41 protein-coding genes are annotated in these 45,630 nt (G+C 35.2%); 20 read left to right on the forward strand and 21 right to left on the reverse strand.

The window, feature by feature from the left end:
* Positions 1 to 20: 20 nt before the first annotated feature.
* The gene (locus B3P23_RS00785; RefSeq protein WP_045753307.1) at positions 21 to 467 is read right to left on the reverse strand and encodes a MarR family winged helix-turn-helix transcriptional regulator; all 447 of its coding nucleotides are present in this window, start codon (positions 465 to 467) and stop codon (positions 21 to 23) included.
* A 173-nt stretch (positions 468 to 640) separates the two neighbouring features.
* Between B3P23_RS00785 and B3P23_RS00790 the strand changes: the two genes are divergently transcribed.
* Positions 641 to 1,024 (forward strand): hypothetical protein, encoded by a 384-nt coding sequence (locus B3P23_RS00790; RefSeq protein ID WP_293923664.1) that lies wholly within the window; start codon positions 641 to 643, stop codon positions 1,022 to 1,024.
* Between the two features lie 6 nt (positions 1,025 to 1,030).
* Here the strand turns inward: B3P23_RS00790 and B3P23_RS00795 are convergent, their stop codons facing one another.
* Both B3P23_RS00795 and B3P23_RS00800 read right to left on the reverse strand, forming a co-directional pair.
* Positions 1,031 to 1,807 (reverse strand): amidohydrolase, encoded by a 777-nt coding sequence (locus tag B3P23_RS00795; RefSeq protein WP_293923667.1) that lies wholly within the window; start codon positions 1,805 to 1,807, stop codon positions 1,031 to 1,033.
* Between the two features lie 92 nt (positions 1,808 to 1,899).
* On the reverse strand, positions 1,900 to 2,868 hold the full coding sequence (locus B3P23_RS00800; RefSeq protein WP_045753304.1) for a polyprenyl synthetase family protein: 969 nt from the start codon (positions 2,866 to 2,868) through the stop codon (positions 1,900 to 1,902).
* Between the two features lie 117 nt (positions 2,869 to 2,985).
* Between B3P23_RS00800 and B3P23_RS00805 the strand changes: the two genes are divergently transcribed.
* Together B3P23_RS00805 and B3P23_RS00810 are read left to right on the forward strand one after the other, a co-directional pair.
* Positions 2,986 to 4,161 (forward strand): glycosyltransferase, encoded by a 1,176-nt coding sequence (locus tag B3P23_RS00805; protein ID WP_293923672.1) that lies wholly within the window; start codon positions 2,986 to 2,988, stop codon positions 4,159 to 4,161.
* Complete coding sequence (locus B3P23_RS00810; protein ID WP_045753302.1) at positions 4,158 to 4,487, forward strand: metal-sulfur cluster assembly factor; 330 nt, start codon at positions 4,158 to 4,160, stop codon at positions 4,485 to 4,487. Before B3P23_RS00805 ends, B3P23_RS00810 begins: the two co-directional genes overlap by 4 nt.
* A 30-nt stretch (positions 4,488 to 4,517) precedes the next feature.
* Here the strand turns inward: B3P23_RS00810 and B3P23_RS00815 are convergent, their stop codons facing one another.
* From B3P23_RS00815 to B3P23_RS00825, 3 genes are all read right to left on the reverse strand, one after another.
* Positions 4,518 to 5,759 (reverse strand): cation:proton antiporter, encoded by a 1,242-nt coding sequence (locus B3P23_RS00815; RefSeq protein ID WP_045753301.1) that lies wholly within the window; start codon positions 5,757 to 5,759, stop codon positions 4,518 to 4,520.
* Positions 5,760 to 5,784: 25 nt separating this feature from the next.
* The gene (locus B3P23_RS00820; RefSeq protein WP_045753300.1) at positions 5,785 to 6,264 is read right to left on the reverse strand and encodes a cation:proton antiporter regulatory subunit; all 480 of its coding nucleotides are present in this window, start codon (positions 6,262 to 6,264) and stop codon (positions 5,785 to 5,787) included.
* Positions 6,265 to 6,470: 206 nt separating this feature from the next.
* Positions 6,471 to 7,250 (reverse strand): MBL fold metallo-hydrolase, encoded by a 780-nt coding sequence (locus tag B3P23_RS00825; protein WP_293923676.1) that lies wholly within the window; start codon positions 7,248 to 7,250, stop codon positions 6,471 to 6,473.
* 113 nt (positions 7,251 to 7,363) lie between these two features.
* Here B3P23_RS00825 and recJ point away from each other — a divergent pair, with 113 nt between their 5' ends.
* Genes recJ through B3P23_RS00840 form a run of 3 tightly spaced genes read left to right on the forward strand, consistent with a single transcriptional unit; the run spans position 7,364 to position 11,387 of the window.
* Positions 7,364 to 9,064, forward strand: a complete 1,701-nt coding sequence (gene recJ / locus B3P23_RS00830) for a single-stranded-DNA-specific exonuclease RecJ (RefSeq protein WP_045753298.1) — start codon at positions 7,364 to 7,366, stop codon at positions 9,062 to 9,064.
* Positions 9,065 to 9,115: 51 nt separating this feature from the next.
* Positions 9,116 to 9,856, forward strand: a complete 741-nt coding sequence (gene lptB / locus B3P23_RS00835) for an LPS export ABC transporter ATP-binding protein (RefSeq protein WP_045753297.1) — start codon at positions 9,116 to 9,118, stop codon at positions 9,854 to 9,856.
* Positions 9,857 to 9,872: 16 nt separating this feature from the next.
* Positions 9,873 to 11,387, forward strand: a complete 1,515-nt coding sequence (locus tag B3P23_RS00840; RefSeq protein ID WP_293923679.1) for a GH3 auxin-responsive promoter family protein — start codon at positions 9,873 to 9,875, stop codon at positions 11,385 to 11,387.
* Positions 11,388 to 11,453: 66 nt separating this feature from the next.
* Here B3P23_RS00840 and B3P23_RS00845 read toward each other — a convergent pair whose 3' ends face one another.
* Positions 11,454 to 11,600 carry a hypothetical protein gene (locus B3P23_RS00845; RefSeq protein ID WP_248755639.1) on the reverse strand — a complete coding sequence of 49 codons (147 nt, stop codon included), beginning with the start codon at positions 11,598 to 11,600 and terminating at the stop codon, positions 11,454 to 11,456.
* Positions 11,601 to 11,988: 388 nt separating this feature from the next.
* Here B3P23_RS00845 and B3P23_RS00850 point away from each other — a divergent pair, with 388 nt between their 5' ends.
* On the forward strand, positions 11,989 to 13,059 hold the full coding sequence (locus B3P23_RS00850) for a branched-chain amino acid aminotransferase (RefSeq protein ID WP_293923683.1): 1,071 nt from the start codon (positions 11,989 to 11,991) through the stop codon (positions 13,057 to 13,059).
* Between the two features lie 128 nt (positions 13,060 to 13,187).
* Here B3P23_RS00850 and miaA read toward each other — a convergent pair whose 3' ends face one another.
* The 5 genes from miaA to B3P23_RS00875 all read right to left on the reverse strand — a co-directional run bounded on the left by miaA (position 13,188) and on the right by B3P23_RS00875 (position 17,928).
* Entirely contained in the window at positions 13,188 to 14,102 is a 915-nt protein-coding gene (miaA, locus tag B3P23_RS00855; RefSeq protein WP_248755637.1) for a tRNA (adenosine(37)-N6)-dimethylallyltransferase MiaA, read from the reverse strand.
* Entirely contained in the window at positions 14,102 to 14,689 is a 588-nt protein-coding gene (locus B3P23_RS00860) for an IS1096 element passenger TnpR family protein (RefSeq protein WP_045752488.1), read from the reverse strand. Before B3P23_RS00860 ends, miaA begins: the two co-directional genes overlap by 1 nt.
* A 70-nt stretch (positions 14,690 to 14,759) precedes the next feature.
* Entirely contained in the window at positions 14,760 to 16,193 is a 1,434-nt protein-coding gene (locus B3P23_RS00865; protein ID WP_293923688.1) for a CCA tRNA nucleotidyltransferase, read from the reverse strand.
* 117 nt (positions 16,194 to 16,310) lie between these two features.
* Positions 16,311 to 17,366 carry a 4-hydroxythreonine-4-phosphate dehydrogenase PdxA gene (pdxA, locus tag B3P23_RS00870; protein WP_293923690.1) on the reverse strand — a complete coding sequence of 352 codons (1,056 nt, stop codon included), beginning with the start codon at positions 17,364 to 17,366 and terminating at the stop codon, positions 16,311 to 16,313.
* A 70-nt stretch (positions 17,367 to 17,436) separates the two neighbouring features.
* A complete protein-coding gene (locus B3P23_RS00875; RefSeq protein ID WP_293923692.1) occupies positions 17,437 to 17,928 on the reverse strand; it encodes a GNAT family N-acetyltransferase in 492 nt (163 codons plus the stop codon).
* 193 nt (positions 17,929 to 18,121) lie between these two features.
* Here B3P23_RS00875 and rsmA point away from each other — a divergent pair, with 193 nt between their 5' ends.
* From rsmA to B3P23_RS00895, 4 genes are read left to right on the forward strand one after another with little or no spacing between them, the layout of a single operon-like run.
* Complete coding sequence (rsmA, locus tag B3P23_RS00880) at positions 18,122 to 18,901, forward strand: 16S rRNA (adenine(1518)-N(6)/adenine(1519)-N(6))-dimethyltransferase RsmA (RefSeq protein WP_248755633.1); 780 nt, start codon at positions 18,122 to 18,124, stop codon at positions 18,899 to 18,901.
* A gap of 35 nt (positions 18,902 to 18,936) precedes the next feature.
* Entirely contained in the window at positions 18,937 to 19,812 is an 876-nt protein-coding gene (locus tag B3P23_RS00885) for a hypothetical protein (RefSeq protein ID WP_293923694.1), read from the forward strand.
* Between the two features lie 15 nt (positions 19,813 to 19,827).
* Complete coding sequence (locus B3P23_RS00890) at positions 19,828 to 20,973, forward strand: FAD-dependent monooxygenase (RefSeq protein WP_293923697.1); 1,146 nt, start codon at positions 19,828 to 19,830, stop codon at positions 20,971 to 20,973.
* A gap of 8 nt (positions 20,974 to 20,981) precedes the next feature.
* Positions 20,982 to 21,914, forward strand: a complete 933-nt coding sequence (locus tag B3P23_RS00895; RefSeq protein WP_293923700.1) for an NAD(P)-dependent oxidoreductase — start codon at positions 20,982 to 20,984, stop codon at positions 21,912 to 21,914.
* 15 nt (positions 21,915 to 21,929) lie between these two features.
* On the opposite strand, the gene B3P23_RS00900 is transcribed toward B3P23_RS00895, so the two are convergent.
* Positions 21,930 to 22,799, reverse strand: coding sequence for a hypothetical protein (locus B3P23_RS00900; protein WP_293923703.1), 870 nt, complete (start codon positions 22,797 to 22,799; stop codon positions 21,930 to 21,932).
* A gap of 181 nt (positions 22,800 to 22,980) precedes the next feature.
* On the opposite strand from B3P23_RS00900, the gene acs reads away from it, so the two are divergent.
* Complete coding sequence (gene acs / locus B3P23_RS00905; RefSeq protein ID WP_248755628.1) at positions 22,981 to 24,897, forward strand: acetate--CoA ligase; 1,917 nt, start codon at positions 22,981 to 22,983, stop codon at positions 24,895 to 24,897.
* A gap of 1,685 nt (positions 24,898 to 26,582) precedes the next feature.
* Here the strand turns inward: acs and B3P23_RS00910 are convergent.
* The 7 genes from B3P23_RS00910 to B3P23_RS00940 all read right to left on the reverse strand — a co-directional run bounded on the left by B3P23_RS00910 (position 26,583) and on the right by B3P23_RS00940 (position 36,550).
* Positions 26,583 to 27,206, reverse strand: a complete 624-nt coding sequence (locus B3P23_RS00910; RefSeq protein WP_293923707.1) for a hypothetical protein — start codon at positions 27,204 to 27,206, stop codon at positions 26,583 to 26,585.
* Positions 27,207 to 27,434: 228 nt separating this feature from the next.
* Positions 27,435 to 28,298 (reverse strand): DUF4302 domain-containing protein, encoded by an 864-nt coding sequence (locus tag B3P23_RS00915; RefSeq protein ID WP_293923710.1) that lies wholly within the window; start codon positions 28,296 to 28,298, stop codon positions 27,435 to 27,437.
* A 5-nt stretch (positions 28,299 to 28,303) separates the two neighbouring features.
* Positions 28,304 to 29,218 carry a zinc-binding metallopeptidase gene (locus tag B3P23_RS00920; RefSeq protein ID WP_293923713.1) on the reverse strand — a complete coding sequence of 305 codons (915 nt, stop codon included), beginning with the start codon at positions 29,216 to 29,218 and terminating at the stop codon, positions 28,304 to 28,306.
* Positions 29,219 to 29,220: 2 nt separating this feature from the next.
* A complete protein-coding gene (locus B3P23_RS00925) occupies positions 29,221 to 30,822 on the reverse strand; it encodes a RagB/SusD family nutrient uptake outer membrane protein (protein WP_293923716.1) in 1,602 nt (533 codons plus the stop codon).
* 4 nt (positions 30,823 to 30,826) lie between these two features.
* Positions 30,827 to 34,489, reverse strand: a complete 3,663-nt coding sequence (locus tag B3P23_RS00930; RefSeq protein ID WP_293923718.1) for a SusC/RagA family TonB-linked outer membrane protein — start codon at positions 34,487 to 34,489, stop codon at positions 30,827 to 30,829.
* 134 nt (positions 34,490 to 34,623) lie between these two features.
* Positions 34,624 to 35,784, reverse strand: coding sequence for a FecR family protein (locus B3P23_RS00935; RefSeq protein WP_293923720.1), 1,161 nt, complete (start codon positions 35,782 to 35,784; stop codon positions 34,624 to 34,626).
* Positions 35,785 to 36,013: 229 nt separating this feature from the next.
* The gene (locus B3P23_RS00940) at positions 36,014 to 36,550 is read right to left on the reverse strand and encodes an RNA polymerase sigma factor (protein ID WP_045752598.1); all 537 of its coding nucleotides are present in this window, start codon (positions 36,548 to 36,550) and stop codon (positions 36,014 to 36,016) included.
* 519 nt (positions 36,551 to 37,069) lie between these two features.
* Between B3P23_RS00940 and mbhE the strand changes: the two genes are divergently transcribed.
* Genes mbhE through mnhG form a run of 7 tightly spaced genes read left to right on the forward strand, consistent with a single transcriptional unit; the run spans position 37,070 to position 42,806 of the window.
* Positions 37,070 to 39,379 carry a hydrogen gas-evolving membrane-bound hydrogenase subunit E gene (gene mbhE / locus B3P23_RS00945; RefSeq protein ID WP_293923728.1) on the forward strand — a complete coding sequence of 770 codons (2,310 nt, stop codon included), beginning with the start codon at positions 37,070 to 37,072 and terminating at the stop codon, positions 39,377 to 39,379.
* Between the two features lies 1 nt (position 39,380).
* On the forward strand, positions 39,381 to 39,794 hold the full coding sequence (locus B3P23_RS00950) for a Na+/H+ antiporter subunit B (protein ID WP_045752600.1): 414 nt from the start codon (positions 39,381 to 39,383) through the stop codon (positions 39,792 to 39,794).
* A gap of 7 nt (positions 39,795 to 39,801) precedes the next feature.
* Complete coding sequence (locus B3P23_RS00955; protein ID WP_045752601.1) at positions 39,802 to 40,158, forward strand: Na+/H+ antiporter subunit C; 357 nt, start codon at positions 39,802 to 39,804, stop codon at positions 40,156 to 40,158.
* Complete coding sequence (locus B3P23_RS00960; RefSeq protein WP_293923735.1) at positions 40,155 to 41,657, forward strand: proton-conducting transporter membrane subunit; 1,503 nt, start codon at positions 40,155 to 40,157, stop codon at positions 41,655 to 41,657. Before B3P23_RS00955 ends, B3P23_RS00960 begins: the two co-directional genes overlap by 4 nt.
* A gap of 27 nt (positions 41,658 to 41,684) precedes the next feature.
* Entirely contained in the window at positions 41,685 to 42,143 is a 459-nt protein-coding gene (locus B3P23_RS00965; protein WP_228115796.1) for a Na+/H+ antiporter subunit E, read from the forward strand.
* Entirely contained in the window at positions 42,140 to 42,415 is a 276-nt protein-coding gene (locus B3P23_RS00970) for a monovalent cation/H+ antiporter complex subunit F (protein WP_045752604.1), read from the forward strand. The genes B3P23_RS00965 and B3P23_RS00970 overlap by 4 nt, the downstream gene beginning before the upstream one ends.
* A gap of 13 nt (positions 42,416 to 42,428) precedes the next feature.
* A complete protein-coding gene (mnhG, locus tag B3P23_RS00975) occupies positions 42,429 to 42,806 on the forward strand; it encodes a monovalent cation/H(+) antiporter subunit G (protein ID WP_293923741.1) in 378 nt (125 codons plus the stop codon).
* Here the strand turns inward: mnhG and B3P23_RS00980 are convergent.
* Complete coding sequence (locus B3P23_RS00980) at positions 42,796 to 43,890, reverse strand: lactonase family protein (protein WP_293923744.1); 1,095 nt, start codon at positions 43,888 to 43,890, stop codon at positions 42,796 to 42,798. The genes mnhG and B3P23_RS00980 overlap by 11 nt on opposite strands.
* 357 nt (positions 43,891 to 44,247) lie before the next feature.
* On the opposite strand from B3P23_RS00980, the gene B3P23_RS00985 reads away from it, so the two are divergent.
* A complete protein-coding gene (locus tag B3P23_RS00985) occupies positions 44,248 to 45,597 on the forward strand; it encodes a peptidylprolyl isomerase (RefSeq protein ID WP_293923747.1) in 1,350 nt (449 codons plus the stop codon).
* Positions 45,598 to 45,630 lie beyond the last annotated feature (33 nt).

Consider the following 45,630-nt stretch of genomic DNA (forward strand, 5'->3'; position numbering starts at 1 on the left):
ATCATAAGACCCCTGCTGTTTTATTTCCTCAAATTACAAATAACTTGCTGTAAGGTAACTTGTGCAATGCTAATAGTCTCAGCGCATACACCTTCAAGCGCCTCAGCAATGGTCTTATTGGCTTGTTGCATGCCAACATCTTTTAGTTTGCGTGCTGACTTTGTCAAATAAATCAAATTGGATCTGCGATCCTCTTTGTCGTTAACACGGATGACTAGATTTAATTTTTCCAAATTATTAATCAGCCTAGTGATGCTCGGTTTATCTCGGAAAGTTCGTGTGGCTAACTCTTGCTGCGTAAGTCCCTCCTCTTGCCATAAATTGTACAAAATACTCCATTGCTCAGCCGTAATATTGATTCCCACATCTTTTAAATTACGCTGCATTCTACGTGATATGGCAGTAGTCGCTTTTCCCGTTAGAAAATCATAGAATTCTATCTTTCCAATTAAATCTTCATTAAGCATAATAATTAAAGTCTTTTTAGGTTATACTATATCGTACTTTTTAACCAACTGTTACTTATTCCAAAAAAAATTAATGAACTAGAACGCGTTAGTCAAATAGGTTTATATTTATAAATATAAAGTTTTACACGGTATAACAAAAATTAAATTGTTTTTTTTATTATCTTCATGCTATGGAAAAGTTGGTACCCCTATTAATTGCATTAGCAATCTTTGGTTTTAAGTCATATCAAAACTATATGAAAGAACAAGAGGCTGCCTTAAAAAGAAGAAAAGGTATTGCCCCTGATCCTGCGAAAACGAAACAGCAGCCTGCTACGTATAAATCTATTCCGCAAAAAACACCAGCAGTTTCTCCAGCACCATTTTATTCTGAAAAAATTAAAGAAACAAATGAAATCCAACGATTTAAGAAAGAAAGAGAAGAGCATCGTTTGGCAGTAAGCAAAAAAGCTAAAGCGTCAGGCTCTGAACAAAAAGAAAAAACTATCGCGGAAGATTTTGATCTTAGAAAAGCAGTTATTATGTCTGTAATATTGGATAGACCATACAAATAACAACTATTAATCTATATTGAAGCTATCTGCATCTTGCAGAAATGGGAATGATTTTCTGGCTTCTTGAAGATCTCGAGGTTGAATCGTAAATGTATATAAATCCTCATCTTCAGGTTTATAATATACCACATCCCCCAATGGAGAAATACACATTGAGCCTCCAGAGTAATAGATGTCATTGCCATCATGTCCCACTCGATTCACACCAATAACAAATGCTTGGTTTTCAATAGCACGCGCCGGGATCAATGTACGCCAATGAGCCGAACGTTTATCTGGCCAATTGGCAGTATACACCAATAAATCATAAGCTCCACCTACATTTCGAGACCAAACTGGGAAACGGATATCATAACAAATCATAGGACATATATTCCATCCCTTGATATTAACGACAATACGTTCACGCCCTGCTGTAAAGTATTGGTCCTCTCTTGCCATTGCAAACAAATGACGTTTATCGTACTTTACATACGTACCGTCGGGAGACATCCATACAAAACGATTGAAATATTTTCCATTCTCCACAATGATCAATGAACCTGCAACAACACAGTTTAAAGTCTGAGACATATGGAACATCCATTGCATCGTCTTACCATCAGATGTCTCAGCACACTTCTCAACATTGTTGGTAAACCCCGTGTTAAACATCTCCGGTAGGATAATGAGATCCGTTTTTTCTCTCAAATTTGAAAGTTTAAGCGCAAGATTACTCAAGTTTTTTTCTATATTTTCCCAAAAAATATAAGCTTGAAAGATTGTTACTTTTAACGGTTCCATTTTTAGTTGTTTCGTATATTATGATGAACTAAGTCTACAAATTAAGAATTTTTTTACCAAATAAAGATAAAATAGACAAATAATAGCGCTTTCTACTGTTCTCTGATGAGGAGTTGATTTGATAATGTTATTAACGCATTCTTTCTATCATTTGGTATATCGATAGCAGATAATCTTTCAAATGCAAGTTGTGTATAAGATTCTTTCAATTGATCTGCAAGTGATTTTATGCTATATTTTTGATATAATGTCAACATGTCCTTCAATTTCTCTGGATTATCTGCCCAGGTAGAGTTTAATAAGTTTTGTAAGGAGTTTCGATCTTCTTCCTTTATGATTTCCAATAATTTGACCAATAGATAGGTCTTTTTATTGATCAAAATATCGCCACCTACTTGCTTACCAAAAGTTTCTGGATCTCCATAAGCATCTAAAACATCATCTTGAAGTTGAAAAGCAATACCGATATATTCACCAAATTCATAGATCAATTTTTGATCATGAAGACTTGCATCAGCTAAAATTGCACCCATTTGCAATGCTCCTCCTAATAATACAGAGGTTTTCAATCTGATCATTTCAATGTACTCTTCCATGCTGATTGCATCAGCATGTTCATAATCCATATCCATTTGTTGTCCTTCGCAGACCTGCATCGCAACACGATTGAAGGTTTTTAATAGATCTGCAATATAAATTGGGTCGCAATTTGCCAATTCATCATACGCTTTCACTAACAGCCCATCTCCTGAAAGAATGGCTACACTTAAATTCCATTTTTCGTGCACGGTCTGTTTCCCCCTACGTAGCGGTGCCTGATCCATGACATCATCATGTATAAGTGAAAAATTATGGAAGTACTCGATCGATTTTGCAGCAGGTAAGGCATCTGTAATTTCTCGTATACCAAACATTTCAGCAGCCAATAAGGTTAAAGTGGGCCTAATACGTTTACCTCCTAAACTCAAAAAATAACGAATTGGATCGTAAAGATTAGCGGGCTGATTGGGAAATTGACTGTTTTGAATCGAGTCAACGATTAATTTTTGTAAATGCTGCATATTATCTAATCATCATCTCCTTAAGATATGCGAAGATAAGAATTAAAAAAAGAAAGTTTTGAGTTCACTACGATGAAAAGAGTTTAATTATCTAAGTTTGTAAAAAAGCAAGTATTCATGCGCATTTTAATCATCCATACTTTTTATCAAAGCCCTGGTGGTGAAGATACCGTTTTTCAACAGGAGCAAGAATTGCTAGCTGTGGATCATGAGGTATTATCGCTCACTTTTCAAAATAAAAAGGGATGGAAAGGTGCTTTACAAACAATTTTTTCTTTTTGGAATATAGCTGCTTTATATCGTGTAAAAAGAACTTTAGCCGAATTCAATCCTGACTTAGTTCACATCCACAACACCCACTATGCCAGCGGGCCGCTTATTATCAGAACAATTTATAAATTGGGGTTTCCATTGGTGATGACCCTACACAATTTTCGTCTACTTTGTCCCTCTGCTATTCTTTATCACAACAATCAACTCTTCCTTTCGAGTTTGAGTCAAAATTTTCCATGGACGGCTATCAAAAATAAAGTCATGGACAACTCAGCCATCAAAACATTTATTTTGGCTGCAAACTATTGGTTTCATAGAAAAATAGGAACATGGAATAGGGTCGATCGCTATATCACTTTATCGGGTTTTGCAAAAAATATATTCGTTAATTCAACTTTGCCGGTGGAGGCACAGAAATTTGTTGTTAAACCCAATTTCACTTTTCCTATTGAAAGTTCCATATCGCCCACAGAAGATTATTTTATATATATTGGTAGACTGACTGAAGAAAAAGGAATTTTAAACTTATTGGAGGTTTTCTCAAAAACTGATATCAAAATACTGATCATAGGAGATGGTATCTTGAAACAAGAGGTCATCGAAGCTGCTCAAAAAAATACCAATATCCATTATTTAGGCTTTAAATCTCGTGCTGAAATAATACCATTGGTTGAAAAAGCGGAAGCATTAATCGTTCCATCTTTGTGGTTTGAAGGTATGCCTATGACCATACTCGAAGCATTCTCAGTCGGAACTCCAGTTATAGGTAGTGATATCGGAGCATTGAGTGAGTTGATAATCCCCAATAAGACGGGTTTATTATTTAATCCACAAGATGTGGATAATATGTTGGTAACTTTGCAGCAATGGAAAGATTATAGTCAACAAGAAAAATTTAACATTACACAAACAACAAAAGCATTCTATTTTAGTAATTTTACTCCTGAGGAGAATAAAAATAAATTGCTATCTATTTACAAGGAGGCAATTCAAGCTAACACTAAACGATCGTCAACATGAGTATTATAATTTTAGATAAGTTAAATATTGCACCTGCTATTCAAGAAGCGTTAGAAACGGTATATGATCCCGAGCTGAAGCCAGCAAATATTGTTGATCTAGGTTTGGTATATGAAATCATAACGAAAGAAAATGGTATTGCAAAGATAGTGATGACTTTAACCGCACCTGGTTGTCCAGTTGCTGGTCAAATAATGGACGAAGTGCAGCAAAAAGTTGCTGCGGTACCAGGAGTAACTGAAGCTCTTGTAGAATTGACATTCGATCCACCTTGGACGAAAGATATGATGAGCGAAGAAGCAAAATTAGAACTGGGCTTCTTGTAAAAAAAAGCGAATCCAATGGATTCGCTTTTTTTATGGTGTTTGACCAGATTCCAAATCACTTAATCTTTTAATTGCCTTAGGCTTAATTTCATCTTTGCCAAATAATTTTGTCCAGATATTCCGAGATTCTTTTGTCAATAATGGTGATACGATGGAAAGTATCAATACGTATACAACAACAAATGACTGTATAACGGGCAATAAACTTCCCGCCTTTCCAATATTAGCCATAATGATCGAAAACTCTCCCCGTGCGGATAATGTAAATCCAATATCAAACGAAGTTTTATTTTTCATCCCTGAAAATTTGGCTGCAAAATAACCTGATGCCAGGTTGCCACAGATCGTAACAGCTGCTGCTATAGAAGCCCATAATACGGCACCTCCAAGCGAAAGCATATCTATTGATAAACCAAAGCTAAAGAAAAACATCGCTCCAAAGAAATCTTTATAAGGCAAAACCATAGCTTCAATCTTCTTGATATACTGGGAATCCGCTAAAACCAATCCAGCCATCAAGGCACCGATTGCTTCTGCAACATGTATAGTTTCGGAAAAACCAGCCGTAATAAATAGCAATGCAAAAATAACAAGGACAAATAATTCGGACGACTTAACCTGTAATAATTTGTCGATCGCAGGAACCAGCTTCCTTCCTAAAATTAAAAATGTCAAGATAAATCCTAATGCCAATAATGAAGTACCAGCTACAGTCCAAAACGAGCTGCTTCCTGTTAAAATCAATCCCGAAAGGAATGAGATATGCATAGCGATAAACAAATCATCAAACATAATCATCCCCATAATTACCTCTGTTTCAGGATTAGCGGTTCGCTTCAAATCGGTTAATACCTTGGCAACAATAGCTGTTGAAGAACTTGTCATAATTCCACACAGTACCATCATCTCTTTGAAGGGAAGATCCATCATCCACCCGATCAGTAAACCCGATATAAAATTGAGCAGTACATAAACAGTACCTCCTGTGACAATTGATTTTCCAGATTTAATTAAACGACCTACAGAAAACTCAAGACCCAAATAAAAGAGAAGAAATAAAACGCCAAGGCGCCCCATAAAATCTATAAAGGGTTTACTCTCGGTAAATGTAAGATCAATAGTACCAATCTGGGGAGCATGTTGGCCCAACACCATACCTATCAATATAAAAAATGGAATAACAGAAAACTTTAGCTTGTTGGCTATCAAGCCTACAAAAGCAACAAGACCAACGGCAATTCCGATTTCTAAAATAAGTGTGTGTGATGGCATATAAATATATTTTGTTTTGAGTATGTTACACTAATATTTCCTTTAATAACTTAATATTATTCTTCTTCCCTGCGATAACTAAGGTTGTACCTGGACTAATCATATAGTCAGGACCTGGATTAATAACGGTATTTTCACCTAGTATCCCCGCAATAATGGATGCCCCTGTTCGCTGACGTACTTCTAGCTCACCAATTGTTTTGTTAGCACCCTCAAATTTGCCTTCCACTTTATACCATTCAATTCTCAAGTCGTCTAATGCAACTTCAATGGTCTCTAAAGCTTTTGGTTTATAAGATAATCCACCGATAATACCTGCGACCTGTCTAGATTCTTCGTCGCTTAAAGTCATCACACAACGAGATTCACTTTCTTCCTCGTCATAACGATATAATTCTCTTCGACCATCGTCATGTATAACCACGACCATATTGTCTCCAGCTTCAGTTTCAATTTGATATTTTTTCCCAATACCAATAAGATCCGACTCTCTTACAACAGACATATTTTTTTGCTTTATTATAAAACTAATTTTTATTTTATTCGCTGAAAGAAAAAGTTATGATCAAACAGCTTCATACAAACTTAGCTAAAAATTCAATCATATCAGCATTTTACCACCTGTTTAACTGCTAATCATCGGCAAAATGAAACTATAAAACAGCCAGATAAACAAAAAAACTGTTTTATGTTTATAGTAAAATTTTTGTGTTACTTTAGATCTACAATGGTATAACGATCATCTTTTTGTCGTTCAGGTATACCAATTGCCACGGTCTTGGAATGATAAAATAAATAAATCCAACCCTGTGGAGCACCTTCTTTCCAATATTCTTTACGCAACTCCTTTGACAGCCGTCCATCAAAATCGTACTTGGCATTATAATTTTGAAAAATCTCTTGTGGTTCTGGCAAAACGTCACCACCGAAAAAATAGTGCTTACTACCTGTTTCAATATGAAAAGTTTGATGGTATTGTGTATGACCACCACTTAAATTATAGCGTATTTCGTCGTTAACAATCCCATCTCCTTCCACTAACTGCAAATTACCGCTGCGTTGCACTACATCAAAAATTTCTGTTCGATAAGAATTATTAATTCCCGAATAGGCATCTTCCCATTCACCACGCTGTACTATATATTCTGCTTCTGGAAATGCAATACGGCCTACTCCTTCCTCAAAACTGACCATTCCGCCAGCATGATCTTTGTGCAGATGTGACATCAGCACATATTTCACATCCTTTGTTTCATATCCAAGTTTTTTAATGTTTTGATGAAGGAATAGTTCACCGTCAGGATTTGTTTGTCCTAATCCGGTATCACATAAAACAAGTCCGTCATTGGTTTCAATGAGAAAAGGGTGAACATGGATAAACATGGAGGAAGGACGATCTATGGCAAGATGAATAGTCGGATCAAAAGGAATAAATTTTTTCGAAGCATCGACCGAAAATGAGCCTTCGAATAAGGAATGTGCTAGTGCCATCTTTAATTTATTGGAAACTTGCGTGTTATATACCACACCATGATTAGCCTATTGTATTATTAGGTTAGTCAATAGACAAAACGTATATTTACACATAATTACGATGCAAAGATATGCAAAAAAGGTGGGTACTAAAATCTAAAAGTGAAGTCAAAAAAGTTAATCAATTAAGCAATGAACTTGGTATTAATCCAGTATTAGCAGAATTATTAGTCAGTAGAAATATTGAGACTTTTGATGCTTCTAAACATTTTTTTCGACCGTCTTTAGACCAGCTCCACAACCCATTCTTGATGCAAGATATGGAAAAAGCCATTGCACGAATTACTACTGCAATAGGCCAAAATGAAAAGATCTTAATTTATGGCGATTATGATGTGGATGGTACTACAGCTGTAGCTGTGGTGTACAGTTTTTTCAGGGAATTTCACTCGCGTATCGAATTCTATATTCCAGATCGCTATGCTGAGGGTTATGGTATTTCTACACAAGGCATTGATTACGCTGCCGAAAATGGCTTTTCTTTAATTATTGCATTGGATTGTGGTATAAAAGCAAACGATAAGGTTGAATATGCAAATTCAAAAAATATCGATTTTATTATAGGAGATCATCATCTACCTGGTGATGAACTTCCTCCTGCATTTGCGGTATTGGATCCGAAAAGAAAAGATTGCAATTATCCCTACAAAGAATTATCAGGCTGTGGAATAGGCTTTAAACTGATTCAAGCTTTCATCATGAAAAATGATATGTCCTTGGATATCTGTTATCAATATCTGGATTTAGTAGCCGTGAGCATCGCTTCTGATATTGTACCGATCACAGGTGAAAATCGTATTCTGACACATTTTGGATTGATCAAATTAAATACGAATCCGTGCTGTGGATTACAGGCTTTGGTTGATCTTTCCACCAATAAAACAAAGACATTTACTGTCAATGATATAGTCTTCCAGATTGGGCCCCGAATCAATGCTTCTGGAAGAATAGATCATGCAAAAGACGCTGTAAAATTATTGATCTCAAAATCATTGCAAGAAGCGAAGGATTTTAGTATCAATATTGACGATCAAAATAATGTACGTAAGGATTTCGATCTCAGAATAACGGAAGAAGCATTGGCCATTATCGATGACAATGATTCGCTTAAAACTCGAAAATCAACGGTATTATATAAATCAGACTGGCATAAAGGTGTCATTGGGATCGTTGCTTCCAGACTTACAGAAAGATATTACAGACCGACCATTATTCTGACAGAAACCAATGGGCACATTGCTGGGTCATGTCGATCGGTGATCGGCTTTGACTTATATGAGGCTTTAAGTGAATGTAGTGATTTATTGGATCAATTTGGAGGCCATAAATATGCCGCAGGGCTGACCATGCAAATTGAAAACATTAAATTATTTCAAGATCGTTTTGAACAAGTGGTGACTCGACTTATCAAACCTGAAATGTTAACACAAGAAATATTGATCGATACAAAACTCCATCTTCAGGATATCGATGCCAAATTTCACCGTATATTAAGTCAGTTCGAACCCTTCGGACCACAAAATGAAAGTCCCATTTTTTTAAGTCAAAAAGTAAGTCTTATTGGATCGGCCTATCTGGTAGGATCCAATCATTTAAAAATGACTGTTAAACAAGAGCATTCACCTTCGTTTGATTGTATCGGGTTTGGACTTTCTGAACATATTGAAACCATTAATAGTGGCAAACCATTTGATATGTGCTACAGCATAGAAGAAAATGTATGGCGGGGTAAAAAGAATTTACAATTAAATTTAAAAGGAATTCGATATTAAAATATATTTTTAATAATCAGATTGTTATCTTGAGTTAAAATACGACATAAAATGATACTAAGAGCTGAACATCTCATCAAAAAATACAAACAACGTACTGTTGTGAACGATGTTTCTTTCCAAGTAGAGCAAGGCGAAATTGTAGGTCTTTTAGGACCTAATGGAGCAGGAAAGACCACCTCGTTTTATATGATTGTTGGATTGATAAAGCCCAATGAAGGTCATGTATATTTAGATGATCAGGAAATCACGCAGGATGCCATGTACCAACGTGCTCAAAAAGGAATTGGTTATCTTGCCCAAGAAGCTTCTATCTTTAGAAAGCTGTCTGTAGAACACAACATCCTCTCTGTATTGGAAATACACTACCCCAATAAAAAAGAGCGTTTGGAAAAACTGGAAGAACTACTAGCCGAATTTAGTCTTAATCGGGTTCGTAAAAATAGAGGTGATTTATTATCTGGAGGCGAAAGACGTCGTACAGAAATAGCCCGAGCTCTAGCAGCCAATCCTTCTTTCATCCTGTTGGATGAGCCATTTGCGGGTGTGGATCCAATTGCGGTAGAAGAGATTCAAACGATTGTAGCGAAACTCAAAACACGCAATATCGGAATCCTCATCACTGACCATAATGTTCAAGAAACATTGTCCATTACTGACAGAGCTTATTTACTAACAGAAGGAAAAATTATGTTGACAGGTACTCCCGAGGAAATTGCTAGCAATGAAATGGCGCGTAAATTTTATCTGGGACAACATTTTGAACTCCGTCGCAAAAAGTTAAATACTTAAACTTACTCCACTTGATATGGCAATATTAGATTCACTATTAACTTGGTTCATGAAGAAGCGGATTCATCAGATTGAATTATTCATGAAATATCCGCATGATGTACAAGAAGAATGGTTTCAAAGTTTAATATCATCAGCAGAAGCAACAGAGTGGGGCAAAAAATATGATTATAATAGTATTTTAACTCCAGAAGAATTTAAAAACAGAGTTCCTATACAAGATTACAATTCGTTAAAACCTTATATTGATCGTATGATCAAAGGGGAGCAAAATATATTGTGGCCTTCAGATATCAAGTGGTTTGCTAAATCTTCGGGAACAACATCCGACCGGAGTAAATTTATCCCGGTAAGTGAAGAGTGCCTAACTGAATGTCACTTCCAAGGTGGCAAAGATATGTTGACAATTTACTTCAACAATAAGCCAGAGAGCCAAATTTTCAGCGGTAAATCTGTTGTACTCGGAGGTAGTTCACAAATTAATAGTTTTAGTTCAGATTCATATTATGGCGATCTATCTTCCATATTATTAAGAAATCTCCCTTTTTGGGCTGAGTTCAAAAGAACGCCCAATTTAGAAGTAACTTTGCTTCCTGACTTTGAAGAAAAAATAGAAAAGGTTGCGAATATTACCATTCATGAAAATGTCACTAATCTAGCAGGAGTTCCGACTTGGAATATTGTACTGGCAAAGAAAATATTGGAAATTACAGGAAAGAATAATTTACTGGAGGTATGGCCTAACTTAGAATTTTATACGCATGGAGGTGTAAGTTTTAAACCCTACCGTGAACAATTTAAAAAATTGATTCCTTCCGATAAAATGTATTATTTAGAGAATTACAATGCTTCTGAGGGATACTTTGCCTTACAGGACATGTCCGATTCTGAAGAATTACTATTAATGCTTGACTATGGTATCTATTACGAATTTTTACCTATTGAAAATCTATACGACGAAAATCCGCAAACATTAGGCTTGCATGAAGTAGAATTAAATAAAAACTATGCTTTGATTATTTCGACCAACGCTGGTTTATGGCGATATATGATCGGAGATACCATTAAATTTGTCACCCTATCTCCATATCGTATTCAGATAACAGGACGTACAAAGCAATTTATCAATACCTTTGGAGAGGAACTTATCGTAGACAATGCTGAGGATGCTATAAAGAAGGCGAGTGAAATAACCCATGCTATTGTGAAAGATTATACCGCTGGTCCGATTTACTTCAAGGAAGGTGAAGCTGGAGCTCATGAATGGATTATAGAATTTGAACAACAACCTGATAATTTTGAAACCTTCTGCAACATATTGGATGAAACGCTCCGAGAGATTAATTCTGATTATGATGCGAAACGTTATAAAAACATGGCACTACAATTTCCCGTGATTCATAATGCCCCTAATTATACATTCTTTGAATGGATGAAATCAAAAGGAAAACTTGGTGGTCAAAATAAAGTTCCGAGGTTATCCAATAACCGTGATTACTTAGAGCCCCTATTAGCGATAATAAAAAAATAGGAGAAATTTTAGATTTCTCCTATTCATTTGTTGAGTACTTGTCTCTACTGAAAAATTAGGAAGTACTTACGGTTTGATAGCTGTTTTATAAAGGAAAACAAAAAAACCTAAAATAAAATTTAGTGAAAATCCATTTTTTTCCACAGCTGTCTTTTGATCAAACTCTAATTCATCCTCTTCCAATGCATTTCTTTTACTGTTTAATTCTTGCATGGCTTTAATCATTTAGTTTGTTGTTATTAATTAATATCTGTTTAAAAAGTGTGAGCTAACTTAAAGTCTACTGTCTTGGACAGTTAACCATTGTGATTGCGTTAAACCAAATAACATGCCACATTATGATTTCTATGTGAATTCATATAAATTTAATATGGAAGAAATTTTAAATTAAGAAATTGCTATAAAACGATGACAAAAAAGTGATTTGTCTTTCATCCCTAATAAGTTAGTGTCCATAAAAAAAAACGCGAATCCTAAAAAAGAGACAATTTTATCTTATTATAATAAAATATATTGTAATAGAACAAAATAGCTTAAACTGTGTATTTATCCTTCAAATTCATAGTTTTTTTCCTACTTTAGCATACGTAATTTAAATACAATGAGCGCGACAGAAAATTATTCAATTCGCGTAGAGCCCACAAAAGAATCGAGACTCTCGCAAGTAGATTTTAACAATCTAAAATTTGGAAAAATATTATCCGACCACATGTTGGTCGCAAACTATCAAGATGGAGCATGGACAGATGTTAGTATTGTGCCTTATGGCGATATTAATATAAGTCCTTCGATGTCAGCATTACATTATGGTCAAGCTATTTTTGAAGGTATCAAAGCGTACAAATTTCAAGATGGTACCATCAGTATTTTCCGCCCTGACAAAAATTGGGAAAGATTTAACAAGTCTGCAGCACGTTTAGAAATGCCTGAAGTACCCGAAGAAATCTTTTTAGGTGGATTAAAGAAACTACTATCGACTGATAGTAATTGGGTACCTCATGCACCTGGCACCTCTTTATATATTCGTCCTTTTATGTTCGCAACAGAGGCGGCATTGGGCGTACACCCCTCTAATTCATACAAATTTATCATCATTACTAGTCCAGTAGGTGCTTATTATAGTAATCCTTTAAAATTAAAGGTAGAAACACACTATACCCGTGCAGCTGAAGGTGGTGTAGGATTTTCAAAAAATGCAGGTAACTATGCATTATCTCTATATCCAACTCGCTTAGCGAATGATGAAGGTTTTGACCAATTGATGTGGACAGATGCTTCGGAACATCAGTACATCGAGGAAGCTGGTACCGCCAACCTCATCTTCCGTATCGGCGATAGTATCATTACACCGCATGGTGATACGATATTGCATGGAGTGACACGCCGTACTATTATGGAACTCGCAGATAAGTGGGGCTATAAAACAGAACAACGCAGAGTGTCCGTAAAAGAGCTTATCGATGGTATTAAAGCAGGTATTGTGACAGATGCATTTGCAGCTGGAACTGCCGCGACATTAACACCAATTGCTACGATCGGATATGAAGGTGAATTATTTCAATTGCCGCCAGTTGAAGGTCGCGATTTTTCTAAAAAAGTATTAACTTATTTAGATGATCTTCGTTATGGCAGAATTACAGATGAATTTGGTTGGAATATGATTGTAGAATAGAAAATTATTAGATCCAAAAAAAAAAGCGCTATGTTCATACTCTTAACATAGCGCTTTTTTTTATCTATATTTCTTTATCAACAGAGTTATTAACATAATGTGGATAACTCTGTTGATAAATGCAAAAATTAGGATTGAATATAGTCTATAATCTGATTTTTATCTTGCGGATCAAACCAAGTGGTATCTTTATTCTTCTTGAACCAAGTAATTTGTCTCTTCGCATATCTTCTCGAGTTCTGTTTTATTTTGTCAACAGCTTCCTCCCAAGAAATAGTTCCATCTAAAAAAGCAAATATTTCAGCATATCCGACAGTCATTAACGCTGGCTTATGCTGATAAGGAATCAATGATTTCACCTCTTCCAATAATCCTTCTTGTAACATTAAATCGACCCGTTTATTGATACGTTCATATAAATCAGCTCGATCCATATTTAGTCCAATAGTCACAATATGAAATGGACGCTCCGATTTTGTATGATTTAAAAAATTAGAAAACGGTAATCCTGTAGTCTCAAACACTTCCAGAGCACGAATCACACGTTGGACATTTGAAAGATCAACTTGATTATAATAGATCGGATCTACTTCTTTCAAATACTCTTGCAAGGGTACTATACCAGCAGTTTCAAATCTTTTATTTAATTGTTCACGAACTTCCGGCAAAGCTTTCGGTAAATTGTCAAGACCTTCGCATACTGCTTGCACAAATAAACCCGATCCACCGACCATAATGACGATGTCCTTTTTTTCAAACAAGGAAGTAATTTTATCAAGGGCATCTCTTTCAAAATCACCCGCAGAATAATCTGCTTCAATCGTATGAGAGTTAATAAAATGATGGGGAGCTTGACTTAATTCAAATGGCGTTGGTTTAGCTGTCCCAATATTCATCTCCTGATAGAACTGTCTTGAATCTGCCGATATAATTTCAGTATCAAAATGCTGGGCAAGCTGAATCGCCATAGCAGTCTTACCTACTGCTGTAGGACCTACTATTGAGATTAACGTTTTTTTATGCTTTTGCTTACTATTCAACATTAATATTCGTCAAACGAGCCGCCACTCTCTTTTTCAGATTTATCTTCTTCCTCTTCATCATCTCCGTCAAACAAATCAAATTCTTCGTCGTCATCCACACCATATTGTGTTTCATCAACCAAAACTTCTTCCTCCTCATCATCATCTAGCGGATCTGCGACTGGAAAATTGGCTGCTCCTAAAGATTTAGGGGCTGCTCCTACAGTTTTAAATACTACTGGATAAGTTTTACCTTCCTCTTCTTTCAAAATCTTAATCAATTCCACATGAAATTCATAAGGGTGATCAAAATTATAGATGTAATAAAACTTTTGATGAGGATCATCGATAAACTTACTTAAACGAATATTCTCCATTAATAAAACACCCTCTGATACTTTACGGGCAGTTGGTAAAAAAGCAATTTCAGTTCCTTTTTTCCATTGGTCATTACTGACATAAAAGGAAGATGTACGTTCAGCTTCATAAGCAGTTGTCTTATGGATAGCCTCATGTAATTCTAAAAAAGTTTGTTTTGAAAGCATATCGATTTCTCTATACACATCCTCATAATCTTCAAAAGTGATTCTGAATCTATAAATAGCCATTTTTAATATTCGTTTTGTTTGTTAACAAGATGAGTTTCAATATAAATTGAAACAATTAAAATTACTTTTTTTATTTAACAGTTGTATTCAAATCCCATGCCTTTCTAATAGTCAAGCCTAATTCTTCAGCTCTATTGACCATAAAATGATAAGCATCCATTTTGGCATTAGGTATTTCCCCTTCCAAAATTGCTTCTCTAATGGCATTTTTTATTTTTCCAACTTCACGGCCAGGACCTATTCCAAAGACTTCCATAATATCTTCTCCAGAAATCGGGGGCTGCCAATTTCTAATTTGATCGCGCTCTTCCACATCTTTAAGCTTCTGCTTGACCAATTCAAAATTCTGACGATATTTCTTCTTTTTATATTCGTTTTTTGTTGTTACATCTGCATGGCATAATTGCATCAACGCATCGATATCATCACCTGCCTCGAACAACAAACGACGTACTGCCGAATCAGTAACAATATCTTGAGCCAGTACGATCGGTCGTAGGTGTAACAATACGAGCTTTTGTACAAACTTCATTTTTTCATTCAATGGCAGTTTCAGCTCAGCAAATAACTTAGGAACCATTCTTGCTCCTTTGTCCTCATGCCCATGGAATGTCCATCCTAATTTCTTGTCAAATCTCTTTGTAGCAGGCTTTGCTATATCGTGCATGATAGCTGCCCATCTTAACCAAAGATCATCTGTTGTTTCGCACACATTATCCAAAACTTCTAACGTATGGTAAAAATTATCTTTATGTCCCTTACCATCAATAATCTCTACACCATATAAATTTTGCATAGCAGGAAAAACCAATGGTAACAAACCTGTATCAAATAAATATTTAAAACCTATAGAAGGTTTTTTCGATAAAATAATTTTATTGATTTCATCAATAATCCGCTCTTTAGAAATAATACGTATCCGTTCTTTCGTATCAGTAATTGCCCGAACGGCATCCATATCTATTTTAAAATTCAATTGTGTAGCAAAACGAATTGCACGCAACATGCGTAAAGGATCGTCTGAAAAAGTGATAATAGGATCAAGTGGTGTACGAATAGTCCGCAATTCAATATCTCCTACTCCATTGAATGGATCTAACAATTGTCCATAATTTTCTTTATTCAATGAATAAGCCATGGCATTAATTGTAAAGTCACGACGATTTTGATCATCTTCCAAAGTGCCATCTTCAACAATAGGTTTTCTCGAATTGCTGCGATAAGATTCTTTACGGGCACCGACAAATTCGACATTCAATCCTTCAAAAACCAGCATTGCTGTTCCAAAACTTTTATAAACAGCGACTTTCGTTTTTAAAAGATTCCCGAGAGCAGTAGCAAATTCAATTCCACTTCCGATAACAACAATATCCACATCATTATTAAACTGCCGTTGCATGATTCGATCACGCACATAACCGCCAATAACGTAGCATTCCGTGCTCGTTTTTTCGGCTAACTCTTTAATGATTGGGAAAATAGGATGTTGTAAATTATCACTCATAGCATGAATCTAGGTCCTTAAAAAACCACTAGGATGCAAAAGTAAGGAATTTATTATAAAATAGGCATTAGTCTTATGATATAAGCACACAAGACTAATGATATTATTAGCGATTTGCTAGTCACGATCTCGAGAGAGCTTGCGAAAAGCTAATGGGTTTTGGGTAAGCTCAGCTTGCTCACGACGACGGCCAACAATATGGACGGCCTGAAATATCGCTTCCATAAATGATTCATGTGCAGCAATATTTTTTCCTGCAATATCATAACCTGTTCCATGATCGGGAGAAGTCCGCACAATGGGCAAACCAGCAGTGAAATTAACGCCATTACGTTTTGCTATATGCTTAAAGGGAATCAATCCCTGATCATGATACATCGCTAATACAGCATCAAATTTTTCATATGCATGATTAGCAAAAAAACCATCTGCAGGATAAGGTCCAAAACAAAGCATTCCTTTCTCTCGCGCCTTTTCCAAAGTTGGTCTAATGATCGTATCATCTTCCGTACCGATCACACCATTATCTCCTGCATGAGGATTGAGCCCCAATACAGCAATTTTTGGTTTTTGAATCCAAAAGTCCTTTTTTAGACTATCATTCATTAACACCAATTTATTCATGATTGCTTCCTCTGTAATATGCTCGGCAACATCTTTCATCGGAATATGACCTGTCACAACACCAACGCGAAGCTCATCGCAAATCATAAACATCAACACATCATTAGCATTTGTCTTCTCTTGCAAATATTCTGTATGTCCAGGAAAATGAAAGCCTTCCTGTTGAATATTGTGTTTGTTTATAGGAGCTGTCACAACCGCATCTATCTTTCCAGCATTCAGGTCTTCAATAGCTTTTTCTAACGAAATAAAGGCATATTTGCCCCCAATTTCATTTTCTTCCCCTAAGGTAATCTTAACATCCTCTTGCCAGCAGTTAATCATGTTAGCACGTTTAGGATTTGCCTGTTCAGGATCATTGATGACATTAAAACTAAAATCATTGACGCCTAATGCCTTTCTATGAAAAGACGCAACTTTTGTATTACCATAAACAATTGGAGTGAAAAATTCTAATACACGATTGTCCAACAATGATTTAATAATCACTTCCAATCCGATACCATTAATATCGCCTACTGTAATACCTATTTTTAATTTGTCAGCCATAGTAAAAAATGAAATTATTGACTCAAAAGTAATTAAAATTATACGAAATAGTCAAGGTTTGATCGAAATATCAAATTCGTTTAAAAAGCATATGCTGTAAACCATAACGACCATTTTTAAATCGACCACTGTCCTGATAATCTATTTGGCGATATAATTGATACGCATGATGATTTTCAATATTCACAGTCAGCACAATCTCATCAATATCCTCAATTAGACTCTTAACAAAGGAATCTAATAATAACAATGCTTGTCTTGCGATTCCTTTCCCTTGAAAACTAGGATTTAAAGATAATCCTCTCAATAATATTGAATTTGGATTACCCGTAAAGAGCAGGTGATCCACAGTACGATCTAATAAGAAAAAACCAACAGGATTTTCTTGATATAATATGGTAATGGGATATTTATTCTTGATTTTTTGAACTTCGTCAATTACAATATATTGATATACAGTTTTTGTGAAGTGACGTTGCTGTTCATCTAACGCATAGGACAATTGTTCATAATGCGCGTCTTCATAGTTAACTAAAGAAACGGATAATAAATTTTCTATCATTGGGTTTATCATATTACATTCCTACTAGACAAGTTACTGCTTTTTCCTTAATAAAATAATGATTGTTGTAAGAGCAGAACGAACTTTCGAGCTCAAAGCAATTAAATCGTTAACTTTATTTTTTATTATATGACTTAATTAAAATTGTGAATAAAACAAATTTATCTAAGTTTGTAGCAAATACGAGCATAATATGAGTACAGTAAGAGCCAAGAAACATTTAGGGCAACACTTTTTGAATGATAAAAATGCAGCACAAAAAATAGTTGATGCTTTAAATCCTACGTTAGGATTTACACAAGTACTAGAGGTTGGTCCTGGAATGGGTGTTCTTTCCGATTTCCTACTGCAAAATACGGCATATGAAACATGGATGATTGATGTGGATGATGAGTCTATCGAATTTTTAGCAGACAAATATCCTCAGTTAGAACACCGATTGATTCATGGTGATTTTCTGACGCTGGATTTTGCAAAGCATTTTGATGAAAAAATAGCTATTATCGGTAATTTCCCCTATAATATATCATCTCAGATCTTATTTAAAATATTGGACGAACGCAATCGTGTGGTTCAGATGACGGGTATGTTTCAAAAAGAGGTTGCTGAAAGGTGTACGGCAAAAGCTGGTAGCAAGGAATATGGAATTTTGAGTGTTTTCTTACAAGCATACTATCATGTTGAATATCTTTTTACAGTTAAAGCAGGTGCATTTAATCCCCCACCAAAAGTGCTTTCTGGGGTGATTAGAATGACTAGAAATGAGCGTCAGGAATTAGATTGTGATGAAAAGTTATTCTGGAGAGTGGTAAAATCAGCTTTTAATCAAAGAAGAAAAACATTACGAAATTCATTGTCGGCGGTAGTTACAAAAGATAAAATGTCTGACAATCCATTGTACGAGCTACGTGCAGAAAGACTGACTGTCAATGACTTTATAGTCCTGACTAATGAAATTGCCAGCGAACTGTAAGTTAATATCTTGTTTTTTAACCTGATTTGATTTTAATGAATCTGAAGACCACTTTTATATATATCGCTTTAGGTGAAAAATTTGCTTATCACCTTCAGACCATATTCAGTTTGCTCAGTCTTGTGAAATTTAGAAGCGAAGCAATTAAATATGTCATTTACACAGACCATCCTGAATATTATAAGTGGTTATCAGCGTTAATTGAGATTCGCCATATAGATCTTCAGACATTTGAGAATTGGATAGGCCCTACTCAATATTTCTATAGGACTAAAATTAAAGCCATGCAAGATGCTGCTTTAAAAGATGATGGTCACCTCATCTTTTTAGATTCAGATACGATGGCAATTGCACCTTTAGATCAACTGATCGGTCAGCTTTCTTCCGGACATAATTTTCTTCATTTAAAAGAGCGGTTCCTGTCGGATAAGCAGATTACCAACGACCATAAGAGGATGTGGAAAATCATTGGAGGTACAAAAATTAATAATATCGTGATGGATGATACGATTCGTATGTGGAATTCTGGCATCATCGCACTAAATCAGCAGGACAAAATCAAATTATTAGATGATGTACTTTTATTCAATGACACATTGTGTGATCAAAATATTGTTTGTCGTGTAAAAGAACAATTCGCATTCTCCGTAGTACTAGAAAAATACGGAAATTTAAACGTGGCTGATTCCTGGATACTCCACTATTGGGGAAATAAAGAAGAGTGGCATCAAAAAATTTTAGATTTTTTAATGCCTCAGCTGCTTGCCGCTCATAAGCCCGAAGATGTTGCTGATCTGATCGATACAGAAGAATGGATAAAAACACCCTATCATCGGCATATTTCGTCCTTTAAAAAACGTCTGTTGAAATTTTGCATTAATAAAAAAGATCGTACCTTGACTATTGAATAATTAAATTCGCTGTATGTGAAAAGATTTACGATAATTGGTGGTGGAGTTGCGGGATTAACCGCAGCAATTGGTTTAAATAAGATTGGGCTACAGGCATCAATCTTTGAAAGTGCAAAAATATTAGCAGGTATTGGTGCTGGCTTTGGATTAGCAGCCAATGCCATACAGGCACTTGACTATTTAGATCTTAAAGCTGGGGTGATCCCTCTTGGTCATTATTTAGAAAATTATAATATCCTAGATGAACAAGGGAAAATTCTAGCATCTCCCGAGACCAAGAAGATCAGCACGCAATATGAACAGGATAATTTTGCCATCCACCGTGCCGATTTACATCAATTTCTACTCCAGCAAATAAATATCACGGACTTACATTTAGGAAAAAGAGCATTCAAAGTTGAAGAGGATACAGCTGGTATTGCTGTTTTCTTTGACGATGGCACTGTACATACAACTGATTATTTGATTGTTGCCGACGGTGTAAAATCTCGACTAAGACAGCAATTAATTCCTGACTCAGCTCCTCGATATGCAGGTTATACCTGTTGGCGTGCCACCATTGACAATGCCCATATAAACCTCAAGACCGGTTTCGAGACCTGGGGTAGTAAAGGACGTTTTGGAATGACTCCACTTGTTGGAAACAAGATCTATTGGTATGCTTGCATCAATGCGGAGCCAAATAGTGCTCAGTATAGTAATTATACCATCGAGGATCTCAGGCTGAATTTTGCTCATTACCATGATCCTATACCAAAGGTGTTAGCAGAAACAAAAGACGAACAACTCATCTGGAATGATATTATTGATATTAAACCTCTAAAACATCTTGCATTAGGCAATATCTTATTTATTGGAGATGCTGGACATGCAACTACTCCAAATATGGGACAAGGTGCTTGCCAAGCGATAGAAGACGTAGCCGTATTAGTGGACGAATTGAAGAAGACAAAGGATGTCACGCTAGCTTTTAAACATTTCGAACAAAGGAGATTAAAAAGAACGCGGTATATCACCGAAACTTCTTGGACTATAGGAAAGATCGCACAATGGCAAAACCCGATCAGTATCATGGCTCGAAATACGCTGATGACCATACTTCCCGAGAAAATCAAACAACATCAATTGAAAACACTTTTAAGTGTTGATTTTATGAAATAAAAAATCAAATGAAAACAAAAGTATTAATCGTAGATGATGCGCATACCGTACTTCTTCAAAAATTAGAACAAGCTGGTATTGCATATGACTACAATCCAGACTTCACTAGAGTAGATGCTGAAAATGCAATTGTAGCTTATACTGGATTAATCATCAGATCGAAATTTCAAGTTGACCAACAGTTTATAGATTTAGCAAGTAATCTGCAATTTATCGCACGCTGTGGAGCGGGTATGGATAACATCGATGAAACTTATGCTGTATCGAAAGGAATTAAACTCATCAGTGCAAATGAAGGAAATCGAGACGCTGTTGGAGAACATATGATCGGCATGTTACTTTCTTTAATGAATCATCTCAACAACGGAAATCAAGAAATTAAAAATGGTGTATGGCGTCGAGAACCCAATCGAGGCTATGAATTAAAAGGAAGAACTGTAGCACTCATTGGCTATGGTCACAATGGACAAGCAATGGCAAAAAAGCTTTCAGGATTTGATGTCAATGTGATTGCGTATGATAAATATAAGACAGGATTTACAGATCAATTTGCCAAAGAAGTTTCTATGGAAGAAGTGGTCAAACAGGCAGATGTACTTAGTTTTCATATACCGCTAACTAAAGAAACTAAAGGGTTGATTAATCAAGAATATCTGCATCATTTTCGGAAACCCTTATTTTTCTTGTTAGGTGCTCGTGGAGGAATTGTTGAAGTTGCAGCTGTTTTAAAAGCGATGGATGAAGGAAAAATCATCGGAGCAGCTTTCGATGTGCTACCTGTTGAAAAATTTCCTACTCTTGCAGAACAATCCTGGTTTTCTGATTTAGCCAGTAGAAACAATGTTCTATTAAGTCCACATGTAGCCGGTTGGACATTTGAAAGTTACTATAAACTATCGGATGTTGTGGCAGAAAAGATTATTTCACTTTTGAAAAAATAAGCGTTTACATTTAAGTCAGGCAAAATATTGGACAAAGACAACCACTACAAATTGAAGAACCAAACTTACGTCTAATAAATAAGCATAATGGTAATGGTCATTTCTCTTGAAAACAATCAATTTCAACAAAAGGCAAATCATTGCGTTGGTGAGCAAAAGACCCATTTTGAGCACTAGATCATAAGGAGCACCTAAAATCAAGAGACTATGTAAGCTTAGCAATAAATAGCATAGACTCTTTGCTCTACTTTCTCCGAGCATATTAGGCAATGTTCGAAGATGATAGTACGAATCTTGTTTAATATCCCGAATATCGAAAGGCAATGTACAGATAATCAAGAACAGGAACTTCAATCCAGCGAGATAATATAACAAATTAAGATTTACCAAAATATTATTGCTGTACAACTCGACATAAGGTAAAAATATACTACTCAACACCCAGACAAAAGCAATATGGAAAATTTTCATTGCTGGAATCTGTCTTAATCCCCCCCATCGTCCTCTTAAAGGAATGATAGGAAGACTATACAATACACTCACAAGCCCGATGATACCTAAGAAAAAGATCGCATAAAGATGGATATGAAAAAGACACCATATACATATACATGCTGCTAAACAGGTATTGATCAATAAAAATCGTTCGTATTTAAAAACCCATCTTGTTCGGGCATATATGGATCTTTCGGGATGTTGAGGTTTGGATAAGATTAAACTAAAATTATAAAGAGCAAGTGTCGCCGCCCCTTCAATTAGTGCGATATAAACATTGATCTCCTGATCCAAGATCACATATGTCAATACGCATTGTGAAGCCGCTGCAAGAGCAATTAGTATATTGCTAAAAATCAAAAAATAATATACTTTTTTTAGTACATCCATACAGATCAATCTATTATATCATGAGCAATATAACAATAGTGTTATAAAAAAGTTAAATTTCAAATTATAAATTTTATAAATTGCCTTTTGTCGCAAAAAAAACTAAATTAGCTGATTCCTAATGAACTTGTTTAATCAACCAAATTGCGTTTTTAGGGATTGAAATTAATAAAACCAAAATATGAGTCTACAAATCAAATCATTTGAAGAATATCAAGAAGTTTATAAAAAAAGTGTAGAAGACCCGGAAGCTTTCTGGGGAGAGATAGCGGAAAACTTTTTTTGGAAAAGAAAATGGACAAATGTTCTGAATTGGAATTTCACGGAACCTAATGTAAAATGGTTCGAAGGTGGAAAATTAAATATTACAGAAAATTGTCTAGACCGTCACATTTATAATTTAGGAGATAAACCAGCTATTATTTGGGAACCCAATGATCCAAATGAAGCGCATCGTATTTTATCTTACAAACAACTTTTACAGAAGGTTGAGCAGTTTGCCAATGTTCTAAAAAATAACAATATCCGCAAAGGAGACCGTGTGTGTATTTATTTACCGATGGTACCTGAATTGGTCATTGCAACTCTGGCATGTGCACGTATCGGAGCTATCCATAATGTCGTATTCGGAGGTTTTTCAGCACAATCTATTGCTGACCGTATCAATGATGCAGCATGTAAAGTAGTGGTTACGTCCGATGGTAGCTATCGCGGTCCAAAAGTATTGGAATTAAAGAGCATTGTAGACGATGCGCTGATGCAATGCGACACGGTTGAAAAAGTAATTGTATTGACAAGAACGCGTACACCTGTATCCATGATCAAAGGTCGTGATGTCTGGTGGGAAGACGAGATCAAGAAGGTAGAAACACAAGGAAACCCAGCTTGTCCTGCTGAAGAGATGGATTCGGAAGATACGTTATTTATCCTTTACACCTCCGGATCTACAGGAAAACCAAAAGGAGTCGTGCATACCACAGGTGGTTATATGGTCTACACGGGTTATACTTTCTCAAATGTATTTCAATATCAGCAAGGAGAAGTATATTTCTGTACTGCAGATATTGGTTGGATTACAGGTCACTCTTATATTGTCTATGGTCCACTCTCGCAGGGAGCTACTTCATTGATGTTTGAGGGAACACCAACGTTTCCTGACGCTGGTCGTCTATGGGATATCGTTGAAAAGTATAAAGTCAATATTTTATATACAGCACCAACAGCTATCCGTTCGTTAATGGCCTTTGGCGATTCGTTTATTGACGGTAAAGATCTGAGCAGCATCCGCAAACTGGGATCTGTTGGAGAGCCTATCAATGAAGAAGCATGGCACTGGTACAATAGCAAAGTGGGTAAAGAAAAAGCACCAATTGTTGATACCTGGTGGCAGACTGAAAATGGCGGTATCTTAATCGCTCCTATGGCTGGGATTTCACCTACTATACCGGGATATGCGATGTTGCCATTACCAGGGGTGCAACCAGCCCTTATGGACGAAAATGGAAAAGAGATTGAAGGAAATGATGTCTCTGGCAATCTATGTATCAAGTTCCCATGGCCAGGTATGTTACGTACCACTTGGGGGGATCATGAGCGTTGTCGTCAAACCTATTTTGCAACCTATGAAAACATGTACTTCACCGGTGATGGTTGCTATAGAAACCCTGAAGGATACTACAAAATCACTGGCCGTGTAGATGATGTGTTAAATGTTTCAGGGCACCGTATTGGTACTGCCGAAGTAGAGAATGCGATCAATATGCACTCTGATGTTGTCGAATCGGCAATAGTAGGTTATCCACACCCTGTAAAAGGACAAGGTATTTATGCCTACGTAATCGCACACCATCATATCGATGATGAAAGTACGCGTAAAGATATTATGCAGACGATTACGAGATTGATTGGTGCTATCGCCAAACCAGATATTATCCAATTTGTATCTGATCTTCCAAAAACTCGCTCTGGAAAAATCATGCGTCGCATCCTTAGAAAAATTGCAGAAGGGGAAAGATCAAATTTAGGAGATACTTCTACCTTACAAGATCCAGCTGTTGTTGATGCCATCATCGAAGGAGCTGATAACTTGAAGAAATAAAAAAAACTTAATATTTTTATAAAAACAGAAGCCACCTCATCAGGTGGCTTCTGTTTTTATAGACAATACATCATATTTATTGAAAAATATTCTATTTAAATAGAATAAACAAAAAAAAACTTATATTAACATTAAAAATTAAACAAAATTCTTTAAAAAAAGTAATTTTAAAACATTTCACAATATAAAATAATCGAAAAACTCATCAAAAAAAGTAAAAACATCATAATTTTATGGGTAAATAAAAAAAATAACCATAATTTTCATTAAAATGAGGAAAAAATAATAAAAAAAAACAAAAATAACATTGGTAATCATAAAAAAAACTATATATTTACAACACCTTAATAGGTTTATAATTGGTTATAAAAGGTTTTCATTCTCCCCGTCTGAAAACCTTTTTTTATTTTCAATAGTTTAATCAAATTTTGTATTAACAATGAGAAATTTATCGATGCAACAATAGATTGTAACCCTATATTTTATTAAACTTGCAACTGTCGGATTTTTTTTAATCACACTTTCTCTCCAATAGATCAAAAAATGAATTTGTCAAAATACCATCAGGGCCAAAAATTAACTTACATCGGCAAACATATAATAATACACCTATGATTATTATGACAATGTACAATCATACTACTGAATCTGATATCGTGATGCTATTGATTACTTATGAACACTTTATCGCAAATCGAAGCTTATAAATAGACTTAAAAGTATGCGATTTTCATTTTTGACTCGGACTCGCTGATGCATCGTTATCCGATCACACGTAAATCAAGCTTATACCAATCCATCCCTTGAGGATGCTGATAACCCTTTACTAAATATCTAAAAAAAACATTGTTTAAAGTGTCATAAACCTAATTTTCATTGTTGTAAGCTGATCAATAAGTATAGCGAATGTAAGCCGGATATTCGAGTTTTCTTCACCCATTGTACATATTATATTCTTACACTATACAGCATAAATCCAATAAGAATCCGTGTTAAGTGCGTGGTGAGTCCGTGTTAAGTCCGTGTTTATAGTATTTTCACCATGATATCACTATTTTCAGACCATGGTTACAGGTTTAAGATATATTGCACTCCTTTCCTATTTGTATTGCAGCGTAGTGCAATACATTACGCACAAAAGAACCCATATCTTTATAGTTGTGTATACTAGATCTAAAGAAATCCTTTCACTATATACTGAATGATAATGAAAGTGACTTTGTTCGAATACAAGATTAATTCTCACGGAGTCTTTTTCAAAATTAAAACAAATTTACCTTCATTCTGTTGAGAAAAATGTTTGTGAAATGGTCTGTGAATTTTGGTGGATGGTATGTTTTTAAATATAGTTACAATAGGTATTACTGCTCAACGTCGCAAAATAAATTTGCATGAGAGACAAAAAAGTTGAAGCGTCAGAAATATGCTAAGTAGCAGGGGAAATACAAGACATGGGCAAAATTACTTAAGTAGAATCACAACTATCAATAACTTGAATGGATTCATAGATTATTATAAGACACTTTGTAACTATAAAAACTTTTTACTTCAAGGTAAAAAGGGTAATTTTAACATATTGGGAATCAATCATGTTAAAAAACAATATGTGCCTAAAGCACATATTGTTTTGACCAAATATTAAAAATCGACATTTTAAGGAGATAAGATATAATTACACGTATATTTTATCTTCCTATACCCCAAGCTAATTGCAGGTAAAAACTGCCTAATCTATCCTTCGGCGCATTGGTAACTGTGGCATTCGTTACTTTCCACTCATTAGCAGAAATAGAAGATTTATAACCGACTCTACACTCTGGAGAGAACAGGGTACGATCTTTATTAGTCGTCTTCAATGCAACGCTAATATCAACTATAGCTGCTGTATGCTCCAACTTAGTCTCATTTGATTGATTCGTTAAAAAATCTTGAAAGGTTCCATTCATATTTTGCTTTTCAATAATAAAAGTAGATGATTGAGCGCCTAAGCCAAGTTGAGGACTAAAGACTAAATTACCAGTTCGTATAGCATTACTCGCTACATATATGGTAAAATCTCCAGTATTCAAGGTGTTATTTTTTTTACCATTTGTTGATAAACTAAAATTCACTCCGATTAACGTTTTATTAATACGATAAGCTGTACCTAGTCCAGCATTCCATCCAAATAAAGGAATTTGCCCTGCATCCGAATCTTTCAATACCGAATTTAAATTACCAGCGTGATTAAATTGAACACCGCCAAAATACATAATCTCAATCGGTAGGTACTTTCTTTTTGAGCTTTGCTCCTGCGCTAGGAGATTCATTGTTAATAGAGCCAACAGCCCTGTAGATAAATATTTCATAATCAATTTTAATTGTATATTATAAAGCAAGACAATAAAGGGTAAGATATTATTACATTTAAAATTTAAAAAAACAAATCACCTTCATACTATGAAAAAGCCTTTCCAGATAAACTGAAAAGGCCTTTAAATAAACATATGAAACATTATTGTTGCTTACTCATCACAACAACAATAATGTTGCAGTAATTAACTTTGTGGTACTAACTTAATGGTACCAGCGTCATTAGTAAAGTATCCTTTTATATATGTCCCTGTTGGTTCAACATATTTCAATTCTCTAAACTTAACTCCGTTAACATCGTACTCGGTATAAAAATCGAGACCAGTCGGTGTATAGCGATATGAATAAGGCTTAGTATTGCCTGCAATCAATAAAGCACGTTTCGTAAGTGCTGTGGCAAATGTTGCAGGAATTGATTCTGTACCAACTTCAAATTTATAATTTGAAAATGCATGAAATTTTATTATTGCCGAACGATAGGTTGTAACAATTGAAGAAGCCTCACTCGATTTAATTGGTAAGAGAACAATCTTATTATAAGACTTTCGCCCTTCCATAACAACTGAATCTGCGGAAACTTTTGTTACCAAGAAATCATTTTCGCCCTTCATTCCTTCATTAATCGCTCCAAGTTGAGCCGTTACAAAACCAGGTAAAAAATAACTACTACTCCTATTAAAATATCCAGGTAATGCAAAATAATGAAAGATTCTATTGTATGTATCTAAAGTTAAAATAGGTCCTGCTCCAGGTACAACGGTATAGGTACTATTTTGTGCCGCCAGAGTCGTAAAATCTCCCTCAATAGTAACATCTACAGCATTATTGAATTTTGCAAATAAAGTATATCCACCAAATTCTAATGCACTACTCGGAAAATATTTAATAAGCCATCCATCTTTATTAGACTGCAGTGTAGAGTAAACATTAGAAACACTTGCATTTAAACGATCGGTAGGACTTTCATCAAAAATATAATCCATTTTCTTTTCACAACTTGCGCTCAAAGACAAAATGGTTATTCCTAAAATAAATAGTTTTAATTTCATTTTTCTTAATTTAAAGTTGTTTGGTCAAAGGTGCTAAGTTGAGGATAACGAGCTAGAATATTTGCACGCAAAACATCCATATCTATCTCCCATTCAGATTTCATATAAGATTTAACAATTGCCAATTTTGATAAAATTAGAGCTCTTCCAGCTGCTGTGGATCCTGTGACATTAAGCATAGCATCAAAATCAGCCTGACTACGTGTTACATAATAAGAATACAATTCAGCAAAATCTTCCGTATCAGCTTTTGAAGCATAAGGTGAAATAAAACCAGCTGCAATAGCATTTCCTATTCCTACTGCTGTTGCAGGATATGTTGAGTTCCAATCATCCTCAACATAACTCGTCCCAGTAATTTCCTTAAAATTACTCGGATAAGCCTTGTTTTGATTCAAGATATGTTGAAACTCATGATGGATCGTCTTAAAAAACTGACCTGTTAAAAATGCAACATCTTTACCACTAGTTTCATTCAATCCTAACAAATTATATAGGGATACCTTAGTTCCTGATTCTGCTGTTCCTAAAATAATAACACCATTTGTCTGAACAGGTACTGACCCAGTATAGGTTATAATTTTCGGAAAGTTATTTTTCAAAAATTGTTTACTGCCTGCCACTTCAGTGTACGGTTCCATTATAAGAAAATTCATGAGTTTAGACAGCCGAATGGAGGACTCATAAGGGGCTGGTACTAAACGATAAGTCATATCAGACTCCTTATCAACATACTTATACAATATCTCAACATTGTAAGGTTTAGTATAAGTATTATATAAATAATTATCTAAAGCATTTTTAGGAATTTCTGAATCCACAAAAACACTTTTAGAATCCAATTTATCTTCTTTGCTACATGCGGAAAATAGTAGACCACATGATATTAATATAGGTATTAATTTATAATTCACTTTCATCTTTATCTAGGATTAGAAGTTAAACCAGCATTAATTACATCTTGAGGAAGTTGAATAGCACGACGATTATCTCTGATTTTCAAAATGTTTTCTGTTTCGGTTATTGGAAAGCTTGTAGCATTAAAAACTGCTGGAGCTATTCTTCTTGTTATTTCGATTCCATAACGTTTTACATCAAACCATCTTAAACCTGTATGAAGAAATTGTAAGCGCTTTAAAGATAATACGGCATGAATCATATTCTCTTGTGTACCTGTTTCAATCGCAAAATCAGGATTCAATTTCTTTTTGGGTGTTGGTGCTGATGCTGTAAAATAAGCAAATGAATTTGCCCAAGTATTAATGGACGATTCACTTAAAACTGAAGGATTGTTAATGGTGTTGTTATTAACATGAATTTGCATATCAGCAATAGCAGCGGCATAATTTTTTAAATGAATATTTGCTTCAGCTCTATTTAATAATGCTTCTTCCGAAGTAATCGGTGCAAATACCCCTCTTGAAAATCCGATACCTGCTACTTGATCCGTATACTCAAACATATAAGCGACATGAGGAAAAATTACTTTATTCGCTGTCGTACTTGTATATCCAAATACACGAATTCTATAATCTGTACTTAAAGTAGCTGTACCAAAAACTTGACGAGCGAAAGTTGTTTCAAACTTTGCAATTGTTCCCGCATGACTAATTCTATTGTTTGTAGTGTAGCCGCCAAACGTTGTACCCATAGCAGAATAGGCAGTAGAAATTAGAAAGTTTGCTTTTCTAGCACTAGCATTATATTCTCTGGTAATATTACCATATGCCGCAGCAAAAGAAGCAATAGTAGCATAATCTCTTAATGTCGTAGCTGGATTGCTACCTAATGCTTCGCTAGAGTATTCTACTACTTTAGCCCAATCTTCCATAAATAATGCCAAACGAGAAGCGAAGGTATATGCAGCCGCACGATTAAAGTGATATTTTGCTACACTTGAATTAGCATAAGAAGCATCATTGATTAGAGGTAAGCCTTCTTCAACATCTTTTTTAATAAAATTATAAACTTCTTCAACTGTATTTCTTTCGTATTTTGGATCTAAAGTTGTTTCCCCCTTTGTCATATAAGTAATCCCCAAATCAGTAGATGAATACTTTTTCGAATAATTATGTGCAAACATGTTTACCAAAATCCAGTGGTTATAAGCACGCGCTAACAGTGCTTCACCTTTTTGAGCATTTAAACTAGCAGGATTGCCTTCCTCTTCTATAGCTTGTAATGCCGCATTAGCACTTCCAATTGCACTATAACAAGCACTCCAAATATTGTCAATACCATCATTATTACTTTCAGTAATATCTTGCCACTTATAAATTTCTTCTAAAAAACGTGAGTAATTTAAGTAAACAGGTCCTACATCATCGACGTTATCGGACGATAATTCAGCAACCATTACATAAGCATTTTCAGGATAAGCACCGACTAACATCTTACCTATTTTGTCCGTAGTATTTAACTCAGCTCTATTATCGGGTAATACATCAAGGTACTTCTTACAAGAAGAAAGTCCTGTTGCTAGTATTCCAGCTGAAATTAATATATATGATAATCTTTTTTTCATATTCTTAGAATCCCATTTTTAAGGTTAAAGTATATTGTTTTGCAATTGGTAACGCTACCCCTCCTGAGTTTACAAACTCTGGATCTTGTCCATTAAGACGTTTATCCGCATAGATTAACCATGGATTAATGACATTGAATCGAAGACCAATATTTGACATATGGATAGATTGCACAAAATGCTTTGGCAACTCATATGCTAATGAAATATCTTTTAGTCGAATAAAGTCACCTTTTGCCACTGTCTCGGTAGAATAGTTATACGCATTATAAGCATAGCTGTATTGGCTATTATTACGAATAAAACGAGAGTCTAAGATAACGGGAACATTAGTAAATGCTTCTTCACCAGGAACAGTCCAAGCATCTCTAAATTCTCTTGGTGTAGCATCAAGGTCGCTGTAACCTGTTTTATAGGCAGGGTCCAATCGAATCACATTTCCAAAAGAATAGGTTAGGAAGACATTTAGTTTAAAATTTTTATATGAAAATACGTTACCAAAACTACCCATATCTGTAGGATCTGTAGGCCCTTCATATTTTAAGAAATCTATATTGTCACGATTCTGGAAATAAACACCTGTCGTTGTTTCTTGCCCATCAATGTAATTATACACAGGCAAACCATTTTGTATAATTCTATTAAATGGAATAGAAAACAATGGTCTTACGGGATAACCCTCTACTCCATAACCACCAGCGGCTACTAGATCTGAAACTCTACTGTTGTTCTCTAAAGATGTTATTTTGTTCTTCGCTTTTGCATAAATGAAACTAGAGGTCCATGAGAAGCTTTCGTTCCTTATGATTGTACCGGAAAGGCTCAATTCTAAACCACTGGACTTCATATCCGCAACATTACCATACTTAGTTATTTCTCCACCAAGTCCTTGTGTATTTACGATGCCGATTAAATCAAAGTTTTTACGTTGGTAATAATCAACATCGAAAGCAATCCGATTTTTAAATAACCCGATTGAAGTACCAATATTTAACTCATGCTTTTTCTCATACGTTAACTCAGAATTTTCCAAACTATTAATATTCAAACCCGTCTCCTTATCTGAAGTACTTGGACGCCAAGGGTTATAACTTTGAATAATAATTTTTGAATTTGTGACAAAATCTGGCCCTCTATCCGCTGTTAAACTATAAGAACCTTTGAAACTTAAATTTGAAAACGGTGTCTCAAGATCTTTAAAAAAGCTTTCTTCCATAACATTCCACATTCCGGAAACATTATAGGTTGGCATCCACCGTGAAGATGTAGTACGCCCTAAACGGTTTGTTCCTTCGTAACGTAAGGTACCATTAATGGTGTAACGGTTATCATAGGTATAATTAGCGGTACCGTAAAATGCTACTTGTCGATTTCGTGCTGGAGATATATCGCCATTTTTCTTTCTATCAATGGAATAATAATCTGCATTTTCCTCTTGACTTTTCTTGAATAACTTATAATCGATAAATGGAATCTCACCTAATTCATATTGTAAGCCCCACCCTCTGAACCAATTGTTATTACGATCTACAGAATTTGACTCTGCTCCAGTAAACACATACAATTTATGAATATCATTAAACGTCTTGTCAAATGCGGCAGTAAAACGAAAATCCTGTGCTAGCATCTTATTATCTGTACGATTATAGATACCCCCATATGGCAATACAGAAACTGGTACTGCGTATGGATCATCAGGATCTGTATATAAAAAAGGGTTTGCATCACGGATAAACGTCGTAGGCATCCAACGGTACGCTAAAGCCTGATTGGACTCGTCTTTAATGTAATGCTGTTGTGACGTTTGTTGATATCTGGTCGCTGCTAATATCCCTAATTCCAAAGCTTTGATCGGTTTCCACTTTAATTCACCTTGAAACTTGATATCGGCAGCATTAATATCCATATAATTGTTATCCAATTCATGCAAAATATTAAAAGGTGCATAGTTACGCGTATAAAACTCATTGGGATCAAGCGTACGCGAAGTATTTAGAGCATAAGAGTATGGATTAATATCGAAATCTCTCTTAATCTGCATAGAAACACGATCAACAGACGAACCTAAAGTACCTGGAGCACTTTGATCTCTATACGATCCATTTGTTCTCAAGTCTAGCTTTAAGTTATCAAATAAGTTATATGATGCATTAAACATTCCAGTGTATCTTTTCACATCGGATTTCTTTGCCCATCCATTATCAAATACACCACTTATAGAAGTATAATACTGCGCTTTTTCAGTACCCGAAGACAGGCTGACTGAATGATTTTGCATAATTGTTTTACTAAACAATTGTTCAAACCAATCTGTGTTACGGTATTCAGCTTCTCTCAAGTATGCATTTCGAGATTCTTGGGTATTTTCTAATTGGCCAGACTTAATCAACTCATACATTTTACCATATACTCCCGATTCTGATCGACTGGCAACATCTGCCATCGTTAACCATCCTCGTTGTTCTAGAGTTTGATTAAATGCCATCTGTTCTTGGGAATTCATAATATTGAAATTATTATAAGAAGGGATAGCTCTTGAAGTGAATTCACCAACATAACTTGCGGAATTCCTTCCTGCAATACCTTTCTTTGTCGTAATTACAATTACTCCACCCATGGCGCGTGCACCATAAATAGAGGTCGCGGATCCATCTTTCAATACTGTAAAAGACTCGATATCATTAGCATTTAATCCAGCAACAGCAGAACTGATCAACGTTAGTGCATCTCCTGAAGATAAATCATCTGATGAAACATTTGATACATCCTCTATAATGATTCCATCAATTACCCAAAGCGGTTTTGAACTACCATAGATAGAAGTAGCGCCACGAACACGGATTTTGGGTGCAGAACCAAAAGTACCTGTGGTATTTTGAACAGATACACCTGCCACACGACCTTCTAGGGCTCTTGAAGGATCAGGCAAACCTCCAAGTTCAATATCTTTCATATTAACCTTAGCTGTTGCTCCTGTAAAAGTTCTTTTATCGATCTTAGCTCCTAAACCCGTGATAACAACTTCCTCTATATTTTCAGCACTGCTTTCGAGTGTAATTGATACACTTGAGCGTCCTCCGAGAGATATTTCTTTACTTGAAAAGCCTACATAACGAACTGTCAATACTGCATTCGCATCGGCATTTATTTTAAAATTACCTCTTTCATCTGTTTGCGTGGATACAGAACCTCCTTTTACAGTTATGCTAGCGCCACTTAAAGGCTTTCCGTCTTTATCTTTTACTGTACCTGTAACAACATTTTGTACTACCTCTTCAGTTGTCTTAGTTGTACTTTTGGGAATATTGTTAACCGTTATCGTATTAGCAATAACCTTATAAGAATAATTATTGTCGTTTAAAACTTGCTCAAGTGCATCTTCAAGACTTGCATTTTTTAAATTTAAACTAATTCGTTTCGCTCCTTTAGTGACATCATCACTGTAAAGGAAACGATGCTTCGTTTGCTTGCCAATAGCTGATAACGCATCTTCAACCTTAACATTTTTGAGATTAAGGTTGACCTTTTGCGCAATACCTTCAGCCTGGACACCAGTGACGAACGCAAACATTAAAAAGGTACTAATTTTCATAATACGTAAAGGTTTGCAAAATAACGAGTCTTGAGAATCCCAAGGTCGCTTTTTGCCAAATGGTAAGTTATTCATACATTTACATTTGGTTAAAGAGTTAATTTTTTCTGGTTAGCTTCTTAATTAAGAATAGGTACAGGGATGCTGCAACATCTCTGTATTTTTTTTGTTTAATAATTGTGTCTAGTAATTGTTCTCCATACATCGTGTTATTTATTTTTAATAATTAATTGATTTCCGTCTATCTTAAACCGCAGATCACTAACATATTCCAGCATTTCGAGTACTTGAGAAAGTGGAACATTGCGATCAATAGATCCGGTGATTGCTTTATTTCTATTGATACCTTGATCAAATTTTGGATTTATATTATACCAATTAGATAACTGATCTAAAATAGATTGAATATTATCTTTATTGAAATAAAATTCATTATTATGCCAGGCTAAATCCTTATTTAGATCTGCAATGCCTTTATCAAGTCTTCCATCACCCGACTCTGCGAACTCACCGGGCTGCAGTATGATGGCATGATCTGCTGTAGACACTTCTACTTTTCCTTCTTCGAGAGTTGTTCGAACTTTTTTGTTATAAGCATCAACATTAAAATGTGTCCCTAATACCTTAACATCAGTACCATTCGCTTGGACTATAAAGGGGCGCTGAGCATCTTTATAAACCTCAAAATAAGCTTCACCTTCCAATTGTACTTTACGTTCCCCTGATCCAAAAGATTCTGGAAACTTCAATCTTGACATCGCATTTATCCAAACCTTTGTACCATCAGACAATTCGAGCTTGTAATAGCCACCCTTCGGAACAACTAAAGTATTATATTTAGGTTGTCCTCCTTCATATTTACCTTTAACATATTCCAATTGATCATTTCGAAGCTTAATATTATTGGTTAGTTGTTCATTATTGCGATTACTAAGATCAAAACTTTCACCATTATCCAATATTAACACTGCATCATTCGAAGCTGGTTTAACATCATTTTTATGTTTGGTGGATTGAATGGCGATTATCTTTGAATTGTGAATTGTTTTATTTTGATATAAAAAAAAGAAACACAAAACAAAACAGGAAGCAATTAAAGGAATCCAAATTTTCAAATTCCAGTCATGGTTCGAATTTTTTAACTCCTTACCTTTTTTTTCTAAAGTATTCCAAGCTTGGTTAAGATCAATACGGTTGATGATAGTTAAATCCTCTTCTATAGTGTGAGATTTCTTAAAACTATCAAATAATTGCTTATTTTCCTCTTTTGAGTTTATCCAAAACTCAAGCATAGCCATTTCATCTCCTGTTAGTTCTTCAACAAGTGATTTTTTAATAATTTCAGCTATAACAAAGGGTTTACTTTTCATAATATATCATAAAGAAACGATATCGAACAAAATGGGTGACAACAAATAAAAAAAAATAAAATTAAATCTAATTCCTAGGAGCAATTCAGATTAACAGATGTGCTAAATGAAAAAATACATCGATAGCTATAAAATTGTTAGGGATTTGGTGATGGTCTGATATGATTGCAGCGTAAGAATGCGAGTACTGACTACAAATAAATATTACTTCAATATATTTTTGTACAAATTATCGAATTATGGTAAACCAAAGAAGCACAATAGGAAAAAATTCAGGGTGCAACTTTTTCATAATTGTTTTTAATGCGCGCTGTTTCTGAGTTTTTATCGTATTTATACTTAAATTCAATTCTTTAGCAATTTCTTGGTTACTCAAACCTTCAAAATATCCCATCTTAAATACAATCTGGCACCCTGTCGGCATGCTTTGCATAATTTTATGGACTTCTGCAATAACTTCCGAATGGATGATGTTTAATTCTAAAGACTCCTGACTATACTCGTTAAATGGTGTTGTTAACCAATATTTTTCAACAACTTTTTCTCGACGCTTACTATTTAAAAATGCATATCGGACCGAGGTATACAGGAAATTTTTTACCGCAGATTCATTTGTAGAAACATGATCTTCATGGTTAAAATAGGCAATAAAAGCATCTTGTACCAGATCTTCTGCTTCAGTAAGATCTCCACAGAGCTTCCAAGCAAAATGGCATAAGCTTTTATAATGTTGCTCAAATAATTCTTTATTAACGGTACTGGTCATTAAAACATAAATCTGGTAAATAGAGAAAAATAATAACTAATTAATCTGTTAGCGGTCTGGCATGTTAGTTTAAAACGAAGTTAATGTTAAATTTTGTTAAAAACCATAACTCCTTCAAATTATTTCTAAAGGGAATATATATTAATAATATATTTTCATTTTTATGCACATCATGATGATGCTTTCTAATATGAGTTTATGCATTTAATGTTTCTGACATTTTTCTATTGCATCGATCATCTTAAACAATATATTTCCACAAACACTGTCCATGAAAAATCATGATTTGGTATCATGTTATCTACAATTCATATCGGAAAGAAAAGGGTTTAAAGCAATATTCAAAAACCTCTCTCTAAAATTGAAAATTTGCTTTCATAGCGCAACCTGACCAAACAGAGTAATGCTAAAACAGGATCTTTTTTATGTTTTTTTATTCCATATTGAGCAAAACATCAATAAAATCCATCAATTTTTCTTATATTGTAGCCTTTCACAAATATTAAAAACAAAGACTAAATGCTATTTACTGTTCTATTAGGACTAATAACATCGAGCCTTATTGTTCCATTTGGCAGATTTGTTAAAACCAAATGGGGGATTATTCTCGCATTCATACCGCTACTTTTATTTCTTTATTACCTACAATATATTCCTTTGATAAGTTGGGATAAATCATACGTTCAACATATCGATTGGATTCCGTCATTAGGTGTAAATTTTGACTTGAGGTTAGATGGTCTGTCACTCCTATTTTCATTATTAATCACAGGAATTGGAACATGTATCTTTTTTTATGCGAAATCGTATTTAAAAAATGATCCTTACATCGATCGTTTTTTTGGTTATCTGTGCCTATTTATGTCGGCCATGCTTGGGCTGGTGCTCTCCGATAATATTTTTCTATTATTTACTTTTTGGGAACTGACCAGTATTAGCTCATTTTTCTTAATCGGTTTCAATAATGACCATGCAGTTTCTAGAAAAAGTGCACTAACAGCCCTAAGTGTCACCGGACTAGGTGGATTTTTTCTATTAGCTGGGCTTGTGCTCATGGGTAATATTGCTCAGACTTACTCGATTTCTGAATTAGCAGAAAAAGCACAGCTTATTCAAGATCATGAATTATTTCCCTATATATTAGGGTTGATCATCTTAGGTGCCATGACCAAATCGGCACAATTTCCATTTCACTTTTGGTTACCTGGAGCAATGAAAGCCCCTACACCAGTTTCCGCATATCTACACTCCGCAACTATGGTGAAAGCGGGAATATATCTCCTTGCGAGATTTTTCCCAATTTTGGGCAGCAACCCTGCATGGACCTATAGTTTAATGATTATTGGAGGTGTTACCATGCTGTATGGCGCTTTTCATTCACTCTTTAGAACCGATATGAAAGGAGTGCTCGCTTACTCCACAATTTCTGCTTTGGGGATTCTAGTTTTTTTATTAGGAATTGGAACTCCAGATGCGATCATCGCTGCTGCGGTTTTTATTGTTGTCCATGCGCTATACAAAGCAACTTTATTTTTAATTACAGGCATCATTGATCATGCTACTCATACCAGAGATCTCTCTATATTACAGGGTTTGAGAAAAGTTTTACTACCTGTAGCAATTGCCGGATTTTTAGCAGCCTTATCCAGTGCTGGTGTGCCTTTGACTTTGGGGTTTATTGGTAAAGATTTAATCTATGAAGCAACCCTACACAGTGAGCAACATGTAGCCATATATCTGACCTTTGCAGCAGTAATAACCAATATCTTATTGGTTTCAGCGGGATTCATGGCTGGTATCAAACCTTTTATGGGTACTCTTCCTGAAAAGTTTGAAAAGATCAATATGCCAGCGAAGTCCCTATGGATACCACCTTTATTACTTGCTCTGTTAGGTGGGCTATTCGGTTGTTTTCCCCATATCATTGGAGACTGGATCGCTCAACCCACAGTCAATAGTATCATGAAAGTGAAAACAGATTTTCATCTTCAAATTTGGCATGGCTTTAATTTAGTATTACTATTAAGTGCCCTAACTATTATTTTAGGGACTATCCTTTATTTCATAAATAAACCAAATCCACGAAAATTGCAGTGGATTGAAAGATTAAATTTTATTGCGCCACTGACTATTTTTCAAAAAACATATCAGCGCATTTATCAATTTTCAACCAGTTATTCCAACTACTTTCATAATGGATACTTACGTTCCTATCTTTTAAAAATTATCATATTCGCAGAAGTACTATTAGCTTATCAACTCTACCTTGGTGGTCCACTTCATATCAACTGGGATCTATTATCTGCCATTAGTGTATATGAGGTGGTTACCGTTTTGATTGTTTTTGGTGCTGTTGCACTCACACTAAGCACTGCCTCGCGACTTACAGCTGTCGTAGCGACAAGTGTCATCGGCTACGGTATCTGTTTATTGTTTGTCTTTTATAGTGCCCCAGATTTGGCTATGACACAATTTACGATCGACACACTCACAGTTGTTCTATTTGTGCTTGTACTCTTTAAATTACCCCCATTTCTTAATCTCGCAAAAAAAAGGATATTAATCAGAGATGTCGTCGTTGCTATCGTATTTGGTATTATCTTATCCATGGTGGCCATACGCGTACTCCATGTACCTACCAATATTGCCATCAGTGAGTTTTACGGTAAAAATGCTTACTTACTGGCTAAAGGAAGAAATGTTGTTAATGTATTGCTCGTTGACTTCAGGGGTTTTGACACCATGTTTGAAATTGTTGTGCTCAGTATCGCTGCTCTCGGAGTCTATAGTTTATTAAAATTACGTTTAAAATCATCGGAGAAGGAATAATATGAAAAGTACAATTTTACAGACAGCTTCACGCTACCTACTTCCTATACTGCTTTTATTCTCATTCTTCTTATTACTAAGAGGACATTATTTTCCTGGAGGAGGTTTTGTTGGTGGACTAGTTGCTTCGATCGCATTTGTACTACATAGTTTTGCTCATGGTACCAATGAAACGATGAAAATATTACGATATAAACCACTTTCTCTAATACCTATTGGATTGGGAATATCTGCTTTTAGCATGTTTATGCCCGCAATTTTTGGTCTACCAGTGATGACAGGACTTTGGCTAGAGCACCCCATTCCCGTTATTGGTATGATCGGTACTGCCCTCCTTTTTGATATAGGAATTTATCTGGTGGTCATTGGAGTGGTCTTAACTATTTTATTTACTATTTCATTAAGTTCAGATTAACAAAACTATGGAATTACTACTTATTTTACTCATAGGCGTACTCTACGCAACAGGCATATATCTGATTTTAAGAAGAAGTATGGTAAAATTACTTCTAGGAATCATGCTTTTAGGCAACGGAACAAATATGCTGATATTTCTACTAGGCAATATCACTAAAGGAAAACCGCCACTTATCAGTGATGGATTGAAAGTCTTTCAAGATATATATGCTGATCCTATACCTCAAGCGTTGATTTTAACCGCGATTGTCATCAGTTTTGGACTGACTTCCTTTGCCATTGTATTATTAAAACGTGTGTATGCATTAATTAACACGGATGATCTAGATAACTTAAACACACCCGAAGACGAAGATATATGATTGACAATCAAATTATAGCAACAGTACTTGTACATTTATTTACAGCAATCATACAGCTTGGTTTTTGGAGAAAAACAGTTCCACAACGCGTACTCAGCATAGGTGGTAGCTTTATCAGCTTAATATTTGCTGTCAAATTGTTTACAAAAGTATTCAATGGGGATATTCTCATTATGCATGCTGCAAATTGGGAAGCTCCTTTCGGAATTGTATTCGTAGCCGATTTATTAAGCTCAACTCTAGTCCTATTGACCGCTATAGCTGCTCTTGCAGTATCTATTTTCTCAGCAACAGGTATCGGACGCCAACGTATACTGTACGGTTATTTTCCCATTTTTCACTTTTTAGTAATGGGATTAAACGGTGCATTTTTAACCGGTGATATTTTCAATCTTTATGTATTTTTTGAAGTTATTATTATATCCTCTTTTGTTCTGATGACATTAGGTGGCCGGAAAGCTCAATTAGAAGGTGCTGTCAAATATATGGCCATGAATATACTTGCCTCAACGTTTTTCCTAACAGGAATTGGGCTCCTTTATGGTATATCAGGATCATTAAATATGGCTGATTTGGCTTTAATAGTGCCCAAAATTGAAAACCGGGCAATAGTTGATATTACAGCCACTTTCTTTTTGATTGGGTTTGGTATTAAATCTGCTATTTTCCCCCTTTATTTTTGGCTCCCCTCTTCTTATCACACGCCTCCATCGGCAGTTGCTGCAATTTTTGGAGGTCTGCTCACCAAAGTAGGCATCTATGCCCTGTTTCGGGTTTTTACGCTGATTTTTATTCCGAATGAATTTATTCGTGATCTACTACTAGTGCTCTCTATTTTAACCATTTTAACCGGTGCATTTGGCGCATTGATAAAGACAAACGTGAGAAGACTTTTTTCCTACCTGATTGTTTGTCATATTGGATTTATGATCGGTGGATTAGGTATGTATAGCAAATTAGCTATTCTGGGAGCAGTATTTTATTTAATCCATGATATCATGGTCAAAACGAATCTCTTTCTAATTGCAGGATTGATTCGTCAGATGCGTGGCTCTATGGACATGAAAAAATTAGGGGGACTTTATGCTGAGTATCCTAAAATTTCGTTATTAATTGCCATCGTCTTATTTTCACTGGCAGGTATCCCACCTTTGTCAGGTTTTTGGCCAAAAATATATTTGTTACAAGGAGCTTTTGAAAATGCCCACTACTTCTATGCAGGAGCACTCATACTCGGAAGTTTCATCACGCTATTCGTCATTGCAAAATTTTGGTCCGAAGTATTCTGGAAAAAATCACCAGAACCAGATACCATTGAAGATAAGTTTAAGGATTTAATCGGTATTCGAAAAATAGCTTTAATCCTACCCATTTGTATCTTGGCCGCAAGCTCTTTATATATTGGTTTAAATGCAGAAATTATTATTCAAGTAGCTGATCGCATATCATCCGAAATGTTAAACACAACACCTTATATACAAGCAGTATTAGGTAAATAGAAAGAACATATGATAAAACAGTTTTTAATGAATCTGCTGCTATCTTTTATTTGGGTAGCATTAACAGGTTCGATGTACTATACTAATTTTCTTTTTGGATTCTTGCTGGGTTTCTTTATCCTTTGGGTGATGAATCGCAATGAGGTGGATCAACGTTATTTTTATCGTGTACCAAAAACGATTAGTTTTCTCTTTTTCTTCTTTTATCAAATGATTATCGCTAATCTACAAGTAGCTTATGATGTCATTACTCCTAAATACTTTTTCAAACCTGGAATTGTAAAATACCGGATGGATGCAAAATCTGATTTTGAGATCAATCTCTTATCGACATTCATTTCATTGACACCAGGTACATTGATTCTTGATGTTAGTGATGATAAAAAGATTTTATATATCCATGTCATGTACCTTCATGATAAACAAAAATTCATGACAGAGTTGAAAAACAATGTTGAACGTAAACTATTAGAAATTCTACGATGAGCTTAACTGAATATTTGGATTATGTGATTCTACCGATTTTAATTCTTTCTACAGTAATCACATTTATTCGTCTTTTTAAAGGTCCTGATGTGGCAGACCGTGTGATTGCATTAGACCTAATCATTACTACAGGTATTGGTATCATCACGGTGTACAGTATCACTACCGCTCAAGCAATTTTTCTTGATGTAGCGATGATTCTCGCATTAATTGCATTTTTAGGAACAATAGCCTTTGCATTTTATTTAGAAAAACAAGATCACCATGACTGATATTATTATTGCCGTGCTGAGCACCATTGGTGCACTAGCCATTCTCTTTGCCTCCATTGGTATTCTAAGAATGCCTGATTTTTATTTACGGCTATCTGTAACCGTTAAAGCTGCAACCTTAGGCGTAGGATTATTATTACTTTGTGCCGCCATTGTGTTTCCGGATGTCTCCGTAACAACCAAAACAATTGCTATTGCATTTTTCCTCATGTTAACTGCCCCTGTAGCTGCACACATGATTGGAAGAGTTGCCTATATCACCGGTATAAAAGTATGGAAGGGCACCATTATGGATGAGTTGGAGGGTATGTATGATGAAGAGACGCATGAGCTTAAAGGTACAGGTACGCATGACGACTCTTCATCACAGGATGAACCCCTTAAAAAATAATACAGACTGGGGCTGGAACATGAACACGATTTCCAGTCTCTTTTAATAGTCCTGTTTTTTCATCTCGACTAAAAGTAACGATTTCGTTGGTCGTCTGGTTAGCCACCAAAAGAAACTTACCATCTGGACTGATATTAAAATTACGTGGTCCCTTGCCCATCGTACTTTGATTTGCAACCTTTACTAACTTGCCATCTTTGGCAATTGAAAAAATACCAATGGTATTTGCATCTCCTCGATTTGTTGCGTAAAGAAATTTACCATCTGGAGATGTTTTAATATCTGCGGCACCATTTGCACCTTTAAATCCGTCAGGATTAATATTAATAGACTGATCAAATAACCAATCTTGGCCGTCTCGTTTATATACGGCAATATCGGCTGTCATTTCCAACACCACGTACATATATTTCTCTTTCTTATCAAAAGCGATATGTCTTGGACCACCGCCGGCCGAAGAAAATACTTCTGCAGGATCTTCAGCCAATTTGACATCAGGTTTTTTAGGGTTGATAAACTTATAAATCGAGATTTGATCTAGTCCTAAATCTTGAACAAAAAGTTCATTTCCCTTTTTGGAGAAAAAAGCAGAATGAACATGTGGACCTTCTTGCCTTACTTTATCGACACCTTTACCTTCATGTTGTATAAATTCCTTTAAATTGCCAATTACACCATTTGGTTCTAATCCATAAAGTACAAATGAGCCTCCTGAATAATTAGATACTGCAATCAAATTTTTATAGGGACTCACCGCAACATGACAGGGAGCATCACCCTTTGTCGGTACGACATTCAATAAGGTAAATTGACCATTATTATAAGAGTATGAAGCTAAATTTCCTTTATTTTTACCTTGCTCACTTACTGCATATATAATATTATCTTTACGGGCTAGAAAAGACGGATCAATCATTGGCGTGGTGGAAATCAACTCAATTGCACCTGTTTTAGCATTGAAGTCAAAAGCATATATACCTTTACTCGCCGTATTAGATGTGTAGGTACCGACAAACATCGTCATGTTTTGGGACCAACCTAGAAAAGGGAAACAGGTCAAAATAAAAAGCAGAATTTTTTTCATGTTTTCAAAATTAAAACTTTGTGTTAAAAAGTAGTGTTAAAATTGGTTAAAACTACCTTTGATACGGTGTAAATACTTATTTTAGCTGTTCCATGGATGTTACGTATTTCTTTGTCATTATGGAACAGAAAAAGGCAAAGATACCTTGGAAATATTATTGAAATAAAATTAAGAATAATTAATATATTCTAATAATTTTGTGCAGGCTTTCAAAACTTTAAGTTTGAACAGTTTATTTATTAAAAGTATTTAATTTACATTCCTCGAATGAAAACATCATGAGCTTAAATAGCTTAAAAAAGAAAGTCATAACTGCTCATGATAGCTTCATCACCATTAAAAAGACATATTATTCTAATGAAAAAAAACATATATACGTTGCTATTATTGGTATTTGTGACAGCACAAACAGTATTTGCTCAAAAACAAGTAATCGATCGGGTAGTTGCGACAGTAGGCTCTGGTATTATATTACAATCAGATGTTGATATGCAATATGCACAATATCTTTCGAGTGGTAATAAAGCAAATGAAAATTTCAAATGTGAAATGCTTCAACAACTGTTGACGCAAAAATTACTTTCACAACAAGCTGTAATCGACTCCATTGAAGTTGGTGAAACAGAAGTAGATGATAATTTGAATAGCCGCTTACGCTATATGTCGCAACAAGCTGGTGGACAGGAACGACTGGAAAAATTCTTAAACAGATCTTTATTGCAATATAAAGAAGATATGCGTCCAAGCATTTTTGAACAATTAAAAGCGAATAAAATGCGTCAAAATATTGTTCAAAAAGTTGATGTAACTCCTATCGAAGTAAAACGTTATTTTGAAGCCTTAAATACAGATAGCTTACCATATTTCAATACAGAAGTTGAAATTGGTGAGATTGTGATGTTTCCTAAGCTAACCGTGGAAGAGAAAGCTGAATTTAAAACAAAAGCAGAAGGACTTCGCAAGCAAGTTATGGATGGTTCTGAGTTTGGAACAGTTGCTCGTTTATATTCTGAAGATGGATCTGCCCCGTATGGTGGAGATTTAGGTTTCAACACGCGTGACAACTGGGTAAAGGAATTTGCTGCGATGGCTTTTAAATTAAAAGCTGGTGAGATCTCGCCTGTATTTGAAACCAAATATGGATTTCACTTTCTACAAGTTTTGGAAAGACGCGGTGAAGAGGTCCATGTGAGACACATCTTGATCAAATTTAAACCAACTACAGCTAGTATAGAACGGACGCAAGCAAAAATGGACAGTATCTACAACTTAGTAACAACAGGTAAATTGGATTTCTATCATGCTGCTACGACAAATTCGGATAGTGAAGAAACCAAATTTAATGGCGGTATGGTACTTAATCAAGAAGGTGAAACACGATCTACATTAATACCAGTAGACAAGTTAGAGGCATCTGTATTCCAAGCAATCGACCCATTAAAATCAGGAGAGTATTCTAAACCTGCTCAATTTACAGATCGCACTGGTGAAGTTGGTCTACGTTTCAATTATCTAAAATCTCGCGTTGCTCCTCATAAAGCTAATTTGGATGAAGACTATGTGAAAATTAAAGAAGCAGCAAGACAAGATAAGGTTAATCGCAAATTGAACACTTGGTTTGAATCAAAAAGGGAAAGTACTTACATCGATATTGCCGATGACTTTCAAGAATGTGACGAACTTAAAGTTTGGATTTCTAAAAAATAGTACATAATAGTATATAATAGAAAAGGGTTTCAA

Source organism: Sphingobacterium sp. UBA6320 (genome assembly GCF_002440335.1).
Taxonomy (GTDB): Bacteria; Bacteroidota; Bacteroidia; order Sphingobacteriales; family Sphingobacteriaceae; genus Sphingobacterium.

Bases quoted from the DNA above. Each gene is read 5' to 3' on its own strand.
- B3P23_RS00900 (WP_293923703.1), bottom strand. From the start codon at position 22,799: ATGGATGTACTAAAAAAAGTATATTATTTTTTGATTTTTAGCAATATA.
- B3P23_RS00795 (WP_293923667.1), bottom strand. From the start codon at position 1,807: ATGGAACCGTTAAAAGTAACAATCTTTCAAGCTTATATTTTTTGGGAA.
- B3P23_RS00860 (WP_045752488.1), bottom strand. From the start codon at position 14,689: ATGGCTATTTATAGATTCAGAATCACTTTTGAAGATTATGAGGATGTG.
- B3P23_RS00895 (WP_293923700.1), top strand. From the start codon at position 20,982: ATGAAAACAAAAGTATTAATCGTAGATGATGCGCATACCGTACTTCTT.
- rsmA (WP_248755633.1), top strand. From the start codon at position 18,122: ATGAGTACAGTAAGAGCCAAGAAACATTTAGGGCAACACTTTTTGAAT.
- B3P23_RS00940 (WP_045752598.1), bottom strand. From the start codon at position 36,550: ATGACCAGTACCGTTAATAAAGAATTATTTGAGCAACATTATAAAAGC.
- B3P23_RS00980 (WP_293923744.1), bottom strand. From the start codon at position 43,890: ATGAAAAAAATTCTGCTTTTTATTTTGACCTGTTTCCCTTTTCTAGGT.
- B3P23_RS00820 (WP_045753300.1), bottom strand. From the start codon at position 6,264: ATGTCTGTTGTAAGAGAGTCGGATCTTATTGGTATTGGGAAAAAATAT.
- B3P23_RS00960 (WP_293923735.1), top strand. From the start codon at position 40,155: ATGATTGACAATCAAATTATAGCAACAGTACTTGTACATTTATTTACA.
- B3P23_RS00865 (WP_293923688.1), bottom strand. From the start codon at position 16,193: ATGAGTGATAATTTACAACATCCTATTTTCCCAATCATTAAAGAGTTA.
- B3P23_RS00970 (WP_045752604.1), top strand. From the start codon at position 42,140: ATGAGCTTAACTGAATATTTGGATTATGTGATTCTACCGATTTTAATT.
- pdxA (WP_293923690.1), bottom strand. From the start codon at position 17,366: ATGGCTGACAAATTAAAAATAGGTATTACAGTAGGCGATATTAATGGT.
- B3P23_RS00920 (WP_293923713.1), bottom strand. From the start codon at position 29,218: ATGAAAGTGAATTATAAATTAATACCTATATTAATATCATGTGGTCTA.
- miaA (WP_248755637.1), bottom strand. From the start codon at position 14,102: ATGTTGAATAGTAAGCAAAAGCATAAAAAAACGTTAATCTCAATAGTA.
- recJ (WP_045753298.1), top strand. From the start codon at position 7,364: ATGCAAAAAAGGTGGGTACTAAAATCTAAAAGTGAAGTCAAAAAAGTT.
- B3P23_RS00950 (WP_045752600.1), top strand. From the start codon at position 39,381: ATGAAAAGTACAATTTTACAGACAGCTTCACGCTACCTACTTCCTATA.
- B3P23_RS00825 (WP_293923676.1), bottom strand. From the start codon at position 7,250: ATGGCACTAGCACATTCCTTATTCGAAGGCTCATTTTCGGTCGATGCT.
- B3P23_RS00955 (WP_045752601.1), top strand. From the start codon at position 39,802: ATGGAATTACTACTTATTTTACTCATAGGCGTACTCTACGCAACAGGC.
- B3P23_RS00875 (WP_293923692.1), bottom strand. From the start codon at position 17,928: ATGATAGAAAATTTATTATCCGTTTCTTTAGTTAACTATGAAGACGCG.
- B3P23_RS00805 (WP_293923672.1), top strand. From the start codon at position 2,986: ATGCGCATTTTAATCATCCATACTTTTTATCAAAGCCCTGGTGGTGAA.
- B3P23_RS00925 (WP_293923716.1), bottom strand. From the start codon at position 30,822: ATGAAAAAAAGATTATCATATATATTAATTTCAGCTGGAATACTAGCA.
- B3P23_RS00965 (WP_228115796.1), top strand. From the start codon at position 41,685: ATGAATCTGCTGCTATCTTTTATTTGGGTAGCATTAACAGGTTCGATG.
- B3P23_RS00850 (WP_293923683.1), top strand. From the start codon at position 11,989: ATGAGCGCGACAGAAAATTATTCAATTCGCGTAGAGCCCACAAAAGAA.
- B3P23_RS00790 (WP_293923664.1), top strand. From the start codon at position 641: ATGGAAAAGTTGGTACCCCTATTAATTGCATTAGCAATCTTTGGTTTT.
- B3P23_RS00930 (WP_293923718.1), bottom strand. From the start codon at position 34,489: ATGAATAACTTACCATTTGGCAAAAAGCGACCTTGGGATTCTCAAGAC.
- B3P23_RS00935 (WP_293923720.1), bottom strand. From the start codon at position 35,784: ATGAAAAGTAAACCCTTTGTTATAGCTGAAATTATTAAAAAATCACTT.
- B3P23_RS00910 (WP_293923707.1), bottom strand. From the start codon at position 27,206: ATGAATCTCCTAGCGCAGGAGCAAAGCTCAAAAAGAAAGTACCTACCG.
- B3P23_RS00815 (WP_045753301.1), bottom strand. From the start codon at position 5,759: ATGCCATCACACACACTTATTTTAGAAATCGGAATTGCCGTTGGTCTT.
- lptB (WP_045753297.1), top strand. From the start codon at position 9,116: ATGATACTAAGAGCTGAACATCTCATCAAAAAATACAAACAACGTACT.
- B3P23_RS00785 (WP_045753307.1), bottom strand. From the start codon at position 467: ATGCTTAATGAAGATTTAATTGGAAAGATAGAATTCTATGATTTTCTA.
- B3P23_RS00985 (WP_293923747.1), top strand. From the start codon at position 44,248: ATGAAAAAAAACATATATACGTTGCTATTATTGGTATTTGTGACAGCA.
- B3P23_RS00810 (WP_045753302.1), top strand. From the start codon at position 4,158: ATGAGTATTATAATTTTAGATAAGTTAAATATTGCACCTGCTATTCAA.
- acs (WP_248755628.1), top strand. From the start codon at position 22,981: ATGAGTCTACAAATCAAATCATTTGAAGAATATCAAGAAGTTTATAAA.
- B3P23_RS00915 (WP_293923710.1), bottom strand. From the start codon at position 28,298: ATGAAATTAAAACTATTTATTTTAGGAATAACCATTTTGTCTTTGAGC.
- B3P23_RS00800 (WP_045753304.1), bottom strand. From the start codon at position 2,868: ATGCAGCATTTACAAAAATTAATCGTTGACTCGATTCAAAACAGTCAA.
- B3P23_RS00885 (WP_293923694.1), top strand. From the start codon at position 18,937: ATGAATCTGAAGACCACTTTTATATATATCGCTTTAGGTGAAAAATTT.
- B3P23_RS00845 (WP_248755639.1), bottom strand. From the start codon at position 11,600: ATGCAAGAATTAAACAGTAAAAGAAATGCATTGGAAGAGGATGAATTA.
- mbhE (WP_293923728.1), top strand. From the start codon at position 37,070: ATGCTATTTACTGTTCTATTAGGACTAATAACATCGAGCCTTATTGTT.
- B3P23_RS00840 (WP_293923679.1), top strand. From the start codon at position 9,873: ATGGCAATATTAGATTCACTATTAACTTGGTTCATGAAGAAGCGGATT.